Annotated in this window: 50 protein-coding genes and 2 pseudogenes (2 of these 52 cut by a window edge); 24 read left to right on the top strand and 28 right to left on the bottom strand. The window is 73.4% G+C overall.

Annotated elements, in window-relative coordinates:
- Window positions 1-204, top strand: partial view of an O-methyltransferase gene (locus tag AB0M92_RS12720; RefSeq protein ID WP_366102128.1) — the 3' end only. The gene continues 459 nt to the left of window position 1, outside the view; only the last 204 of its 663 coding nucleotides appear in the window; its start codon lies off the left edge, out of view; its stop codon occupies window positions 202-204.
- Window positions 205-246: 42 nt separating this feature from the next.
- Entirely contained in the window at window positions 247-711 is a 465-nt protein-coding gene (locus AB0M92_RS12715) for a type II toxin-antitoxin system PemK/MazF family toxin (protein WP_030159966.1), read from the top strand.
- On the opposite strand, the gene AB0M92_RS12710 is transcribed toward AB0M92_RS12715, so the two are convergent.
- Complete coding sequence (locus tag AB0M92_RS12710) at window positions 696-1,595, bottom strand: TIGR02452 family protein (protein ID WP_366102127.1); 900 nt, start codon at window positions 1,593-1,595, stop codon at window positions 696-698. The genes AB0M92_RS12715 and AB0M92_RS12710 overlap by 16 nt on opposite strands.
- A gap of 134 nt (window positions 1,596-1,729) precedes the next feature.
- Between AB0M92_RS12710 and egtA the strand changes: the two genes are divergently transcribed.
- The 4 genes from egtA to egtD are packed head-to-tail and all read left to right on the top strand — an operon-like array spanning window position 1,730 to window position 6,220.
- On the top strand, window positions 1,730-3,076 hold the full coding sequence (gene egtA, locus AB0M92_RS12705) for an ergothioneine biosynthesis glutamate--cysteine ligase EgtA (protein ID WP_366102126.1): 1,347 nt from the start codon (window positions 1,730-1,732) through the stop codon (window positions 3,074-3,076).
- A complete protein-coding gene (gene egtB / locus AB0M92_RS12700) occupies window positions 3,073-4,404 on the top strand; it encodes an ergothioneine biosynthesis protein EgtB (protein WP_366102125.1) in 1,332 nt (443 codons plus the stop codon). Before egtA ends, egtB begins: the two co-directional genes overlap by 4 nt.
- Window positions 4,404-5,162, top strand: coding sequence for an ergothioneine biosynthesis protein EgtC (gene egtC, locus AB0M92_RS12695; RefSeq protein ID WP_366102124.1), 759 nt, complete (start codon window positions 4,404-4,406; stop codon window positions 5,160-5,162). The genes egtB and egtC overlap by 1 nt, the downstream gene beginning before the upstream one ends.
- Window positions 5,159-6,220, top strand: a complete 1,062-nt coding sequence (egtD, locus tag AB0M92_RS12690) for an L-histidine N(alpha)-methyltransferase (RefSeq protein WP_366102123.1) — start codon at window positions 5,159-5,161, stop codon at window positions 6,218-6,220. Before egtC ends, egtD begins: the two co-directional genes overlap by 4 nt.
- A 236-nt stretch (window positions 6,221-6,456) precedes the next feature.
- Here egtD and AB0M92_RS12685 read toward each other — a convergent pair.
- The 3 genes and pseudogenes from AB0M92_RS12685 to AB0M92_RS12675 all read right to left on the bottom strand — a co-directional run.
- Window positions 6,457-6,987: pseudogene (locus AB0M92_RS12685) on the bottom strand (lysophospholipid acyltransferase family protein); the annotation flags it as partial.
- Window positions 6,984-7,838 (bottom strand): GNAT family N-acyltransferase, encoded by an 855-nt coding sequence (locus tag AB0M92_RS12680; protein WP_366102122.1) that lies wholly within the window; start codon window positions 7,836-7,838, stop codon window positions 6,984-6,986. The gene AB0M92_RS12680 and the pseudogene AB0M92_RS12685, both read right to left, overlap by 4 nt.
- 275 nt (window positions 7,839-8,113) lie before the next feature.
- On the bottom strand, window positions 8,114-9,370 hold the full coding sequence (locus AB0M92_RS12675) for an extracellular solute-binding protein (RefSeq protein ID WP_366102169.1): 1,257 nt from the start codon (window positions 9,368-9,370) through the stop codon (window positions 8,114-8,116).
- A 172-nt stretch (window positions 9,371-9,542) separates the two neighbouring features.
- On the opposite strand from AB0M92_RS12675, the gene AB0M92_RS12670 reads away from it, so the two are divergent.
- Window positions 9,543-9,758, top strand: a complete 216-nt coding sequence (locus tag AB0M92_RS12670) for a dodecin (RefSeq protein ID WP_048478866.1) — start codon at window positions 9,543-9,545, stop codon at window positions 9,756-9,758.
- Between the two features lie 24 nt (window positions 9,759-9,782).
- Here AB0M92_RS12670 and AB0M92_RS12665 read toward each other — a convergent pair whose 3' ends face one another.
- Window positions 9,783-10,277, bottom strand: a complete 495-nt coding sequence (locus AB0M92_RS12665; RefSeq protein WP_366102121.1) for a hypothetical protein — start codon at window positions 10,275-10,277, stop codon at window positions 9,783-9,785.
- 55 nt (window positions 10,278-10,332) lie between these two features.
- Here AB0M92_RS12665 and AB0M92_RS12660 point away from each other — a divergent pair, with 55 nt between their 5' ends.
- Both AB0M92_RS12660 and AB0M92_RS12655 read left to right on the top strand, forming a co-directional pair.
- Window positions 10,333-11,358, top strand: coding sequence for an LLM class flavin-dependent oxidoreductase (locus AB0M92_RS12660; RefSeq protein WP_366102120.1), 1,026 nt, complete (start codon window positions 10,333-10,335; stop codon window positions 11,356-11,358).
- A 10-nt stretch (window positions 11,359-11,368) separates the two neighbouring features.
- The gene (locus AB0M92_RS12655; RefSeq protein ID WP_366102119.1) at window positions 11,369-13,771 is read left to right on the top strand and encodes an excinuclease ABC subunit UvrA; all 2,403 of its coding nucleotides are present in this window, start codon (window positions 11,369-11,371) and stop codon (window positions 13,769-13,771) included.
- Between the two features lie 121 nt (window positions 13,772-13,892).
- On the opposite strand, the gene AB0M92_RS12650 is transcribed toward AB0M92_RS12655, so the two are convergent.
- The 5 genes from AB0M92_RS12650 to AB0M92_RS12630 form a co-directional block, all read right to left on the bottom strand.
- Window positions 13,893-14,558: a hypothetical protein gene (locus AB0M92_RS12650; protein WP_366102118.1), complete on the bottom strand. Its 666-nt coding sequence runs from the start codon at window positions 14,556-14,558 to the stop codon at window positions 13,893-13,895.
- Between the two features lie 118 nt (window positions 14,559-14,676).
- Window positions 14,677-16,401 (bottom strand): Stealth CR1 domain-containing protein, encoded by a 1,725-nt coding sequence (locus AB0M92_RS12645; protein ID WP_366102117.1) that lies wholly within the window; start codon window positions 16,399-16,401, stop codon window positions 14,677-14,679.
- Window positions 16,402-16,605: 204 nt separating this feature from the next.
- Window positions 16,606-17,355: a succinate dehydrogenase/fumarate reductase iron-sulfur subunit gene (locus tag AB0M92_RS12640; RefSeq protein WP_366102116.1), complete on the bottom strand. Its 750-nt coding sequence runs from the start codon at window positions 17,353-17,355 to the stop codon at window positions 16,606-16,608.
- Window positions 17,352-19,304 (bottom strand): fumarate reductase/succinate dehydrogenase flavoprotein subunit, encoded by a 1,953-nt coding sequence (locus tag AB0M92_RS12635; protein ID WP_366102168.1) that lies wholly within the window; start codon window positions 19,302-19,304, stop codon window positions 17,352-17,354. Before AB0M92_RS12635 ends, AB0M92_RS12640 begins: the two co-directional genes overlap by 4 nt.
- Window positions 19,305-19,395: 91 nt before the next feature.
- On the bottom strand, window positions 19,396-20,100 hold the full coding sequence (locus tag AB0M92_RS12630; RefSeq protein ID WP_366102115.1) for a succinate dehydrogenase cytochrome b subunit: 705 nt from the start codon (window positions 20,098-20,100) through the stop codon (window positions 19,396-19,398).
- 94 nt (window positions 20,101-20,194) lie between these two features.
- Here AB0M92_RS12630 and AB0M92_RS12625 point away from each other — a divergent pair, with 94 nt between their 5' ends.
- Complete coding sequence (locus AB0M92_RS12625) at window positions 20,195-21,073, top strand: LysR substrate-binding domain-containing protein (protein WP_366102114.1); 879 nt, start codon at window positions 20,195-20,197, stop codon at window positions 21,071-21,073.
- A 119-nt stretch (window positions 21,074-21,192) separates the two neighbouring features.
- Here the strand turns inward: AB0M92_RS12625 and AB0M92_RS12620 are convergent, their stop codons facing one another.
- Window positions 21,193-21,837, bottom strand: coding sequence for a TetR family transcriptional regulator (locus AB0M92_RS12620; RefSeq protein WP_366102112.1), 645 nt, complete (start codon window positions 21,835-21,837; stop codon window positions 21,193-21,195).
- A 120-nt stretch (window positions 21,838-21,957) separates the two neighbouring features.
- On the opposite strand from AB0M92_RS12620, the gene AB0M92_RS12615 reads away from it, so the two are divergent.
- Window positions 21,958-23,028, top strand: coding sequence for an FAD-dependent monooxygenase (locus AB0M92_RS12615; protein ID WP_366102111.1), 1,071 nt, complete (start codon window positions 21,958-21,960; stop codon window positions 23,026-23,028).
- A 32-nt stretch (window positions 23,029-23,060) separates the two neighbouring features.
- On the opposite strand, the gene AB0M92_RS12610 is transcribed toward AB0M92_RS12615, so the two are convergent.
- Together AB0M92_RS12610 and AB0M92_RS12605 are read right to left on the bottom strand one after the other, a co-directional pair.
- Window positions 23,061-25,229 carry an EAL domain-containing protein gene (locus tag AB0M92_RS12610; RefSeq protein WP_366102167.1) on the bottom strand — a complete coding sequence of 723 codons (2,169 nt, stop codon included), beginning with the start codon at window positions 25,227-25,229 and terminating at the stop codon, window positions 23,061-23,063.
- A gap of 107 nt (window positions 25,230-25,336) precedes the next feature.
- The gene (locus AB0M92_RS12605; RefSeq protein ID WP_366102110.1) at window positions 25,337-26,167 is read right to left on the bottom strand and encodes an SAM-dependent methyltransferase; all 831 of its coding nucleotides are present in this window, start codon (window positions 26,165-26,167) and stop codon (window positions 25,337-25,339) included.
- Window positions 26,168-26,481: 314 nt separating this feature from the next.
- Between AB0M92_RS12605 and AB0M92_RS12600 the strand changes: the two genes are divergently transcribed.
- The 3 genes from AB0M92_RS12600 (at window position 26,482) to AB0M92_RS12590 (ending at window position 28,768) form a co-directional block, all read left to right on the top strand.
- Window positions 26,482-27,168 carry a hypothetical protein gene (locus AB0M92_RS12600; protein ID WP_366102109.1) on the top strand — a complete coding sequence of 229 codons (687 nt, stop codon included), beginning with the start codon at window positions 26,482-26,484 and terminating at the stop codon, window positions 27,166-27,168.
- 43 nt (window positions 27,169-27,211) lie between these two features.
- A complete protein-coding gene (locus AB0M92_RS12595; RefSeq protein ID WP_366102108.1) occupies window positions 27,212-27,982 on the top strand; it encodes a hypothetical protein in 771 nt (256 codons plus the stop codon).
- A gap of 216 nt (window positions 27,983-28,198) precedes the next feature.
- Window positions 28,199-28,768 carry a hypothetical protein gene (locus AB0M92_RS12590; RefSeq protein ID WP_366102107.1) on the top strand — a complete coding sequence of 190 codons (570 nt, stop codon included), beginning with the start codon at window positions 28,199-28,201 and terminating at the stop codon, window positions 28,766-28,768.
- Between the two features lie 194 nt (window positions 28,769-28,962).
- Here AB0M92_RS12590 and AB0M92_RS12585 read toward each other — a convergent pair whose 3' ends face one another.
- Window positions 28,963-29,556 (bottom strand): hypothetical protein, encoded by a 594-nt coding sequence (locus AB0M92_RS12585; protein WP_366102106.1) that lies wholly within the window; start codon window positions 29,554-29,556, stop codon window positions 28,963-28,965.
- Window positions 29,557-29,911: 355 nt separating this feature from the next.
- Here AB0M92_RS12585 and AB0M92_RS12580 point away from each other — a divergent pair, with 355 nt between their 5' ends.
- Complete coding sequence (locus AB0M92_RS12580; protein ID WP_366102105.1) at window positions 29,912-30,610, top strand: class F sortase; 699 nt, start codon at window positions 29,912-29,914, stop codon at window positions 30,608-30,610.
- 66 nt (window positions 30,611-30,676) lie between these two features.
- Here AB0M92_RS12580 and AB0M92_RS12575 read toward each other — a convergent pair whose 3' ends face one another.
- Entirely contained in the window at window positions 30,677-31,594 is a 918-nt protein-coding gene (locus tag AB0M92_RS12575) for a polysaccharide deacetylase family protein (RefSeq protein WP_366102104.1), read from the bottom strand.
- 70 nt (window positions 31,595-31,664) lie between these two features.
- Window positions 31,665-34,970 carry a bifunctional lysylphosphatidylglycerol synthetase/lysine--tRNA ligase LysX gene (gene lysX / locus AB0M92_RS12570; RefSeq protein ID WP_366102103.1) on the bottom strand — a complete coding sequence of 1,102 codons (3,306 nt, stop codon included), beginning with the start codon at window positions 34,968-34,970 and terminating at the stop codon, window positions 31,665-31,667.
- A gap of 60 nt (window positions 34,971-35,030) precedes the next feature.
- On the opposite strand from lysX, the gene AB0M92_RS12565 reads away from it, so the two are divergent.
- Window positions 35,031-35,492 carry a universal stress protein gene (locus AB0M92_RS12565; RefSeq protein ID WP_366102102.1) on the top strand — a complete coding sequence of 154 codons (462 nt, stop codon included), beginning with the start codon at window positions 35,031-35,033 and terminating at the stop codon, window positions 35,490-35,492.
- Between the two features lie 26 nt (window positions 35,493-35,518).
- On the opposite strand, the gene AB0M92_RS12560 is transcribed toward AB0M92_RS12565, so the two are convergent.
- A complete protein-coding gene (locus AB0M92_RS12560; RefSeq protein ID WP_366102101.1) occupies window positions 35,519-36,733 on the bottom strand; it encodes a CapA family protein in 1,215 nt (404 codons plus the stop codon).
- A 276-nt stretch (window positions 36,734-37,009) separates the two neighbouring features.
- Between AB0M92_RS12560 and AB0M92_RS12555 the strand changes: the two genes are divergently transcribed.
- Complete coding sequence (locus AB0M92_RS12555) at window positions 37,010-37,549, top strand: sigma-70 family RNA polymerase sigma factor (protein ID WP_366102100.1); 540 nt, start codon at window positions 37,010-37,012, stop codon at window positions 37,547-37,549.
- Window positions 37,550-37,750: 201 nt separating this feature from the next.
- Complete coding sequence (locus AB0M92_RS12550) at window positions 37,751-38,215, top strand: hypothetical protein (RefSeq protein WP_366102166.1); 465 nt, start codon at window positions 37,751-37,753, stop codon at window positions 38,213-38,215.
- Window positions 38,216-38,232: 17 nt separating this feature from the next.
- Here the strand turns inward: AB0M92_RS12550 and AB0M92_RS12545 are convergent, their stop codons facing one another.
- From AB0M92_RS12545 to AB0M92_RS12530, 4 genes are read right to left on the bottom strand one after another with little or no spacing between them, the layout of a single operon-like run.
- Window positions 38,233-38,688: a hypothetical protein gene (locus AB0M92_RS12545; protein ID WP_366102099.1), complete on the bottom strand. Its 456-nt coding sequence runs from the start codon at window positions 38,686-38,688 to the stop codon at window positions 38,233-38,235.
- Window positions 38,689-38,727: 39 nt separating this feature from the next.
- Window positions 38,728-39,588: a DNA-formamidopyrimidine glycosylase family protein gene (locus AB0M92_RS12540; protein ID WP_366102098.1), complete on the bottom strand. Its 861-nt coding sequence runs from the start codon at window positions 39,586-39,588 to the stop codon at window positions 38,728-38,730.
- Between the two features lie 48 nt (window positions 39,589-39,636).
- Window positions 39,637-41,700, bottom strand: coding sequence for a SpoIIE family protein phosphatase (locus AB0M92_RS12535; RefSeq protein ID WP_366102097.1), 2,064 nt, complete (start codon window positions 41,698-41,700; stop codon window positions 39,637-39,639).
- A gap of 7 nt (window positions 41,701-41,707) precedes the next feature.
- Window positions 41,708-43,096: a DUF6777 domain-containing protein gene (locus AB0M92_RS12530; RefSeq protein WP_366102096.1), complete on the bottom strand. Its 1,389-nt coding sequence runs from the start codon at window positions 43,094-43,096 to the stop codon at window positions 41,708-41,710.
- A gap of 203 nt (window positions 43,097-43,299) precedes the next feature.
- On the opposite strand from AB0M92_RS12530, the gene AB0M92_RS12525 reads away from it, so the two are divergent.
- The 3 genes from AB0M92_RS12525 to AB0M92_RS12515 are packed head-to-tail and all read left to right on the top strand — an operon-like array spanning window position 43,300 to window position 46,159.
- The gene (locus AB0M92_RS12525; protein WP_366102095.1) at window positions 43,300-44,169 is read left to right on the top strand and encodes a YndJ family protein; all 870 of its coding nucleotides are present in this window, start codon (window positions 43,300-43,302) and stop codon (window positions 44,167-44,169) included.
- Window positions 44,166-44,699 (top strand): DUF1990 domain-containing protein, encoded by a 534-nt coding sequence (locus AB0M92_RS12520; protein ID WP_366102094.1) that lies wholly within the window; start codon window positions 44,166-44,168, stop codon window positions 44,697-44,699. Before AB0M92_RS12525 ends, AB0M92_RS12520 begins: the two co-directional genes overlap by 4 nt.
- Window positions 44,700-44,719: 20 nt before the next feature.
- The gene (locus tag AB0M92_RS12515) at window positions 44,720-46,159 is read left to right on the top strand and encodes a lipase maturation factor family protein (RefSeq protein WP_366102092.1); all 1,440 of its coding nucleotides are present in this window, start codon (window positions 44,720-44,722) and stop codon (window positions 46,157-46,159) included.
- Here AB0M92_RS12515 and AB0M92_RS12510 read toward each other — a convergent pair.
- Together AB0M92_RS12510 and AB0M92_RS12505 are read right to left on the bottom strand one after the other, a co-directional pair.
- Window positions 46,145-47,128 carry an NAD-dependent epimerase/dehydratase family protein gene (locus AB0M92_RS12510; protein WP_366102091.1) on the bottom strand — a complete coding sequence of 328 codons (984 nt, stop codon included), beginning with the start codon at window positions 47,126-47,128 and terminating at the stop codon, window positions 46,145-46,147. The two genes, AB0M92_RS12515 and AB0M92_RS12510, sit on opposite strands and share 15 nt — an antisense overlap.
- A 163-nt stretch (window positions 47,129-47,291) precedes the next feature.
- Window positions 47,292-47,468: a hypothetical protein gene (locus AB0M92_RS12505; protein WP_366102090.1), complete on the bottom strand. Its 177-nt coding sequence runs from the start codon at window positions 47,466-47,468 to the stop codon at window positions 47,292-47,294.
- A 346-nt stretch (window positions 47,469-47,814) separates the two neighbouring features.
- On the opposite strand from AB0M92_RS12505, the gene AB0M92_RS12500 reads away from it, so the two are divergent.
- A complete protein-coding gene (locus AB0M92_RS12500; protein ID WP_366102165.1) occupies window positions 47,815-48,342 on the top strand; it encodes an HD domain-containing protein in 528 nt (175 codons plus the stop codon).
- A 59-nt stretch (window positions 48,343-48,401) separates the two neighbouring features.
- Here AB0M92_RS12500 and AB0M92_RS12495 read toward each other — a convergent pair whose 3' ends face one another.
- A complete protein-coding gene (locus AB0M92_RS12495) occupies window positions 48,402-49,895 on the bottom strand; it encodes an SDR family NAD(P)-dependent oxidoreductase (RefSeq protein WP_366102089.1) in 1,494 nt (497 codons plus the stop codon).
- 259 nt (window positions 49,896-50,154) lie between these two features.
- On the opposite strand from AB0M92_RS12495, the pseudogene AB0M92_RS12490 reads away from it, so the two are divergent.
- A pseudogene (locus AB0M92_RS12490) lies at window positions 50,155-50,988 on the top strand (DMT family transporter); the annotation flags it as partial.
- A 75-nt stretch (window positions 50,989-51,063) separates the two neighbouring features.
- Here AB0M92_RS12490 and AB0M92_RS12485 read toward each other — a convergent pair.
- Window positions 51,064-52,311: a transglycosylase family protein gene (locus AB0M92_RS12485; RefSeq protein WP_366102088.1), complete on the bottom strand. Its 1,248-nt coding sequence runs from the start codon at window positions 52,309-52,311 to the stop codon at window positions 51,064-51,066.
- A 185-nt stretch (window positions 52,312-52,496) separates the two neighbouring features.
- Between AB0M92_RS12485 and gndA the strand changes: the two genes are divergently transcribed.
- Window positions 52,497-53,939, top strand: coding sequence for an NADP-dependent phosphogluconate dehydrogenase (gene gndA, locus AB0M92_RS12480; protein ID WP_366102087.1), 1,443 nt, complete (start codon window positions 52,497-52,499; stop codon window positions 53,937-53,939).
- 311 nt (window positions 53,940-54,250) lie between these two features.
- On the opposite strand, the gene AB0M92_RS12475 is transcribed toward gndA, so the two are convergent.
- The 3 genes in view from AB0M92_RS12475 to panD are tightly spaced (at most 15 nt apart) and all read right to left on the bottom strand, a layout consistent with a single transcriptional unit that may run on beyond the window.
- Complete coding sequence (locus AB0M92_RS12475; protein ID WP_366102085.1) at window positions 54,251-54,898, bottom strand: aspartate/glutamate racemase family protein; 648 nt, start codon at window positions 54,896-54,898, stop codon at window positions 54,251-54,253.
- A complete protein-coding gene (locus AB0M92_RS12470; RefSeq protein ID WP_366102084.1) occupies window positions 54,892-55,251 on the bottom strand; it encodes a GNAT family N-acetyltransferase in 360 nt (119 codons plus the stop codon). The genes AB0M92_RS12475 and AB0M92_RS12470 overlap by 7 nt, the downstream gene beginning before the upstream one ends.
- 15 nt (window positions 55,252-55,266) lie before the next feature.
- Window positions 55,267-55,593, bottom strand: the 3' portion of a protein-coding gene (panD, locus tag AB0M92_RS12465; RefSeq protein WP_366102083.1) for an aspartate 1-decarboxylase. 93 nt of this gene lie beyond the right edge of the window; only the last 327 of its 420 coding nucleotides appear in the window; its start codon lies off the right edge, out of view; its stop codon occupies window positions 55,267-55,269.

The raw sequence follows: 55,593 nt of genomic DNA, 5'->3' as shown, positions 1-55,593 counted from the left end.
ACCCGGCCCGGCAGCGTCATCATCGGCGACAACGTCGTCCGCGACGGCGCCGTCGTCGACCCGGACAGCACCGACCCGCGCGTCCAGGGCGTCCGCCGGTTCACCGAACTCATCGCCGGGCAGCCGAAGTTGACCGCCACGGCCCTCCAAACCGTCGGCAGCAAGGGGTACGACGGCCTCGTCATGGCCCTCGTCACGGACTGAACCGCGCCCACGGCGGCCGCCCGAACCACTAATCTCGGCCGCATGACGGCACTTTCCCACCACAGCTCCGACCCGATCGAGCAGCCCGGCCGCGGCGGGGCCACCGCCACCACCGAGGCCGATCCCCACGCCATCGGGCCCGTGCGCACCGAGTACGCGCCCGACAAGGACGGCGATCCGGACCCCGGCGAGATCGTGTGGACCTGGGTCCCGTACGAGGAGAACGACGGCCGGGGCAAGGACCGTCCGGTGCTGGTCGTCGCCCGGGAGGCGGGCGGGCGCACGCTGCTGGCCGTACAGCTGTCCAGCAAGCGGCACGACAACGACCGGGAGTGGGTGCCGATCGGAACCGGACCCTGGGACGGCGCCGGACGGGAGTCCTGGGTCGACGTGGACCGGGTGCTGCGCGTGCACGAGGACGGCATGCGGCGCGAGGCCTGCGCCCTGGACCGGGGCAGGTTCCAGCTGGTCGTGAACCGGCTCCGCGAGCGCTACGGCTGGCGGTAGGCGGCAGGCGGGCCGACCGGGCCCTGGCGGCCCGGCGGCTCCGTACGCCCGAACCCGGCGAAGGCGTGTTCGAACGCCTCCCGCGGCGCCGGGTCCCGGTCCAGCACCCCGAACACCACCCGCTCGAAGACCCCTGCGAAACGCCCGGCCAGCAGGGCCCGGAAGGCCTCGGCGACCTCGGCCGGATCGTTGCGGAACACCCCGCACCCCCACGCCCCCAGCACCAGCCGCGGATAGCCGTGCAGCGCCGCGGTCTCCAGGACGCGCTCCGCGCGCCGTGCCAGCGCCGCCGGGATCTCGGCGACGCGCTCCGGCTCCTGGCGGCGGATGGTGCCCGCGTTCGGCGCCGGAGAGGTCAGGAAGCCCACCCGGACGGGGGTGTCCAGCAGCTCGCCCCGGTCGTCGCGGAAGACCGGCACCCCGGGCGAGTGAATCACCCGGTCGGTGTAGAAGGTGCTTCTTCCCGCGCGGTGGACCTCGTAGTACTCCGGGGCCTCCAGCAGGGTCTCGTACAGGGCCGAGGCGCGGCACAGCGCCTCCTCCTGGGCCTTGGCCCCGCGGACGTAGCCGCCCCCGGGATTGCGGGCCGAGGCGAAGTTCAAGGTGGCCACCGCCGCCCCGGTGACCGCGCCCGGGACCTCTGCGGCGAGCCTGCGCGCGGCGACCGTGCTGCTCTCCCCCGTCACCTCGACGACGGTCTCGTACCGCCTCGCGGGGAGCCCCTCATCTGGAATGACCTGCTTTGGCCCATATATCCTGGTTCCGGCCCTGGATTCCGCCAGGGCGGCGGCGAGGGAGACCTGCCGCCCCGACCGCGTCCGGTATCCGCCGGCCGCCACGATGGTCGCGTTCTCGCGCGCGATCTCGCGCAGTCTGCTGCTCACGCCACCATCATCGACGGCAGGAACCACCCGCGGCCAAGGATTTTCCGCGCGGTGGCCCGCTCCCCCCTTTTCGGGCCGACAAGGACGGGTAGGTAGGCATGGTCAGGTCACACCCGTGGACAGGAGACCCTGCCGTGCCACAGGACTCGTACGCGCCACCAGACCCCCTAGCCGCGGGCGACGCGCCCACTCTCAGCGAGACCGCCGCCGAGGACCTCGTCCACGGCATCTGCTTCAAGACGGGCCCGCCCCGCACCCTCGGCGCCGAGCTCGAATGGCTCGTGCTGGACGCCGAGCGGCCGGGCGAGACGCTGCCGCCCGACCGGCTGACCGCCGCGCACGACGCGGCCCGCGCCCTGCCCCTGCGCTCCCGCTTCACCATCGAGCCCGGCGGCCAGCTGGAACTCAGCTCCGCTCCCGCCGGCTCCCTCTCCGGCTGCGTGGACGGCCTCCAGGCCGATCTGACCGCCGTACGGGCCGCCCTGCGGTCCCGGGGCCTGGTCCTGCACGGCACCGGCCGCGATCCGCGGCGGCCGCTGCGCCGACTGCTGCGCAGCCCGCGCTACGACGCGATGGAGAGCTACTTCGACCGCACCGGCCCGGCCGGGCGCGCCATGATGTGCTCCTCCGCCTCCGTCCAGGTCTGCGTGGACGCCGGGTACGAGGAACCGGGCCCGCTCGGGTACGGCCGGCGCTGGCGGCTGGCGCACCTGCTGGGCGCCGTGTTCGTGGCGGCCTTCGCCAACTCCCCCGCGCACGAGGGCCCGTACGCCGGATGGCGGTGCTCCCGGCAGGGGATCTGGAACGACCTCGACACCCGGCGCTCGCTGGCCCCGCCGCCGGACGCCGAACCGCGGGCCGGCTGGACCCGGCACGCGCTGGACACCGAGGTGATGTGCGTTCGGTCGGAAGGGGACGGGCCGTGGCCGGTCCCGCGCGGCATGACGTTCCGCGACTGGCTGCGCGCCGGCGAGGCGACCGGCGGTGGCCGCGGCAGCGGCACCGCCCCGGGCCCGTACGGCCTGCGGCCGCCCACCGCCGAGGACCTGGACTACCACCTGACCACGCTGTTCCCGCCGGTGCGCCCGCGCGGGCACCTGGAGTTCCGGATGATCGACGCCCAGCCCGGCGACGACGGCTGGCTGGTGCCCGTCGCCGTCGTCCACGCGCTGTTCGACGATCCGGAGGCCGCCGAATGCGCGTACCGGGCCGCGAAGGCCCTGGCCGACACCCACGGGCCCCGGCCCTCGCCGCGCAATCCCCTGTGGCAGTCCGCCGCCCGCCACGGCCTGGCCGATCCGGAGCTGCGCACGGCCGCGGCCGTCTGCTTCCGGGCCGCCGCGCAGGCGCTGCCGCGCCTCGGCGCGAGCCGGCACGTCCAGGACGTGGTCGGCGCCTTCTGCGAACGCTTCCCACTGCGCGGCCGCTGCCCGGCCGACGACGGATACCCGCAGCTCACCGGGACGGTGGCCCGCTCATGACCGCATCGCCTCCAGCCGATTCCGCCCGCCCGACCCCCGCGGCCCTCCGCGAGCGGGCCCACACCGCCCTGACCGCGGCCCGCGCCCGTACGGCCCTGCTCACCGATGCCGTGAGCGACCGCGACCTGATCGCGCAGCACTCCCCGCTGATGTCCCCGCTGGTCTGGGACCTCGCCCACATCGGGAACCAGGAGGAGCTCTGGCTGCTGCGCACCGTGGCCGGGCACGACTCCCTCCACCCGGAGATCGACCCGCTCTACGACGCCTTCCAGCACCCCCGCGCCGAACGGACGAAGCTGCCCCTGCTGGGTCCGGCGCAGGCCCGCCGCTACGCGGCCGAGGTGCGCGGCCGGGTCTTCGACCTGCTGGAGCGCACGGCGCTCGAAGGCTCCGCGCTGCTGGACGACGGCTTCGCGTTCGGGATGATCGCCCAGCACGAACAGCAGCACGACGAGACCATGCTGATCACCCATCAGCTCCGCAGCGGCGAGCCGGTACTGACCGCACCCGAACCGGACCCCCCGCAGGGGCCGCCGCCCGCGGTCACCGAAGTCCTGGTGCCCGGCGGGCCGTTCACGATGGGCACCTCGGCCGAGCCGTGGTCCCTGGACAACGAGCGGCCCGCGCACACCCGGGACGTCGGGGCGTTCCGGATCGACACCGCGCCCGTGACCAACTCCGCCTACCAGGCGTTCATCGCCGACGGCGGCTACCGGGACGATCGCTGGTGGGCCCCCGAGGGCTGGGACCAGATCCACCGGCACGGGATCGAGGCCCCGCTGTTCTGGCGCCGTGAGGCCGGCCAGTGGCTGCGCCGCCGCTTCGGCGTGACCGAGCCGGTGCCCGCCGACGAGCCCGTACTGCACGTCAGCTGGTACGAGGCGGACGCCTACGCCCGCTGGTCGGGACGCCGGCTGCCCACGGAGGCGGAGTGGGAGAAGGCCGCCCGCCACGACCCGGCCACCGGCCGCTCCACCCGGTACCCCTGGGGCGACGAGGACCCGACCCCGGACCGCGCCAACCTCGGCCAGCGCCACCTGCGCCCGGCCCCGGCGGGCAGCTACCCGGCCGGGGCGTCCCCGCTCGGGGTGCGCCAGCTGATCGGCGACGTGTGGGAGTGGACCTCCTCCGACTTCCTGCCGTATCCGGGGTTCCGGGCCTTCCCGTACCGCGAGTACTCGCAGGTGTTCTTCGGCCCGGAGCACAAGGTGCTGCGCGGCGGCTCGTTCGCCGTGGACCCGGTGGCCTGCCGGGGCACCTTCCGCAACTGGGACCTGCCGGTGCGCCGGCAGATCTTCTCCGGGTTCCGGACCGCGAGGGACGCCTGATGTGCCGTCACATCGCCTTCGTGGGGCCGGAGATACCCCTGGCCCGGTTGCTGACCGAGCCCGAGCACTGCCTCGTGCGGCAGTCCTGGGAGCCGCGCCGGCAGCGCCACGGCACGGTCAACGCCGACGGCTTCGGCGTCGGCTGGTACGCGGAGGGCGACCCGGTCCCCGCGCGCTACCGGCGGGCCGGACCCGTCTGGGGGGACGCCAACTTCGCCGATCTGGCCCGGGTCGTCCGTACGGGGGCCGCGCTGGCCGCCGTACGGGACGCGACCGTGTTCGGGGCGGACGGGGAGGCCGCGGCGGCGCCGTTCGCCGCCGGACCGTGGCTGTTCAGCCACAACGGCGCGGTACGGGACTGGCCGGACGCGGCGGCGCCGCTCGTCGCCTCCCTGCCTCCCGCGGAGCTGCTGTCCCTGGCCGCGAGCACGGACTCGGCGCTGATCTGGGCCCTGGTGCAGCACCGGCTCCAGCGCGGGGACGACCTCGGCACCGCGCTCGCCGAACCGGTGCGGGAGCTCGCGGCGGCAGCGCCGGGCTCCCGCCTCAACCTGCTGCTGACGGACGGCGTCGGCATCGCCGCGACGGCCTGGGGCGATTCGCTCTGGTACCTGGCCGACGCGCAGGCGCAGCGCACGGTGGTGGCGTCGGAGCCCTACGACGACGATTCCCGCTGGTGCGAAGTACCCGACCGGACCCTGCTGACCGCCCGTGCCACACGGGTCGACCTGACCCCGCTGAAGGAGACCTCCCCGTGAGCGACTTCCAGTTGACCCGCACCCTCGACGAGCACTCCGCCGACACCGCGCTGCGCGCCGACGTCCTGCACGGGCTGACGGCGTCCCCCAAGGTGCTGCCGCCCAAGTGGTTCTACGACGCCCGGGGCAGCGAGCTCTTCGAGGAGATCACGCGGTTGCCCGAGTACTACCCGACGCGCGCCGAGCGGGAGATCCTGCTGGCGCGGGCCGGCGAGATCGCGGCGGCGAGCGGCGCGCGCACGCTCGTGGAGCTGGGTTCCGGCTCCTCGGAGAAGACCCGGCACCTGATCGAGGCCATGCCCGCGCTCGACACGTACATCCCGGTGGACGTGAGCGGGAGCGCCCTGGAGGGGGCGGGGCGGACGCTGCTGACCGAGCACCCGGGGCTGCGGGTGCACGCGCTGGTGGCCGACTTCACGAAGCCGCTGCGGCTGCCGGACGCGCCCGGGCCCCGGCTGGTGGTGTTCCTCGGCGGCACGGTCGGCAACCTGCTGCCGCCGGAGCGCGCCGAGTTCCTGGCCTCCGTCCGGGCGATGCTGTCGCCCGGGGACGCCCTGCTGATGGGGACGGACCTGGTGAAGGACGAGGGCGTGCTGGTGGCCGCGTACGACGACGCGCAGGGGGTGACGGCCGAGTTCAACAAGAACGTGCTGGCCGTCGTCAACCGGGAGTTGGGCGCGGACTTCCGCACCGACGACTTCCGCCACGTCGCGGTGTGGAACCGGGAGCAGGAGTGGATCGAGATGCGGCTGCGGGCACGGTCGGATCTGGTGGTGAAGGTCCGGGCGCTGGATCTGGTGGTGCCGTTCGCGGCGGGTGAGGAGATTCTCACGGAGGTCTCCGCGAAGTTCCGCCAGGAAGGCGTGCGGAAGGAACTCGCCGAGGCCGGTCTTGAGTTGACTCAGTGGTGGACGGATGCGGAGGGCCGCTTCGCGCTGTCCCTGGCGGTGGCCGACGGCGAGTTCGGCTGGGCCGGCACGCCCGCCAGCAGCAAGGAGGCGGGAACGGCGGAAATGACGGGGACGACGGGGACGGACGCGACGGCGACGGCGGCCTGAGCCGCGGCCGCGAGCTCCCGCCGGTCCGCGTGCCGGCCCGGCGGGATCCGCGGCAGCAGCCGTACCTCGGCGCGCACTCCGCGGGCCCGGGCGATCCGCCACAGGGAGGCGGTCAGCGGATCGTCCCCGACGAAGGCGGGGGCCCCGGCGGGACTCCCGTCGGGCAGCAGGTAGGCGATCCGCACGGGCTGTACGGGCACCCGCGCGTCCAGGGCGGACTGGAAGGCGGCCCGCCGGAAGGTCCCCCGGGCGCGCCCGCACCAGGTACTGCCCTCGGGGAAGACGGCGACGCGGTCGCCGGCCAGCAGGGCCCGGGTCATGGTCTCGACGGTGGCGGGGAGGGCGCGGATCCGGTCCCGTTCGATGAACAGGGTCCCGTTCTGCCGGGAGAGGGGGCCGAGCACCGGCCAGTCGCCGATGTCGCTCTTGGCCAGCATCCGGCAGGGCACGGCGGCGGCGACGAGCGGGATGTCCAGCCAGGAGACGTGGTTGGCGACGATCAGGCGGCCGCCGCCCGGGCCGGGGCTCCCGTGCACGGTGAGCCGTATGCCGAAGGCCCGGACCAGGGCGGTGGCCCAGGCCCGCACCAGCGACCGGCGGGGGCGGGCGGGGAGCAGTCGTACGGGCTGGAAGCCCAGGATCCCGAGCAGGATCAGCGCGACGGCGGCGGTGAGCCGCAGCACCGCGCGGGCGAGGCTCGCCCGCTCCCCCTCGTGGCCGGCGCAGGCCTCGGGGGTGCAGGGCGAGGTGGGCAGCCAGACGCTCATGCGGCCGGGACGAGCGAAAGGAAGTGCTTGAGGTAGCGGGGGTTGGTGCGCCGCAGGGAGAGCAGGACGTACAGGTCGGCGCAGCCGAACTCGGCGTCGAGGGCGGGTTCGCCGCAGACCCAGGCGCCCAGGCGCAGGTAGCCGCGCAGCAGCGGGGGCAGCTCGACGCGCGGCGGGAAGGTGATGCCCTCGGGGTTCCAGGGGAGGTGCGGGGTGACCCGGTACTCCTCGGGGGCGAGGTTGCGGGTGAGGACGTGTCCGCGGGTGGCGGCTGCCAGGACCCCGCCGTCGCCGAGCGGTATCGAGCAGCAGCCGGCGAGCCAGTTGTGGCCGCAGCGGTCCATGTAGCGGGCGAGGCCGGCCCAGATCAGCGCGATGACGGCGCCGTTGCGGTGGTCGGGGTGGACGCAGGAGCGGCCGACCTCGACGAGGTCCGGGCGGATCGGGGCGAGGGCGGAGAGGTCGAACTCACCCTCGGAGTAGAGGCGGCCGGCGACGGCGGCGCGCTCCGGGGGCAGCAGCCGGTAGGTGCCGACCACCTGCCCGGCCTCCTCCTCGACGACGAGGAGGTGATCGCAGTACGCGTCGAAGGCGTCGGAGTCGAGACCCGGCTCGGGTCCGTCGAGACGGGCACCGAGTTCCCCGGCGAAGACCAGGTGGCGCAGGCGCTGGGCGGCGCGTACCTCGTCCTCGTCGCGGGCGAGGCGGACGGTGTAGTGGGGGGTGGCGGGGAGGGACCCGACGGCAGTGGCGGGTGCGGCCGCGGGGACGGCAGCGGTGGTGAGGAGGGGGGTGACGGGCGAGGTCACAGTGGGGGGAAGGGTGGACGGGGACAGGGGGGCGATGGTCATGGCGGCTCCTGATCCGGGCACGGGAGCCAGGCCGGCAGGTGGTGCGGCCTGGCTCCTTTACTTCTTCCGTGACCGGCTGGATTCGACATGACCGCTCAGCGGCCCTTGGATGTGCGAACGCTGAACTCGGCGGGCGCGGCGGCGCTCGGCATCTGCTCGACGGGGGCTCGACACCCGCTCGACGCCTGCCCGAAGGACGCCGGGAGGGCGCTCGGAGGCGGCTCGGAGGGAGCTCCGAGGGAGCTCGGAGGGGGCTCGGAGGGGGCTCGGAGGGCTCAGCGGTCGGAGTTGAGTACCTTGCCGATCGCGCCAGAGGCCTCCTCGGCGGCCCGGCGCGGGTCCTCTCCCGAGAGTACGGCGGTCATGTAGGGCTTGATCGGGTTCTTGCCCTCGACCTCGGCCCAGCGGGCGGACTTCGGGGTGGCGCGGCCCTGGGCGGCTCCGGGTGCCATGCTCGCGGCGCCCTCGTTGCCGTCGACCACGTGCGCGAGGGAGGCCTTGTTCGGTACGTAGCTCATCGTGCGGGCGAGCTCGGTCTGCCAGGTCTCGCTGACCAGCGCGGTGATCACGTCGACGGCCTGACGGCGGTGCTTCGTCCGTTCGGGGATGATCAGGTCGGAGCCGCCGGTGAAGACGGCTCCGGGCTTGTCGGACGTCTTGCCGGGGATCGGGAAGAAGCCCAGCTTGCCCTTGAGGGCCGGGTTGGCGGCCTCGATGGCGGCGGCCTGCCCGGGCGGGGCGATGATCTGCGCGACCTCGCCGCCCGCGAAGACCTCGGACTGCGGGGGCGTCTCCTCGTCGGCGTTCTTGGGACCGTCGCCGAGGGCCTGGAGCTGCTTGTAGAACTCCATGCCGGCCAGGGCCTTGTCTTCGCCGAGGGTGCCGACCCATTCGCTGCCCGTCTCGACGGCCAGCTCGCCGCCCTCGTCCCAGATGAACCCGGAGAGGACGTACCAGTTCTGACCGGGCAGGTAGATGCCCTGCCGGCCGCCCTTGTCCAGCTTCTGGGTGGCCTGGATCCATTCCTGCCGGTTCTTGGGCGGGGTCTTGATGCCCGCGTTCGCGAACAGGTCCTTGTTGTAGATCACCACGCGGTTGGCGGCGTACCAGGGGATGCCGTACTGGGCCCCGTCGATGCTGCCCGGGTCGGCGAGCCCCTTGAGCCAGTCCCTGCCGCCCCATTCGCGCAGGCCCTCAAGGGTGAGTTCGGACAGGCCGCCGGTCTCGATGTACTGGGCGACCTGGGTGTTGCCGACCTCGATGACGTCGGCGCTCTCGGCGCCCTTGCCCGCGAGCACCGCGTTGACCTTCTCGCCGATGCCCGTCCACTCCTGGATCCTGACGTCGAGGTCGACGCCGGGGTGCTCCTTCTCGAACGAGGAGGTGAACTTCGCGATGAAGTCCTCCGAGGCGCTGCCCTTCATCAGCCAGAGCGTCACCTTCTGCGCTCCCCCGTCCGAGCCCGCCAGCTGACTGCAGCCGGTGAGGGCGGTCGCGGCCGCGAGGGCCGTGCACACGGCGAGGAAGCGCATCTTCACGAAGGTCACCTTCTGGAGTCCGGTCTCGGAGATGGCTTGAAATTGGCATAGACCAATGGGCGGGTCAAGACCCTTTCACTCGGGACTGTTCACACAAAGTTCGCGCATACGGACTTACTGGGGCACCGTGGAACGAGGCAAAAGCCCCCCACCGTCGGGAGAACCCATGTCCAACCACACCTACCGGGTGACCGAGATCGTCGGCACCTCCCCCGAGGGAATCGATCAGGCCATCCGCAACGGCATCACCCGGGCCGGCGAGACGCTGCGCAACCTGGACTGGTTCGAGGTCACGCAGGTGCGCGGGCACATCGAGAACGGCACGGTGGCGCACTACCAGGTGGGGCTCAAGGTCGGGTTCCGCCTCGACGGCGAGGACTGAGCCGGGTCGGACGCGCCCCGCGGATCAGGTGCGGCCCTCACCCTCCTGGGCGGACTTGAGCTCCGGCGCGTCCGCAGCCCAGTTCGCCAGGACCACCGTGAAGCCCGCGGCGCGCGCCGCCTGGCAGACGAGCTCGTCGTCGTCCACGAGCATCCGCACCTGGCGCCCCCGCGCGATCCGCCGCAGCACCTCCAGCTTGGTGGTCCGGGCCGGCCTGCGGTCCTGGTTCCCGCGCATCCACACCCGGCCCTCGGGCAGCCCGTGCCGCGTCAGCCACTCCTGCGTGTCGGCGCGGCACCGCTCCGGGCGCCCGGTCAGGTACACCACCTCGCAGTCGGCCGCCTGCTCCACCGCCAGCGCCACCCCGCGCGCCAGCGGCGGGTCGGCCGGGGCCGCGCCGAAGAAGCCGTCCCAGTCCCGGGGCCGGCCCTCCAGGAAGTGCTGGCGGTGGTCGGTGTCGGCCAGGGTGTTGTCGATGTCGAAGACGGCCAGCGGCCGGCGGTCGTTGCTGTCACTCATGCGGGTCAGCGTAGGCAGGGAATCCTTTCGGCGCCCGTGCGTTACAGGCTGTGTGATGCGCAAAATCTCCATCCTCGACCGGTCCCGGACCCGCGAGGGGCACCCGGCCCCGCAGGCCCTGCGCGACACCGTGGAGCTCGCCCGCGCGGCGGAACGGCTCGGCTACCACCGCTTCTGGGTGTCCGAGCACCACGGCGTTCCCGGAGTCGCGGGCTCCGCGCCCGCCGTACTGGCCGCGGCGGTCGCCGCGGCCACCGAGCGGATCCGCGTCGGGACGGGCGGGGTCATGCTGCCCAACCACCAACCGCTGGTGGTCGCGGAGCAGTTCGGGGTTCTGGAATCGCTGTTCCCCGGCCGGATCGACATGGGCCTCGGCCGCTCGGTCGGCTTCACCGGCGGCATCCGGCGGGCGCTGGGCCGCGACACGGAGGACGCCGACCGCTTCGAGGAGCAGCTGACTGAGCTGCTGGGCTGGCTGGACGGCACCCAGCAGGCACATCCCGAGGTGCACGCCCGCCCCGCGGAGGGGCTGCGGATTCCGGCGTACGTCCTGGCCACCGGCGAGGGCGCCGGGATCGCGGCCCGGGCCGGGCTGCCGCTGGTGGTGGGCGACCTGCGCTCCCGCGGCCGGGTCGAGGAGGTCGTCGAGCGCTACCGCGCGCAGTTCCGCCCCTCGGCCGGCGGCTCGCAGCCGTACGTGGTGGTCTCCGGGACGGTGGCCGTGGCGCGGACCCCGGAGGCGGCCCGCCGGATCCTGGTCCCCGAGGCCTGGTCCCTCGCGTACTCCCGCACCCGGGGCAGCTTCCCGCCCTTGCGCCCGGCGGAAGAGGTGGAGGCCCTCGCCATGACGCCGAAGGAGCGGGAGCTGTACGAGCGCGGGCTCGACGGGCACGTCCACGGCACCGAGGAGCAGGTCGCGGCGCAGCTCGCCGAGGTGGCGGAGCTGACGGGCGCGGACGAGCTGCTGGTGACCACCTCCACGTACGACCGCACGGCGCTGCTGGACTCCTTCGCGCGGCTGGCCCGGGTGGCGGGGCTGACCGGGCCCCGACCGGGGGCGACCGCGGGAAGCGGCCCGTAAACTGGGGCGAATGCACCACTCCACCGCGTCCGAGGCCCGGCCCGACTCCTTCGTACGGGTCAGGGGCGCCCGGGAGCACAATCTGCGCGGCGTCGACGTGGACGTCCCGCGCGACGCCCTGACCGTGTTCACCGGCGTCTCCGGCTCCGGTAAGAGCTCCCTGGCCTTCGGCACGCTCTACGCCGAGGCCCAGCGCCGGTACTTCGAGTCGGTGGCCCCGTACGCCCGCCGCCTGATCCACCAGATCGGCGCCCCGAAGGTGGACTCCGTCACCGGGCTGCCGCCCGCGGTCTCGCTGGAGCAGCGGCGCTCCTCCCCCGGCTCGCGGTCCTCGGTCGGCACGGTCACCCTGCTGTCCAACTCCCTGCGGATGCTGTACTCGCGCGCCGGCACCCATCCGCCGGGCACCGAGCGGCTCGACTCCGACGCCTTCTCCCCCAACACCGCGGCCGGGGCCTGCCCTTCCTGCCAGGGGCTCGGCAGCATCCACCGCACCAGTGAGGAACTGCTGGTGCCGGATCCTGGGCTGTCGATCCGTCAGGGGGCCATCGCCGCCTGGCCGGGGGCCTGGCAGGGCAAGAACCTCCGGGACATCCTGGAGGCGCTCGGCCACGACGTGGACGCGCCGTGGCGGGAGCTGGCGGCGAAGGACCGCGAGTGGATCCTGTTCACCGAGGAGCAGCCGGTGGTCACCGTGCATCCGGTGCGGGACGCGGACCGGATCCAACGGCCCTACCAGGGCACGTACACGAGCGCCCACCGCCATGTCATGCGGACCTTCTCGGACAGCAAGAGCGCCACGCTGCGGGCCCGCGCGGAGCGGTTCCTGACCCGTTCCCCGTGTCCGGTGTGCGAAGGCCGGCGGCTGCGGCCGGAGGCACTGGCCGTGACGTTCGCGGGCCGTACGATCGCGGAGCTGGCGGCACTGCCCCTGACCGCCCTGGACGCCGTACTGGCCTCGGCGTCCCTGGACGGGGAGGCGGCCCGGGTGCTGGCCGAGGACCTGCGGGCCCGGATCGGGCCGGTCGTGGAGCTCGGCCTCGGCTACCTGAGCCTGGACCGCACCGCGCCGACCCTGTCGGCGGGCGAGCTGCAGCGGCTGAGGCTGGCGACGCAGCTGCGGTCCGGGCTGTTCGGGGTGGTGTACGTACTGGACGAGCCGTCGGCCGGGCTGCACCCGGCCGACACCGAGGCGCTCCTCGGCGTACTGGACCGGCTCAAGGCGGCGGGGAACACGGTGTTCGTGGTCGAGCACCACCTGGACGTGGTGCGGCACGCGGACTGGCTGGTGGACGTGGGTCCGCTGGCCGGGGAACACGGCGGGCGGGTCCTGTACAGCGGTCCGCCGCGGGGGCTGGCGGACGTACCGGAGTCGGCGACGGCGCGGCACCTGTTCGGGCCGGGCGGGGCGGAGCCGGGGCCGCGGCGGCGCCCGGTGCGGGCGGCGAGGGGGGCGGTGCGGCTCACCGGGGTCGAGCGGCACAACCTGCGGGGCGTGGACGCCGAGTTCCCGCTCGGGGTGTTCACCGCCGTCACCGGCGTGTCGGGGTCGGGCAAGTCCACGCTGGTGGGCCAGGTGCTCGCCCGGGAGGTCGGGGAGCGGATCGCGGATCCGCAGTTCCCGGTGCGGCGGCTGGTGGAGGTGGACCAGAAGCCGATCGGCCGGACACCGCGCTCCAACCTGGCGACGTACACGGGGCTGTTCGACGTGGTGCGCAGGCTCTTCACGGCGGCTCCGCAGGCACGGGCGCGCGGCTGGAAGGCGGGCCGGTTCTCCTTCAACGTGCCGGGCGGCCGGTGCGAGACCTGCCAGGGCGAGGGGTTCGTCTCGGTGGAGCTGCTGTTCCTGCCGAGCACGTACGCCCCGTGCCCGGAGTGTGCCGGGGCCCGGTACAACACCGAGACCCTGGAGGTGCGGTACGAGGGGCTGAACATCGCCGAGGTGCTGGGCCTGACGGTGGAGTCCGCGGCGGCCTTCTTCGCTCCGGTCCCGGCGGCGGCGCGCAGCCTGCGGGCGCTGGAGGAGATCGGGCTGGGCTATCTGCGGCTGGGGCAGCCGGCCACGGAGCTGTCGGGCGGCGAGGCCCAGCGGATCAAGCTGGCGGCGGAGCTCCAGCGCCAGCGCCGCGACCACACGCTGTACGTGCTGGACGAGCCGACGACCGGGCTGCACCCGGCGGACGTGCGGGTGCTGCTGCGGCAGTTGCACGGGCTGGTGGACGCCGGGCACTCGGTGGTGGTCGTGGAGCACGACATGGAGGTGGTGGCGGGCGCGGACTGGGTCGTCGACCTGGGCCCCGGCGGCGGCACGGACGGCGGCCGGATCGTCGCGGCGGGCACCCCGGCGCAGGTGGCGGCCGCGGGCGGGGGCCGGACGGCGGGCTACCTCGCGCGGGCGCTGGGCGCGGTGTAGCGGTGTGGCGGTGCAGTGGTGTGGCGGTGCAGTGGTGTGGCGGTTTCGCGGTGCCGCGGTGTCGGGTGTCGCGGTGCACGCCGTGGCGTGCGGATCGTGGCGGGGCCCGGGCCCCGGGCTTCTACGCGTCGCCGGGGAGCAGGTGCTGCGCCAGTTCACGGAAGCTCCACCGGCCCTGGCGGCGGGTGAACTCCCAGACCAGGTCGTAGCGGTCGGGCCAGCTCGCGGGGACGCCGAGGACCTGGTGGGCGCCGAGCGCGTGGATCAGGCGGGGGACGCCGGTGTGCTCCCAGCAGACGAGCACGGGCATCCGGGCGGCCAGCACGGCCCGCCCCAAGGCCTCTTCGGCGCCGAGGCCGAACTCGGAGCGCAGGGGGGTGTGCAGGGCGGTGGTCAGCGGCTCGACGGTCTGTCGGCAGCGGGCGGGGGGCCGGCCTCCGGCGCCGGCCGGGCCTGCGGCCGCGAAGACGACGGCGGGGCGCGGCAGAGTCGAACCACCGGCGGGCGGGAAGAGGCGGTGGAGTTCCTCGGCCCGGCGGCGGCCGCGCCCGGCGAGGGATCCGGGGTCCTCGTTGCCGTCCTCGTCCTCGCCCAGGTCCCCGGCGTACGGCTTCTCGGCGTGCCGGATCACCATGACCAGGGCGTCCTTCGGCGCGGCTTGCGGGCCGTGGGCGGCGTTCCCGGACGGGTCCTCCGAGGAGCAGCCGGCCAGCGCGAGCGGGGCGAGGGCGGCGGCCGCCAGGAGGGTGCGGCGGCGCGGTCCGGACCCGGCGGGGGCTTCTGGCATGGGGCCCACTGTCCCCCACCGGCCGGACGGCTGCGCGGCGCGGCGCGTCGTACGGCCGCCATGAGCGCCCGGTCGGCCGATCGGATCAGCCGATCGGCCGAGGCGCCTCGTGCGGCGCTCACTTCTCGTAGGGAGAGGGCACCGGAAAATAGGCCTCCAGGAAGGCGGCGACCGCGCGCTGCTGCTCCTGGGGCGACAGACCGGTTCCGGTGTCGTCGTCGGCGAGGCAGAACGCATCGGACAGGCGTTCGGCCGCCAGGCCCGGCAGCCGGTCGATCTCCTCGCTCCGGCCGGTGCTGACGTACGCGTGGTGCAGTTCGCCCTCCACCGCCCGGCCGTCGGCGAGGGCCAGGTGGGAGGCGAGGGTGACGGGGGCGAGGTCGTCGGCGCTGCGGAAGACCGAGCGGCTGATGCCCGCCAGCCGGCCGGGCAGCCGCTCCTCGACGTGGGCGAAGAGGGAGCGGCTGAGCGGGTACGGGGTGTGGGCCAGGATGTGCGGATAGGTACGGCCGACGGCCTGTTCCACCGCGTGACGGGTGGCCTTCTGGGAGGCGGTGAAGACGTCGTCACCGGAGTCGGCACCGGGGGCGCCGGGGGCCACGGCCCGCTGGTCGTGGAAGACCTTGGGCAGTCCCGAGGAGAGGAAGTAGTTCTGGGGGCGCTGCGGGCGGCCGAGGAAGATGTCGTCGTTGAAGTAGAGGAAGTGCTCGGCGAGGCCGGGGACGCGGTGCAGCCCGCTCTCGATGGCGTGGGAATTGAAGACGGGCGGGTGGGCGGGGTCGGCGAACAGGTCCCGGTGGTCGACCACGGTGATGCGGGGATGGTCGGTGGCCAGCCAGGGCGGGGTCTGGTCGTCGGTGACGAGGAAGACGTGGCGGATCCACGGCGCGTGGGCGGCGATGGAGCGCAGGCAGTACCGGAGTTCCCCGCGGTCGCGGTAGCGGTTCTCGGCGTGGTCGACGGGGACGCCCCCGGCGGCTTCCGCCCCCGCCGCGGCGCGGTCCCGGCGGCGGCGCCATGCGGGGTCGGCGGCGTCGACCCAGGTGATCACTGCGTCGACGGGGAAGTCGATGTCGTCGGGGAAGCGGCCCGCGAAGGCGTCGACGACGGGGTGGTCGCGATCGCCGACGCGGGTGGTGGACGTGGCGTCGAGCGTGGGCACCCACCAGCCGTACGGGGTCTCGCGCAGTCCGGCGATCGCACCGATGCCCGACTCGGGGGCCTCCCAGAACTCCAGGTCACAGCCGGTCTCGGGACCGTAGGCCAGCGTCCGGCCGGAGGTGACGACCGGCTGGAAGAGCCGGAGACCCTTGATCTTCGGGTGGGGGGCGCCGGCGGGCGGGCCCTCGTGGGCGGCGACCGCTTCGGGAAGTGACTCGGCGAGGACCTCGGAGGGCTCCGCGGCTTCGCTGCCGTCGCCGAGGAGCCGGGCGTACACGGGGAGCCCGGCGAAGGCCGCGCCGCAGGCCTTCAGGGCGGCCGCGCGGTCGCCCGGGCCGACGGCCACGCGGTGCCGCAGCTCCCCGTCGGGGACCAGCCCGTACGGGACGGCGGCCGCGTCCAGCGCGTCGGCGACCGCGCTCAGGTTGGCGTCCCGGGCCCCGGCGGGCAGCAGGTCGTCGCGGACCCGGGAGAGCCGGCCGCGGTGGCGGACCAGGCCCGGCACGTTCTCCAGGAGCTCGTCCTCACGGGCCCGGCCGGGCGGGGGCGCCGCCGGGCGGCCGTTCCCGGTGCGCTCCCGCTGGGCCGCGTCCGGCTGTCTGGGCACGCCGCCGGGCCGGCGCAGCGTCCGTACGATCCGGCGCAGGCCGACGGGAAGGGGAAGGCGGGACAGGCCCTGCATATGCGACCTCACGAGACGGCGCCGGTGTGCGGCACCCGAGGATGCGGGCGGCACCCGGCGTGCGGGGGTGCGGTGCCGTCCGGCAGGCAGGGGCGGATGCCTCGTTCACGTCCACCTTTCCCTTCGTTCATTTTTCACGCAAGGGCCAGGAGTCCGTTATCCCCGTCTCACAGGCACTTCTCAGCTTCGTCCCACAGGCACCTGTCAGCTTCCGCCGTGCTTGCGGACCGCCCGCAGCCATTCGCGGTTCATGGCGGCGATGGAGGGCAGCGGGATGCCCTTGGGGCAGGCCGTGGCGCATTCGCCGGTGAGGGTGCAGCCGCCGAACCCCTCGCCGTCCATGGCGGCCACCATGTCGAGCACCCGGGTCTCCCGCTCCGGCGAGCCCTGCGGCAGCACGCCCAGGTGGTTGACCTTGGCGGAGGTGAAGAGCATCGCGGAGCCGTTGGGGCAGGCCGCCACGCAGGCCCCGCAGCCGATGCACTCGGCGTGCTCGAAGGCGGAGTCGGCGTCGGCCTTGGGCACGGCGGTGGCGTGCGCCTCGGGGGCGGAACCGGTGGGGGCCGTGACGTAGCCGCCGGCCTGGATGATCCGGTCGAAGGCGCCGCGGTCCACGACGAGGTCCTTGACCACCGGGAAGGCGGCCGCCCGCCAGGGCTCGACGTCGATGGTGTCGCCGTCGGCGAAGGACCGCATGTGCAGCTGGCAGGTGGTGGTGCGCTCGGGGCCGTGGGCGTCGCCGTTGATCACGAGGCTGCACGCACCGCAGATCCCCTCGCGGCAGTCGTGGTCGAAGGCGACCGGGTCCTCGCCGCGCAGGATGAGGTCCTCGTTGAGGGTGTCGAGCATCTCCAGGAACGACATGTCGCGGGAGATGCCGTCGACCTCGTACGTGACCATGGCGCCGGGGGCGTCGGGGTTCTGCTGGCGCCAGACGCGCAGGTTGAGCCTCATGCGTAGCTCCGCTGGGTGGGGTGGACGTACTCGAAGACGAGGTCTTCCTTGTGCAGGACGGGGGCCGCGCCGGTGCCCTGGTACTCCCAGGCGGCGGCGTAGCCGAACTCCTCGTCGCGGCGGGCGGCCTCGCCGTCCGGGGTCTGGGACTCCTCGCGGAAGTGGCCGCCGCAGGACTCGGCGCGGTGGAGGGCGTCGAGGCACATCAGCTCGGCGAGCTCCAGGTAGTCGACGATGCGGTTGGCCTTCTCCAGCGACTGGTTGAACTCCTCGCCGCGGCCCGGCACCTTGATGCGCCGCCAGAACTCCTCGCGGATCTCCGGGATCCGGGCGAGGGCCTTGCGCAGGCCCTCCTCGGTGCGGGACATCCCGCAGTACTCCCACATGAGCTCGCCGATCTCGCGGTGGAAGGAGTCCGGGGTGCGGTCGCCGTCGACGGCGAGGAGCTTGGCGAGGCAGTCGCGGACCTCCCGTACGGCGGCCGCGGCCTCGGGGTGGCCGTCGCCGACGGCGGTCCGGTGCGGATGGCGGGCCAGGTAGTCGTTGATGGTGGAGGGGAGCACGAAGTAGCCGTCGCCGAGGCCCTGCATCAGGGCGGAGGCGCCGAGGCGGTTGGCGCCGTGGTCGGAGAAGTTGGCCTCGCCGATCGCGAAGAGGCCGGGGACGGTGGTCTGGAGGTCGTAGTCGACCCACAGGCCGCCCATCGTGTAGTGCACGGCGGGGTAGATGCGCATGGGGACCTCGTACGGGTTCTCCGCGGTGATCCTCTCGTACATCTCGAAGAGGTTGCCGTACTTCTCGGCGACCTCGTCCCGGCCCGTGCGGCGGATGGCGTCGGCGAAGTCGAGGTAGACCCCCTGGCCTCCGGGGCCGACGCCGCGGCCCTCGTCGCAGACGTTCTTGGCCGCGCGGGAGGCGATGTCCCGGGGCACGAGGTTGCCGAAGGAGGGGTAGATCCGCTCCAGGTAGTAGTCGCGCTCGTCTTCGGGGATCTCGGCGGCGGGGCGGGTGTCGCCCTGGGCCCTGGGGACCCAGATGCGGCCGTCGTTGCGCAGGGACTCGCTCATCAGGGTCAGCTTGGACTGGTGCTCGCCGGTGCGCGGGATGCAGGTGGGGTGGATCTGGGTGAAGCAGGGGTTCGCGAAGTACGCGCCGCGCCGGTGCGCCCGCCAGATGGCGGTCGCGTTGGAGTTCATGGCGTTGGTGGAGAGGTAGAAGACGTTGCCGTAGCCGCCGGAGGCGAGGACGACGGCGTCGGCGTAGTGGGTGGAGATCCTCCCGGTGACGAGGTCGCGGGCGACGATGCCGCGGGCCGCTCCGTCGACGGTGATCAGGTCGAGCATCTCGGTGCGGGCGTGCATCTCCACGTTGCCTGCGGCGATCTGCCGGGACAGCGCCTGGTAGGCGCCGAGGAGGAGTTGCTGGCCCGTCTGGCCGCGGGCGTAGAAGGTGCGGGAGACCTGGACGCCGCCGAAGGAGCGGGTGTCGAGGAGGCCGCCGTACTCGCGGGCGAAGGGGACGCCTTGGGCCACGCACTGGTCGATGATCTCGACGGATATCTGGGCGAGGCGGTGGACGTTGGACTCGCGGGCGCGGAAGTCGCCGCCCTTGACGGTGTCGTAGAAGAGGCGGTGCACGGAGTCGCCGTCGTTGCGGTAGTTCTTGGCGGCGTTGATGCCGCCCTGCGCCGCGATGGAGTGGGCCCGGCGCGGGGAGTCGGAGAAGCAGAACTGGACGACGTGGTAGCCCTGTTCGGCGAGGGTGGCGCCCGCCGCCCCGCCCGCCAGGCCGGTGCCGACGACGATGACGGTGTGCTTGCGGCGGTTGGCCGGGTTGACGAGCTTGGCCTCGAAGCGGCGGCGGTCCCAGCGTTCGGCGATGGGGCCTTCGGGGGCCTTGGTGTCGGCGATCGGCTCGCCGGTGCCGTAGTGGGTGTAGTCGGTGGGGATGTGATCGGTGTGGGCGTGGTCCGCGTGGGCGTGGTCCGCGTGGGCGTGGTCCGCGTGGGCGTTGTCCGCGTGGGCGTTGTCGGTGCTCATGTCAGCTCACCACTCCGGTCATGACGGCGACGGGGACGGAGACGAAGCCCGCGAAGAGGACGAGGGCGAGGGTGTTGGCGAGGAACTTCAGCGTCCGGTCGCGGCGTGCGTTGCCCGCGCCGAGGGTCTGGGCGGCGCTCCAGAAGCCGTGCCGGACGTGCAGGCCGACGGCGGCCATCGCCACGATGTAGATCGCGTTCCCGTACCAGGTGGAGAAGGTGGCCAGCACGTTCTCGTAGGGGTGGCCGGCCCACGCGCGCTCGTTCACGGTGAGGGTGGTGAGGTCGAGCAGGTGCCAGACGATGAACAGGGCCAAGATGATGCCGCCCCAGCGCATGGTGCGCGTGGCGTAGCTCGCGCGGCGGCGCTTGTGGGCGTACTTGACCGGGCGGGCCTTGATGTCGCGGCGGCTGAGCTGGTAAGCGGACACGGCGTGGCCGACGACCGCGGCGAGGAGCACCACGCGCACGATCCACAGGGCCCACTCGTGGTGGAGGAAGGGGGATCCGAGGGTGCGCAGCCAGTGGGCGTATCCGTTGAACTCGGCGGGCCCGAAGAAGATCTTGAGGTTGCCGAGCATGTGGACGACCAGGTAGCCGAGCATGATCAGCCCGGACACCGCCATCACGCACTTCTTGCCGACGGTGGAGTCCCAGAGCGTGCGCGTGGTGGACGGCCGTCGGCCCGTCCGCGTTGCCAGAGCCATGCCACCGACGTTAAGGACCAAAGTCCCGAGAGGTCCAAGACATGATGACGCTGAACTCGATAGTGGCTGCCTATGTACCGCGTATCCTGGGGCGATGCAGTTCCAGCAGCTCCTGTACTTCGTCGCCGTCGCCGAGACCCGTCACTTCACCCGGGCCGCGGAGCGGGTGCACGTCGCCCAGCCGTCGCTCTCGCAGCAGATCAAGGCGCTCGAACGGGAGCTGGGGGCGGAACTGTTCAGCCGGGCGCGGGGGAACATCACGCTGACGGACGCGGGCGAGGCGCTGCTGCCGCTGGCCCGGCGGATCCTGGCGGACGCCGACACGGCGCGGCTGGAGGTGCAGGAGCTGGCGCAGCTGCGGCGGGGGCGGGTCCGGCTGGGGGCGACCCCGAGCGTGTGCACGGGGCTGCTTCCGGGCGTGCTGCGCGCCTTCCACACCGCGCACCCGGGCATCGAGCTGCTGATCGAGGAGAGCGGCTCGCTGGACCTCGTACGGGAACTGGCGCGCGGGGCGCTGGACCTGGCGCTCATCGCGCTGCCGCTGCCGCCCTCGGCTCCGGCGCTGACCACGGTGGAGCTGCTGACGGAGGACCTGGTCGTGGTCTCTTCGGCGGAGCTGCCGCCGCCGGCGGGCGGCGGGCCGCTGACGGTGTCCGCGCTGCGCGACGAGCCGATGGTGATGTTCCGGCACGGATACGACCTGCGGGACCTGACGGTGGCCGCCTGCCGCGCGGAGGGCTTCGAGCCGGTGTTCACGGTGGAGGGCGGGGAGATGGACGCGGTGCTGGGCTTCGTGCGCGCGGGGCTCGGCGTGGCGGTGGTCCCGGCGATGGTCGTCGACCACGGCGGCCCGGGGCTGCGCGCCACCGCGCTGGCGGGCTCTCCGCTGCGCCGCACCATCGCCCTGGCACACCGCACGGACGTCGCGCCCCCGCGCGCGGCCCGCGAGCTGAGGCGCATCCTGCTGGGCTGAGGCCGCCGCTCCCCCTGTCGGGCACCGCACGGCGGGGCGGCACGGGCGCGGGGGGCGGGGGCGGGGGGCGGGCAGCGCGGGCGGGGGTTCGGGGGGCTCGGCGGGAGCCCGCCCGCCCGTCAGCCCCCGGCTGCGGGGAGGGCCTCGTCCAGCCCGTCGGCCAGCATCGCGAAGGCCTGGTCGGCATCGGCCGCGGCGGCCGGATGCGCCTCGTCGGCGCTCTGGCCGGCGGCCATGCGGCGATAGTTCTCCCGGCCCAGCTCGTGGCGGACCGCCACCAGGTGCGTCGCGGCCAGCCGCGCGGCGAGCGGCCGGACCGACTCCGCTTCGAGCACGGCGGCCAGCAACTCCACCTCGCGGTCGGTGTAGTGCGACATCCGGCCCTCCAGACTGGCGGTGGAGTAGAGGAGCCGCTGGAAGGCGATCACGCCGGGGTGGTCGCAGAGCCCGGTGATCGGATCCCGGTCGGCGAGGGCCGCCAGGAAATGCGCGTGCAGCGCGGCCACCGGCTTCCGGCCGGCGGGCCGCTCGCGCACGATGCGCGCCGCCTCGTCCTGGTGGTCGGCGAACCGGTCGAGCACCAGGTCCTCCTTGCTCGGGAAGTACCGGAACAGGGTGGGCTTGGAGACCTCGGCCGCGGCGGCGACATCGGCCACCGACACCGCATCGAAGCCCCGTTCCAGGAAGAGCTCAAGCGCCGTGGCCGCCAGCTGGCGACGCGTACGGAGCTTCTTGTTCTCGCGCAGACCCGTCGTCTTCTCCATACCGCGAGGATAGCACAGGAACATGACCGGGTTAATTTCTTGACCGGGTTGCTTTTTCTGGTGGGAGCCGCTTTCCTTGAGACGTCGACGAGACCGCAGATCGACCCGAGAGGACATCCGATGACTGACGTACTGATCGTGGGCTCCGGCCCCACCGGCCTGACCCTGGCCTGCGAGCTCGCCCTGCGCGGAGCCGCCGTCCGCGTCGTCGACCAGCGCACCGGGCCCCACCGCGAGTCCCGGGGCAAGGGCCTGCGGCCGAGCAGTGTGGAGATCTTCGAGAAGCTCGGCGTGGCCGAGTCCCTGACCGCCATCGGCCACGACGAGGTGGTCCTGCGCAAGTACTTCGACGGAGCCCACGTCAAAGACACCGCCGTCGGCGGCAACGGTCTGCTGCTGGGGCAGTGGCAGATCGAGGAGGCGCTGCGCGAGCGGCTGGCCGGTCTGGGTGTGACGGTCGAGTACGGGTCCCGGCTCGCCGCAATGGACCAGGACGCGGCCGGGGTCCGCGCGGAGATGGCGGACGGCACCGTGATCGCGGCCCGCTATCTCGCCGGGTGCGACGGCGGGCACAGCGCCACCCGCAAGCTGCTCGGCATCCCCTTCGAAGGGAACTCGGCGCAGGAGCCCGCGATGGTCATCGGGGACGTCCGCGCCCCCGGGCTCAGCAGGGACTTCTGGCACCAGTGGTTCAGCTCGGACGGCAGCGGGATCATGCTCTGCCCGATGCCGGGGACGGACACCTTCCAGCTGCAGGCCTCACCCGAGCAGGACGGGCACGGCGAGCCGGTACCGCCCTCGCTGGAGACGTTCCAGCGACTGTTCGACCGGCACGCCCGGATACCGGGGATCCGGCTCACGGATCCCACCTGGCTCTCCACCTGGCGGGTCAGCGTCCGCGTGGTCACCCGGATGCGCGAGGGCCGGGTCTTCCTCGCCGGGGACGCCGCGCACGTGCACCCCATCGCCGGCGGGCTGGGCATGAACACCGGTATCGCGGACGCCGCCGCCCTGGGCCGGACCCTGGCCGCCGCCCTCACCGGGCCGGGCGGTGAAGAGGTGCTCGACGTGTACGAGGCGGAACGCCTTCCGGTGGCCGTCGAGGTCGTGGCCGATACGGCGCGGCGGTACGACCGGGTCGTGGCGGCCGTCCGTACCCCGGGCGTGGGGACGGAGGCGGGCCTGGACTGAGCGCGCCCGGCCGGGCCGGTGTCGGGCGGGTGTCAGGAGGGTGTGGGCACGGCGTCCGAGAGCGAGAGGGTGTGGATGCGGTCGGGGGCGCCGGGGCGGGCGTAGTACCAGCCCTGTGCTGTGTCGCAGCCGAGGTCGCGGAGCTGGGCGGCCTGGGCGCCGGTCTCCACGCCCTCGACCGTGACCGCGAGTTCGAGGCTGTGGGCCAGGGCGACGATGCCTTCCACGATCTTGACGTCGACCGGGTTGGCGGGCTGCTGCTGCATCCCCTTGGTGAAGGAGCGGTCCAGCTTCAGGACGCTGACCGGGAGGCGGCGCAGGTTGGCCAGGTTCGAGTACCCCGTGCCGAAGTCGTCGAGCGCGATGTCCACGCCGAGGGCCGCGAGCCGGCGCAGCGGCTCCAGGAGTTCGTCGTCGGCGCCGATCAGGGCCGATTCGGTGACCTCCAGGCACAGGGCGCCCGGGGCGAGGCCCGAGTTCTCCAGCACCGCGACGGTGTCGGCGACCAGGCCGGGGTGGTGCAGCTGGGTCGGCGAGAGGTTGACGTTGATCCGCAGGGCGGACCCGCCGTGCTGGCGCTGCCAGTTGCGGGCCTGGCGGACGGCCTCCTCCAGGACCCAGCGGCCGAGCGGCACGATCAGCCCGGTCCGTTCGGCGAGCGGGATGAAGCGGTCCGGGCCGAGTACCCCGTACTGCGGGTGCGACCAGCGGACGAGGGCCTCGGCGCCGTGCACGCTGCCGTCGTGGAGGTGGACCAGCGGCTGGTACTCGATGAAGAACTCGCCGCGTTCCAGAGCCGCCGGCAGGGCGTTGGTGAGGCCGTGCCGGGTGATGGCCCGGGCGTCGGCCTCGGCATCGGCGAACTCGAAGCGGTTGCCGCCGGCCGCCTTGGCCCGGTACATGGTGATGTCGGCGCTGCGCAGCACCTCCGCCGGGGTGCGTTCGCGGGCCGGGCCCTCCACGATGCCGATGCTGCCGCGGACCGACAGCTCCCGGCCCTCGATGCGGATCGGCACCGACAGGGCGGACAGGATCCGGACCGCGAGTTCGGTCACCTTCTCCTCGGTGTCGGAGCCGGTGGTCAGGGCCACGAACTCGTCGCCGCCGAGGCGTGCGACGACCTCGCCGGGGCCGGTCGCACAGCTCTGCAGGCGGTCGGCGACCTCCACCAGGAGCCGGTCGCCCGCCGAGTGGCCGAGGCTGTCGTTGACCGCCTTGAACCCGTCCAGGTCCAGGTAGCACAGGCCGAAGCGGCTTCCGCCGGCCCCGCTCAGGGCCTTCTCCAGGCGTTCGAAGAACAGCGTCCGGTTCGGCAGCCCGGTCAGGGCGTCGTGGGTGGCCTCGTAGCGCAGGCGCAGGTTCAGCAGCCGGCGCTCGGTGGTGTCCTCCATCAGCGCCAGCTGGTACTGGGGCACGCCCTCGGCGTCGCGCAGCAGCGACACCGTCAGGTTCGTCCACAGCACGGTCCCGTCGTGGCGGTAGTACGGCTTCTCCACCCGGTAGCTCTCGCGCTCGCCGCGTACGAGTTCGCCGTACATCCGCCATACGTGCGGGGCGTCGTCGGGGTGGCCCCACTCGCTGACGTTGCGCCCCTGCATGTGCCCGCCCATGCCGCCGAACATCTGCAGCAGCGCGTCGTTGACCTCGATGATGTTGCCTTCGAGGTCGGCGATGCCGATGCCGACGGCAGCGCCCTCGAAGACCGCCTTGAAGCGCTCCTCGCTCGCGTGCAGTGCCTGCTGGGCGTCGATGCGGGCGGTCAGCGCGGAGCGGGCGATGGCCTCCTGCTCCTTGAGGGTGCGCTCGCGCAGGGCGCGGGCGAACCCGGCCGCGATCCCGTGCTGGAGCCGGGCGCAGCGGGAGCGGTACTCCTCGGTGCCTTCCACTCCGACCCCGTCGGGGCCGCAGTAGAGCACGAGGTACGACTCGACCACGCCGAGCGTGCCGGCGAGCGCCTCCGGGTCGGTGCAGTGCACGGCGACGAGTTCGGCCCCGACCCGCTGGGCCACGCCCGCGTCGAAGGGCCGGGCGTGCAGGGCCTCGGCGAGGGTCCGGGCGAGCGGGATGAGGTGCTGTTCGAACTCGACGCGGGTCAGCGAGGTCGCGGTAACGGGGAAGATCGCCCGCCCCCAGATGGTCGCGAAGCGTCCGATCCGGTCCTCCAGCCCGGTCCGCAGTGCGGCGGGGCCCGCCGCCGACAGGCCCGCCGGTGTCGGCGGGCCTGTCGGCGGAGCGGCGGGCTCCGCTGCCTGAGCGGGCCCGTTGTTCTTCGGGGTCGGTGTGCCGGAGGGCACCGCGGCCGTGGATCTCACGCCTTGCGTCCCACTCCGCCGAAGCCCGAGAACGCGTACGGGTCCTCGGACTCCGTGCCGTCCTCAGGGTCCTCGATGCCCTCGGGCTTCCACAGCGGCATGAACACGACGCCGGGTTCGACGAGCTCGAACCCGTCGAAGAAGCGGCCGATCTGCTCGCCGCTGCGCATGACGAGCGGGTTGCGGATGTCCCGGTAGACGCCGACGGTGCCGCTCGCGACCTCCTGGGAGAGCGGGATCCCCTCGTACGAGGCGTGCGTGAGCACGAGGAGGCTGCCCGGGGCCAGCGCGTCGCGCAGCTCGGCGACGGCGGCGTACGGGTCGTCCGCTTCCTCCAGGAAGTGCAGGACGGCGACGAGCAGCAGGGCGACCGGGCGTTCGAGGTCGAGGAGCTGCGCGACCTCGGGGGCGGCGAGGATCTCCTGCGGCTTGCGCAGGTCGGCGGCGACGATGCCGGTGTGCTCGTCCCCGGCGAGGACGGCCCGGCTGTGCGCGACGGCCACCGGGTCGTGGTCCACGTAGACCACGCGGGCCTCGGGGCTGGCGGCCCGGGCGATCTCGTGGACGTTGCCGAAGGTCGGGATGCCGGAGCCGATGTCGAGGAACTGGGTGACGCCCTGGGCCGCGGCGTAGCGGACGGCTCGGCGCATGAACGCCCGGTTGGCCTGCATGATCTTGGGCAGGCCCGGCAGGAACTCCATGGCGCGGCGGGCGGCCTGGCGGTCGACCTCGAAGTTGTGGGAGCCGCCCAGGTAGTAGTCGTAGATGCGGGACACGCTCGGCACCGATATGTCGATACCTGGCGGGGCCCAGGCGGGGCGCTCCATCGGGGTCTCCAAGCCGTAGTCCTGCGCGGTCGTCCGGGATCGGACGCCTGTCCGAGCCGAATGTACTGATCATTTCCCAACGGAGCGAGCAAAAGCGGAAATTGGTGGTCCGTTCTTCATCACACACCAAAGGCCTCCACGAGCCCTCCCGCGGCGAATGACCGAAACCGACAAGTCGCTTTTGGTAATGCGCAGGTCGATGATCGGAATTCGTCATTCCGTGGCTTAAACCTCTACGGTCTGCGCGCCACCCGTTCAGGCGAACCACGGCCGAGCACCGCGTGCGCGGGCGCACGTGAGCCCATGCTCCCCGGGTGAACAGAGCCTGTACCAGACGTCTGCTGGTGGTCCCGGTCCTGCTGTGGGCGGCGCTGTCCGCCACGCCGGCCGTGGCTGATAGCAGCGCCTACGCGACGATCGACGCCGGGGACGGCGCGAGCGCCCTCGGGCTGGTCGCGACCGCCGGAAGCGGCGCGGCCGCGAGCATCCGAGGTGGCGGACATCACGGCGACGGGCCGCCCGACGGCCGGGGCAACGGCCACGAGAACGGCAACGGCCCCGGGCACGGGCACGGCCACGGACACGGCGGACACCACTGCCCTCCGCCGCCTCCCCCACCGTGCCCGCCGAAGCCGACCCCCACTCCGACTCCGACGCCGACCCCGTCCCCGACGCCGCCACCCCCGCCACCTCCTCCGCCGCCGCCCGCCCCCAAGCCCACGCCGCCGCCCCCGCCACCTGCGCGGGCGAAGCCGCAGCCGAAGCCGCCGGCGGCCCCGCCGAAGCCCGTGGCGCCGCCCCCGCTCCAGGCGAAGGCACCCGCCCCCGTGGTGACGCCGCCGCCCCCGCCCCCGCCCCCGCCGTCGAAGAAGCCGGTGGCCAGGCCCTCGTACCACACGGCGGCCGTGAAGCGGCCCGAGCACCACATCTCACCGGTGACCTTCACCTTGATGACCGCGGCTCCCGCGGTGCTCGCGATCGTCGCGCTGCGCCCGCGCTAGACCCGCCCCGCACACCAGACTTCGTGACCGATTGGGAGTCATCTTGTCGGAATGGCTCGTCCTGGCCCTCGCGATGGCGGCGGCCTGCGCCGTGGTGCTGTCCATCGCCTTCTTCAACCAACGGCGGATCGGCGACGACGACGATCCCAGCGAGACCCCCGATGTCATCGAGTACATGACGATGATGATCGGCGTGATCTACGCGATCGTGCTGGGCCTGGCCATCGCCGGCGTCTGGGAGGGCCGCGGGGCCGCCCAGGAGTACGTGCGCCAGGAGGCGCAGGCCCTGCACGAGATCAGCGTCCGCTCCGAGGTCTACCCGGCCGACGTGCGCAAGAAGATCCGGTCCGACGTCGACGCTTACGTGACGTACGTCGTGGACACCGAGTGGAAGGAGATGGCCGACCACGGCGATCTCACCGACCGCAGCGGCGAGCTGCTGGAACGTATCCGCCGCGACGTCACGGACTACGAACCGCAGACCGACCACGAGGGGCAGGCCTACCAGCCGCTGGTGGACCAGGTCGCGATCGTGGACGACGCGCGCAGCGCCCGCGGCCAGAGCGCCGGGGCGACGATGCCGGGGGTGGTGTGGTTCGGGCTGATCGCCGGGGCGCTGGTCACGGTGGGCCTGGTCTTCACCCTGCAGATCCGCCGCTCGTTCCGGGAATTGCTGCTGGCGGGCCTGTTCAGTGCGCTGATCGCCTTCCTGCTGTTCCTGATCTGGGACTTCGACGCACCGTTCGGACGCGGTATCGCGGCGACCGCCGAGCCCTTCCTCGCGCAGTTCCCGCATCTGCCGCTCGGCGACTGAGGCGCGGGCCGGGGGCCCGGAACCGGGCAAGCCGCCGCGCCCCGCAAACCGGGGACGGGCCTCCCGTCCCCGGTTCGGCCTACGCCAGTGCCCCATTCGCCCGTTCCTGATCGCGGGTCACCGCGCCCGGACCTAGCGTGTCGGACATCGAGGCGCACGACCCCCCACGTGCGGAAACCGTTCCGCGGCTGCTCCTCGGAGATCCGGAGATCAACCATGGGTGCGATACGCAGCAACGCCACAGCCCTGCTGAGCGCCGGCGCCACGTGCGCCGTACTCGCGCTCGGCGCCCTCGGCGCGCCCTCCGCGACCGCGGCCGAGGCCCAGCCCATCACCTCGTTCGGCTTCGCCATCACCCCGTCGACGGTCGCCCCGGGCGGCCAGACGGTGCTCTCCGTCACCGGCTGCAACGCCGCCTACGCCACCGTCTCCTCCGGGGTCTTCGACACCGTGAGCATCGCCCGCGGGCAGACCTCCCGGGTGACCGTGGACCGCGACGCCCGGCGCGGAGCCGTGTACTCCGTCTCCTTCACCTGCAACGGGGAGACCGGTTCGGCGGACCTCACCATCACCGGCGGCACCACCAAGCCCACCACCAGCTCCACCTCCACGTCGACCGCCGCCGCGGCCTCCCGGGGTGCCTCCCTCGGCGTACGCGGCGGTCTGGGCGGCAGCGTGGCCGGGATGGATCCGCGGGAGCTCGGTGCGGGCGCCGCGCTCTTCCTCGCGGCTGCCGGTGGTACGGCGTACGTCCTGCGCCGCCGCGCCGCCACCCGCGGCCACTGACCGGCCGCGCCGATCACGTACCGCACCGCACGCCGCACGCTCACGCCTCGCCCCTCGCCCCTCCCACCTCACACCCCAGAGCACCGACCGCCGGTCGCCCCGAGTCCTGACGAGGAATCGGGGCGACCGGCGGTTCCCGGGCCACTGCGGGCTGTGAAGGGCTCGGCCAGGATTCGGCCGGGCAGGCCCGGCCGTCAGGCCCGCCCGCGCAGCGGACGACGGCGGCGCATCACGTGGGCGCCCGCGCCCAGGGCCGCGGCGCCTACGAGGCTGGACCCGATGGCGGTCTCGGCGGTGGACGGGCCGAACGAGCCGCCGATACCGCCCTGTGCTCCGTTGCCCCGCAGGATCGTGAACCGGTGCGTGGCGACCAGGCTGTTGTCGTGGCACTTGACGGACAGCGTGTGGTTGCCCGGCGAGGCGTGGTTGAAGATCCGGACGGTGGCGAATCCGATGGAGCCGGCCGACAGGTTCGTCTGGGGAAAGTTGCCGGCGGACCAGACCGTGCCGCCGTGACGGCAGCCGGCCGCGCTGACCTGCATCGTCGAGCCCTGGTGCACGGAGTACGGGTTGACGGTGACATTGCTCGGCCCGTTGCCGTTGTTGCCGCCGTTGCCGTTGTTGCCGCCTTGGCCGTTGTTGCCCCCGTTGCCGCCTTGGCCCGAAGGGGAGCCGCCGAACGGGGCCCCGCCCAATGGGTCCGACGGGTTCGCGGCGGCGAACGGGGTACTGAGCCCGACGGCGACGACAGCCGCCGCGGCCACGGTGAGGGCGCGGAGAACACGCATGGTGGAACCTCCAGCGGGAAGCGCCCCGGAGCGGTCGCCCGGGAAGATCGACGAGAACGCCTCCCACATCGAACCCTCGGGGCGGCTCGCAACCAGCGCATTTCCGGCTTTGGGCCGCAAGGTTGAGCGACACGCCGAGGTGCGCGCGGCTCAGCTGACGGATCCGCAGGTCACGACCCGTCAGGCATTTATGTGACGAATACCTGGATGGGCGCACCCCTTCCGGCCGTGCCGCCACCCGTTCGCCCTTCAGCGATCGCCGTCTTGCGCACGCAGCCTTAGCGTGCGTGAGGAAGGGCGTACAGGGGTGGGACAAGAACGCGGGTCGGGACCCCCGCGTCGGGAAGGGAGAGCCATGACCGAGGACGAGAGCGAGCAGCCACCGAGAAGACGATCCCCCTGGGGCGTGCTCGCACTGGTCATGCTCAGCGGCCTCGCCATGATGCGCAACGGAGCGGACATCGGCGACGGACCGCCGCAGCCGACCGCGGCCGCGGCGGTCGGGATGCCGGCGCGGCAGCTGCCGTCGAGTCCGCCGGCGCAGGGTGAGCAGCCGATGCAGCAGCAGGGCGAGGCGCGGCCGGAGGTGGCACCGCTGGGGCACTCGTCGGTCCAGCGCATCCGCATCCCGAACATCAAGGTGGACGCGCCGGTGATGACCGTCGGGCTGGACGCACAGGGCTGGATCGAGGCCCCGCCCCCGCAGGACCCGAATCTGGCCGGCTGGTACCTGAACGGCATCGCGCCGGGCCAGCGCGGCTCGGCGGTGATCGTGGGCCACGTCGACAACGAACGCGGACCGGCGGTCTTCTACGGCCTGGGATCGCTTCAGAAGGGCAACCACATCGAGGTGGAGCGGTACGACGGCACCACGGCCGTGTTCGAGGTGTACGGCGTGGAGGTCTTCTCGAAGGAGACGTTCCCCGGATCCCGGGTGTACGGGGACAACGGGTACGCGGAGCTGCGGGTGATCACCTGCGGCGGCGGCTACTCGAAGGCCAAGGGCTACGACGGCAACGTCGTCGTCTTCGCCCGGATGGTGCAGTCGCGCTGAGCGGCGGCGGACCGCCGCCGCACCGCGCGAACGCACCCGCCGCCGCCCCGCCGAGGACGAGCTTCCTCAGCGGGGCGGCAGCTTCGGCAGCGTCATCCGGTACCCCCGCGCCAGGAGCTGGGGCAGGTACGTGCTCACCGCCTGCACGCTCTGCGAGCGGTTCCCGCCCGCGTCGTGGTTCAGCACGATCACGCCGGGTGCCGCGCCCTTGAGGGCGTTCGAGACGATCGTGGCGGTGCCCGGCTCCGTCCAGTCCAGGGTGTCCACCGTCCAGGCCAGCGGCTCCATGCCCAGCTCGGCCCCGATCTCGAAGGCCGCCCGGTTCCACGCCCCGTACGGCGCCCGGAACCACTGCGGCGCCTCGCCCACCGCCTGCTGTACGACCTCGCTCGTCCTGGCGATCTCGGAGGCGAGGGCGGGCCGGCTCAGGGTGGGGATGAGCGGATGGGTCCAGGTGTGGTTGCCGATGACGTGGCCCTCGGCGGCCATCCGGCGCAGCAGGTCCCGGTTGTCGGTGGCCATCTCCCCGCAGACGAAGAACATGGCGCGGACCCCGTACCGGGCGAGGGTGTCGAGGATGGCGGGCGTGTAGCGCGGGTCGGGCCCGTCGTCGAAGGTGAGCACCATGGCGCGCGCCGTGCCCGCGTCGGGCGGCAGTTCGAGGATGGGCCGGGTCCGGACCGCGGGCCGCGCGGCGGGCGGCCGCAGCGGGGCCTCGGCTGTCATGGGGCTCAGCCGGTACGCCGCCTGCCCGGGTGCCTGCGGGCGCAGGGCGCGGACTCCGCCCGGCCCGGCGGCTCCGCCGGGCCCCGGTCCGCCGGCCGCCGCGCCGCCGAGGCCCCCGCCGGGCGCTCCGCCCGCCGCGCTCTGGCCGGGCGCGCCGGTCTCGCCGCCGGTGAGCAGTCCGGAGGCGGCGGCGACTCCGAGGAAGACGGCGGTGCGCAGGAGCGCGCGTCGCCCTACTGTCGGCTCGTCATTTTTCATTATTACTACGTATCAACGACATCCCCGCAGATGTCGAGAGGCGCGAACGCGGGCGCTGCCCCTCACCCGTTCAGCCGCGCCGCACCAGCGGGAACGGCAGGGTCTCCCGGATCGTCAGGCCGGTGAGGAACATGACCAGCCGGTCGACCCCGATGCCCAGGCCGCCGGTCGGCGGCATCGCGTACTCCAGGGCGTCCAGGAAGTCTTCGTCGATCTCCATCGCCTCCGGATCTCCGCCCGCCGCGAGCAGCGACTGGGCGGTGAGCCGGCGCCGCTGCTCCACCGGGTCGGTCAGCTCCGAGTACGCGGTGCCCAGTTCGGTCCCGAAGGCCACCAGGTCCCAGCGTTCGGCCAGGCGCGGGTCCCCCCGGTGCTGCCGGGTCAGCGGGGAGACGTCCGTGGGGAAGTCCTTGTAGAAGGTGGGCAGCTTGGTCCTCTCCTCCACCAGCCGCTCGTACATCTCCAGGACCACGTCGCCGCGGGTGTCCTCGGGCTTGTGCGGGACTCCCGCGCGGTCGCACAGGCGGCGCAGCACGTGCTCCTCGGTGTCGGCGTCGACCTCCTCCCCGAGCGCCTCGCCGATGGCCCCGTACATCGTCTTGACCGGCCAGACGCCGGAGATGTCGTGCACGACCAGCTTGCCGTCCGGACCCGCCTTGTGGGCGACGGGCGAGCCGAAGGCGGCGGTCGCGGCGCCCTGGATCAGCTCGCGCGTGAGGTCGAGCATCACGTCGTAGTCGGCGAAGGCCTGGTAGGCCTCCAGCATCGTGAACTCGGGGTTGTGCTTGTAGGAGACTCCCTCGTTGCGGAAGGTGCGGCCCATCTCGAAGACCTTCTCCAGGCCTCCGACGCACAGCCGCTTCAGGTACAGCTCGGGCGCGATGCGCAGGTACAGGTCGAGGTCGTAGGCGTTGATGTGGGTCCGGAAGGGCCTCGCGTTCGCCCCGCCGTGGATCTGCTGGAGCATCGGGGTCTCGACCTCCAGGTACCCGCGGTCCAACAGCCCCTGGCGCAGTGCCTGGACGGCCGAGGAGCGGGCCCGTACGACGTCCCGCGCCTCGGGGCTCGCGACGAGGTCGAGGTAGCGGCGCCGCACGCGCGCCTCAGGGTCGGCGAGACCCTTGCGCTTGTCCGGCAGGGGGCGCAGGCATTTGCCGGTGAGCTGCCAGGAGGAGACCACGAGGGAGGGCTCCGCGCTGCGGCTGGCGCCGATCTCGCCGCTCGCGACCACGTGGTCGCCGAAGTCGACCTGGGAGGTGAAGGAGTCCAGGACCGCGGCGCCGCTCTCGTCGCGGGTGAGCATCAGCTGCATGTCCCCGGACCAGTCGCGCAGGACGGCGAAGACCACGCCGCCGAGGTCGCGCACGAGCATCACCCGGCCGGCGAGCGTGGCCTGTTCGCCGGATCGGGCGCCGGGCGCGCGCCCGGGATGCGCGGCCTTCAGCTCGGCCACGGTGTGGGTCCGCTGGCGGATGCCGACCGGGTACGGGTCGGTGCCGGCGGCCCGGATGCGCTCCATCTTGTCGTGGCGGACGCGCACCTGTTCGGGCAGCCGCTCGGCCCGCGACGCGGTGTCGGCCTCCGCCCCCACGAGGTCCAGGGCGAGGGAGTCGATGGAAGGCAGGCCCTCGGTGCTGGCGGGTGCGGTGAGCCCCTTGGGGTGCGCGTTGCCCCACAGTTTGCGCAGGCTGGGTACGGAGACGAAGCCCTCGGCGATGCCGGAGGCGAGGCTGACCCGGGCGAGCGAGCCGGCGTCCTGGTAGCAGAGGAACCGCGGGTACCACTCGGGCCCGTACTTGACGTTCGAGCGGTACAGGGCCTCCAGCTGCCACCAGCGGGAGAAGAACAGCAGCAGCTTGCGCCACAGCTTGAGCACCGGCCCGGCGCCGATCCGGCCGCCCTCCTCGAAGGCGGAGCGGAAGACGGCGAAGTTCAGGGAGATCCGGCGTACGCCGAGGCCCGGTGCCGCGGCGCACAACTCCGCGACCATGAACTCCATGACCCCGTTGGGGGCGTTGCGGTCGCGGCGCATCAGGTCCAGGGAGATGCCGTCCTTGCCCCAGGGGACGAAGGACAGCAGGGCGATCAGCTCGCCCTGGGCATCGAAGGCCTCGACGAGCAGGCAGTCCCCGTCGGCGGGGTCGCCGAGCCGGTCCAGCGCCATGGAGAACCCGCGCTCGGTCTCGGTGTCGCGCCAGGTGTCGGCGCGCTCGATGATCCGCCGCATCTCCTCCTCGCTGAGGGCGGAGTGGCGGCGGATGAGGGTGGTGGCCCCGGTGCGCTTGACGCGGTTGACGGCCTGGCGGGTGACGCGCATGTCGCGCCCGTCGAGGTCGAAGTGGGCGACCTGGAGGATCGCCTCGTCGCCGAGCTGGAGGGCGCCGAGCCCGGAGCGGGCGTACGCGGTGGCCCCCTCTTCGGAGGCGCCCATGACGGCGGGCTGCCAGCCGTGGCGGCGGGCGACGGTCAGCCAGGCGTCGACGGCGGCGCTCCAGGCGGCGGGATCGCCGACCGGGTCGCCGCTGGCGAGGCAGACTCCGGCCTCGACGCGGTAGGTGACGCCGGCCCTGCCGTTCGGGGCGAAGACGACGGCCTTGTCGCGGCGGGTGGCGAAGTAGCCGAGGGAGTCGGCGCGGCCGTAGGCGCCGAGCAGGGCGCGGATGCGAGGCTCCTCGTCCCCGTGCAGGGCGGCGGTCAGCCGCTGCGAGCGGAACAGGGTCGTGGCGGCGTTCAGCAGGGCGAGGGCGCCGAAGAGGCCGAGGAAGAAGTACAGCGGGCGGGGCGGCTGGCCGTCGAACTGGCGGGGCGAGACGAGGCCGCCGAAGACCTGCCGGGCCGCCCAGTCCAGCCACTGCCCCTTGGGCAGGGTGCCGGGGAACAGCGCGACCAGCCCCCAGCCGGCGAGCACGGCGACGAGCAGCCCGAGGCCCAGGACGAGCATCGCGCGCCAGAAGGCGCCGGGCCGGGAAGCGGCGTAGAACTCCTTGCGGGCGGCGATCAGGACCACGAGAGCGGCGACGGCGATGGCCATCGAGGGCCCGCCGATCCAGTAGTACTCGTCGGCGATGATCAGGACGTCGACCAGGATGAGCAGGGCCAGATAGGTGACGACGATCCACCAGGCGACCTTCTTGCGGGTGCCCAGGGCGGCGGCCAGCAGGAAGAGGAAGACGGCGTAGGCCAGGTTGGCGCTGACCGGCACCACGATCGCGTCGAGGAAGCGCACGACCTGCCGCAGCAGGTGCCGCAGTGTCGGGGAGAGCGCCAGTACGGCGCACAGCAGTCCGAGCGTTCCGAAGAACGCGGCGAACGCGTCGGGCACCCGGTTCAGGAAGCGGTTCCGGGTGCCCCGGGTCTCCTCCACGGTGGCACTCATGGTTCGCACTGTAGGGAGGCCCGCGCCGCGGCGCGCGGCGAGGCGCATAACCTCGTTGTCGTGACTGAGCACGTGAACACGGGATTCGAGCGCGGTACGGACGGTCCGAAGGTGATCCTCGCCGGGGTGGACGGGTCGGAGAGCTCCCTGCGGGCGGCGGCGTACGCGGCGGGGCTGGCCCGGCGCCAGCACGCGCTGCTGGCGCTGGTGTACGTCCAGCCGGTGATGCCGGCCGGGGCCTCGCTGGGCGCTCCGGTGGCCGACACCACCGGGGAGATCGCCGAGGGGCTGGTGGCCGAGATCCGGGAGGCGGCGGAGCGGGTCAAGGGCGTCTACGACGTGCGCTGGCAGTTCCACACCTTCCGCGGGGACCCGTACGCGGGGCTGGTGGGCGCGGCGGACGAGCTGAAGGCGGACGCGGTGGTGGTCGGCGCCTCGGAGCAGGCCGGGCACCGGATCGTCGGCTCGGTGGCGGTGCGCCTGGTCAAGGCGGGCCGCTGGCCGGTCACGGTGGTTCCGTGACCGGTGCTTCCTGACGCGGGGACGGGCTACTTCGCCATCGTCAGGCCGTCCTTGGCCGCGCCGCGGCCGAGGACGGCCTCGCTGACGGCGTCCAGCGCGCTCTCGTACTCGTCGTCGCCCGGGTCTTCGGCGAGGGCGGCGGGGAGGTTGACCACCTTCCCGGCGGACAGGTCCATCATCTGCGGGACGAACTCGGCCTTGGTGACCCGCCAGCGCTGTCCCGCGGCGGCCGGCGGGGCGAAGGTGAAACGGCCGATCGAGCCGTAGTTGCCGCGCATGTCCCGGGCGCCGGAGTAGTTGAACATCTCACCGGCGACCTGGTCGCCCATGCCGTAGACGATCCAGGTCCCGTTGACCTTCTCGTAGGCCTGCGGGATGTGCGCGTGGGTGCCCAGGATCATGTCGATGTCGGGGCGCCCGCCGGTCTGCGAGGCCGTGAGCTCCTTGCCGAGCGAGAGCTGCTTCTCGTCCGGCTCCGTCTGCCATTCGGTGCCCCAGTGCACGCTGACCAGGACCACGTCCGCGCCCGCCTTGCGGGCGGCCCGGGCGTCCGTGATGATCTTGTCCTTCTCCATCAGGTTGACGGCCCAGGGCCGGCCCTCCGGCATCGGGTAGCCGTTCGTGTCGTACGTGTACGCGAGGTGCGCGACCTTCGCGGAGCCCGCCGTGTACATGGTCGGCGTGGCCGCCTCGGCCGCCGTACGGGCCGAACCGGCGTGCTTGAGCCCGGCCGCGTCGAACTTGTCGAGGGTGCGCTCCAGTCCCTCGGCCCCGGCGTCCAGGGTGTGGTTCGAGGCCGTCGAGCAGCCGTCGTACCCCGCGTCCTTGAGGCCGTCGGCCACTTCCGGCGGGGACTGGAAGGCCGGGTAGCCGGTGAACGGGCCGCCGTCCTCCCCGTACACGGTCTCCATGTGGCACAAGGCCAGGTCCGCGGCCGAGACCAACGGTTTGACCAGGGAGAACATCGGCCTGAAATCGTGGCCGTCGCCGCCCGCCTCCGCCGCCGCCCGCTTGATGACCGAGTCGTGGGGCAGCACGTCGCCGGAGGCGACCAGGGTGAAACCCCTGGCGGCGGCGTCGGCGGGGGCCGAGTTGGCCCCGGAGCCGGCGGACGGCGAGGGGCCTCGGGGGTTGCCGAGTCGGGCGGGCGCGGGGTCCTTGCCGGAGGAGCAGCCTGCGGCGGCCGCGGCCAGCAGGGCGGCCGACAGGAGGGCGAGGGCCTGCCGGGTGCGCTTGGTCATCTGAGCCAGCTCTCATTAGTAGGACTATCTGACCATCTGTAATCCATGGGGGAAGACGTCACCAGTCGGCCGTCGGCTCCACGGCGCCCTCGCGACACCGGCCCTCACCCGGGTGGCCGTTCGCCGCGCCGTTCGACCGTTCACCGCCGGGCACGGCCGCCCACCGGACGACCCGGGCGCTTGGGCGCAACGGCCGCACCGGACGGTTCCCGGGGGCGCTCCGTGCAGGTGAGGGTGGGTGCGTCGGAGCCGAACGGACCCAGGAAGGAGCCACCCGTGCCCCTCTCCCCCACCCTCCTGCGCACGGACCCCGAGGCGCTGGCCGAACTCCAGCGCGACCACGGGCGGGCGCTGTTCGGCTTTCTGCTCGGGCTCACGGCCGGGGATTCCCAGCGCGCCGAGGACCTCGTGCAGGAGACGCTGGTGCGCGCGTGGCAGCACCCCGAGGTCCTGGAGAGCGCTCACGACTCCATGCGGCCCTGGCTGTTCACGGTGGCCCGGCGCCTCGCGATCGACGCCCGCCGGGCGCGGCTGTCCCGGCCGCAGGAGGTGGACCCGGAGGGGCTGGATCAGGCGCCCGCGCCCGAGGACGCGGTGGCCGGCTCGGTCACGGCGATCGACGTCCGCCGGGCCGTCGGCTCGCTCGGGCCGGAGCACCGCGAGGTGCTGATGCAGGTCTACTTCCAGGACCGCTCGGTGGCCGAAGCGGCGGCGGAGCTCGGAATTCCGGCCGGAACGGTCAAGTCCCGTACGTACTACGCCCTGCGCGCCCTGAAAAAGGGGCTCCAGGGGTACGGCTACGGCCTCGGCGCCTGAACGAACCGAATGCACGCGGATCGGACACAAAACGCATCGAAATCGGCCTCAGAGCGTTCAAGTTGGGTAAACATGCCCCGTTCCGCGAGTCGCTCGGTGAAGGCTCATGGCTGACGACGGGAAGCTCGACGCGCGGGAGAAGGTGGAACGGTGCAGCCCGAGGGTACGAACGGCACCAGTGACGGCGGGCTCGCGGTGCCCATGGCATGGCTCTACGCGGAGTACATCGCCGACGAACTGCTGCGCACGGGCCGGCTGATCCCGGCCAGTACCCTGGAGTTCCGCGCCGGGCGGGACACGCTCGCGCTGACGATCTACCTCTCCGACGCGGCCGGCGAGCTCTCCGGTATCCGGGTGGTCTCGCAGCTCGACGAATGGCTGTCGCTGACGGCGTACGGGCACCCCTGGCGCGACTGGGTGGACACCCGGTTCCTCGCACTGGGCGAGGATGCCAGGGAGCGCGGGAGCGGCGAGGACCCGGATCTGGAACTGGCCCGGGCCGCCTGGCGCTGGCTGGACCGCACCGAACTCTTCGCCACCAATCTGGACCCGGGGCGGCACGGCCACGCCGACGCCCCGGCGGGCCTGGACGAGAACGCGCGGGTGTGGACGCCCGCCTGGCAGCTCGGCCTGCCGCTGGGCCACTTGGCGATGCACCTGTTCTGACGGGACCGCGGGAAGGCTCAGCCGGACGTGTGGTGGCCGCCCGGTGCCTCGGCCGGATCCATCACCAGGCCGGTGAAATCGGCCTCGTTGCGCTCGGCCCGGGTGACGTACCACCGGGCGATCAGCCACATCACCGGGAACGCGACCAGGCCGAGGGCCACCCAGACCAGCGGCCCCGACGCCGGGCGGGACAGCGCGAACAGCACCGGCAGCGTCCCGACGAGCAGCGCGAGGACGCTCAGCGCGCCCAGTCCCGCCCTGAGCTGGCTGCGCATCAGCGCCCGGACGTACGTGGCGCCCAGGGTGGTCTGCTCGGAGATCTCCGAGCGGGCCGGGGTGTGCGCGGGCGGGCGGCGGCGCGTGGCGCGGGGCACGCCCGTGACGATCTCGCGCCGGGGCGGTGACGGCGACTGCCGCGCGTGCGGCTGCCGCGCCTGCGGCTGCTGCGCCTGCGGCTGCTGCGGGTCGGCCATGGGCCGGAGTCTACTCGGCGCGCTCCGCACGGGCGCGGGTCATTTGAGGAGGCGGGAGAGCCTGCGGTCGGCGAGCGGCTTGCCGCCCGTCTGGCAGGTGGGGCAGTACTGGAGCGAGGAGTCGGCGAAGGACACCGAGCGGACGGTGTCCCCGCACACCGGGCACGGCTCCCCGTCCCGGCCGTGCACCCGCAGCCCGCTCTTCTTCTCGGCCTTGAGGTTCCCGGCGGCCACGCCGTGCGCGCGCTCAACGGCCTCGCCGAGGGTCCGCCGGACGGCCTCGTACAGGTGGGTGACCTGCTCCTCGTCGAAGGAAGCGGCCAGTTTGAAGGGGGAGACCTTCGCCGCGTGCAGGATCTCGTCGCTGTAGGCGTTGCCGATGCCCGCGATGACGCTCTGGTCGCGCAGCACGCCCTTGATCTGCCGCCGCTCGCCCGCGAGGAGCGCGGCGAACGCCGCCCGGTCGAACGCCTCGGCGAGCGGGTCGGGGCCCAGGCGGGCGATGCCCGGCACCTCCTGCGGATCGCGCACGACGTAGACGGCGAGGCGTTTTTGCGTTCCGGCCTCGGTGAGGTCGAAGCCGCCGCCGCCCTCCAGGGCGACGCGCAGGGCGAGCGGCCCCTTGCCCGGGCGCGGCGGCTTGTCGGGCAGGGCGTCCTGCCAGCGCAGCCACCCGGCCCGGGCCAGGTGGGTGACGAGGTGGAGCTCGCCGATCCGGATCGCCAGGAACTTCCCGTGGCGGGCGGTGGCCCCGGCCGGCTGCCCTTCGAGGGCGCTCGGCGGCGGGTCGTACGTCTTGAGCACGCTGACGGCGAGCGGGAGGACGTGCTCCACCACCCGCCCGGCGAGGTGTTCGTCGAGGAACTCCCGCAGGGCCTCGACCTCGGGCAACTCGGGCATACCCCCACCCTGCCCCGCCGGCCCCGCCCCGGCTACCCGGCCGCGGGCTCAGGACATCACGAACTCGCACCAGACGCATTTGCCGCTGCCCCGCGGTTCCACTCCCCAGACGTCCGCCAGACGGTCCACCAGCATCAGGCCGCGGCCCGAGACACCGGATTCGCCCGCTTCGCGGCGGCGCGGGAGGGCGCTGGAGCGGTCCTCGACCTCGACGCGCAGGCGCCGTTCGGGGCCGGTCAGGACCCGCAGGGTCACGATGGCCGGCCCGTCCGTGTGCATCAGGGCGTTCACGATGAGCTCGTCCGCGACGAGCTCGATCTCGTCGGCCCGCTCCCGCGCGCCCCACGCCCGTACCGCCGCGCCGATCATGTGGCGGGCCGCGACCAGGGCTTCGGGGTCCCCGGGGGCCACGTGCTGCTGGAGGCGGCCGCCGCCCTGCGGGAGGTCCTCCACCTGGCGGCGCAGCAGGAGCAGCGCCATGTCGTCGTCGCCGCCTCGCTCGTCGACCACCCCGCACAGCCGGTCGGCCAGCCGTGCGAGGTCCGCCGGCCCGGTCCGGACCAGCGAGGTGAGCAGCTGGATCCCGTCGTCGAGGTCCGCGCCGGGGTGTTCCACGAGGCCGTCCGTGCACAGGACGAGGGTTTCCCCCGGGTCCAGCTCCACGGTGGTCACCGGGTACTCCAGGCGGCCGAACTCCGCCGACAGGCTCAGCGGCATGCCGCCCTCCACCGGGAGGCGCAGGCAGTCCCCGTCCCGGGTGCGCAGGAGCGGGTCGATGTGCCCGGCGCGGACCATTTGCAGGACGCCCGTGGAGAGGTCGGCCTCGACGTACGTGCAGGTCGCGAAGCGGTCGGTGTCCAGCTCGTGCAGGAAGACGGAGGCCCGGGCCATGACCGTGCCCGGAGCGTGCCCTTCGGCGGCGTACGCGCGCAGCACGATCCGCAGCTGCCCCATGACCGCCGCCGCGTGCGTGTCGTGGCCCTGGACGTCGCCGATGACGGCCCCGACCCGGCCGCCGGGCAGCGGGATGACGTCGTACCAGTCGCCGCCGATGTCCTGGCCCATCCGGGCGGAGCGGTACCGTACGGCGATCTCCGCGCCCGGCACCGACGGGATCCGGCGCGGGAGCATCGCCTGCTGGAGGCCTTCCGCCAGGTCGTGCTCCTGCTCCAGCAGCATCGCCCGCTGGAGGCTCTGCGCGATGCTGCTGCCCAATGCGATCAGCAGGTTCCGCTCGTCCTGCGTGAATCCGTCCTTGTCCTGGTAGAGCAGTCCTATCGCGCCGATCGGGCGGGCCTGGGCGATCAGCGGCAGATAGGCAGCGGCCGAGATCTCCATGGTCGAGATCTTCGACCAGAGATCGGGATAGCCCTCGGCGAACTCCGCCGCGGAGTCGAGGAAGCGCGGCTGCAGCGAGCGGACGACCTCGCTCATCGGGTACTGCTCGTCGATCCGGGTGTAGCGGGTGCCGGGTACGAAACTGTCGGCGGGCCCTTCGGCCACGAGGTGGATCCGCCCGGCCTCGACCAGCCCCATCACCATGCCCATCGAGCCGAGCCGCTCCAGGCCGTGGGCGTCGCCGATGACGTCGATGACGTCCCGCACGGTCCGGGCGTGGGCGAGGGCGGCGGTGGTGCTCTCGACCACCGAGGTCTGCCGGCGCCGCTCCTCGTCCAGGCCGAGGCGCTCCGCCGAGTGGCTGAGCTCCTCGGTCGCGTCGCGGACGATGCCGATGATGCGGAACGGGCGGCCGTCGGAGCCGCGCATGACGCGGCCCTGGGTGTGGGTCCAGCGCAGCCGCCCGTCCTGGGTGCGGATCCGGAAGTACGCACCGTAGCTGTCGTCACCGCTCTTGAGGACGCTGGAGACGAGCGCGTCCAGCCGCGTCGCCTCGGCGGGCGGGACGCGCGGGCCCAGGGATTCGGGGCGGCCGTCGTAATCCCCGGGCGTCATGTCGTACACCTCTAGGGCCGCTGCGTCCATGTGCAGGAGACCGGTCTCCAGGTCCCAGTCGAAACTGCCCATGCGGTTCAGCGAGAGCGACCGGTCCGGGTGTGCGGGCCAGTCGTCCGGCAGCGATACGGTGGTCGGCACCGATCCACCATGACACACGGGCCGGTCAGGCGCTCCCCAAGGAACGGGCGGGGTTCGCGAGCGGTTGTTGCCGGTCCGGGCCGCCGAAGGGGTCGTCCGGTGCGTCCTGGCCGGACGGCGCGAAGGGGTCGTCGCCGCGGCCGAAGGGGTCGCCCTGGGTGAACGGGTCTCCCTGAGCGAAGGGGTCCCCCCGGTCCGGCTGCCGCCGCGCCGAGCCGTCGGACTCCGGTGCGAGCCCCGGGTCCCCGAAGGCGTCCGCAGGTACGTCGCCCTGCCGGTTCGGCGGTACGTCGCCCTGCCCGTTCGGCGGTACGTCGGACCGCGGAGCGGTCGGGGGCTGCCCGGGGCGCTGCTTCTGCGGGGCAGCCGGCGAGGGCTGTGCGGGCCGGTCCGGCCGGGTCTGCTGGTCGGGCCCGGCCTGCTCGCTCTGGGCCGGCACGCAGTCCGTGGCCTCGGGGGCCGGGACTCCGCCGGGACCGGCAGGCGGTTTCGGCGGGGCGGGCGGGGCCGTCCTGGCCAGCCCGTTCGTCCCGGCGCCGGCGTCCGTCTCGGGCGGGGCGCACGGCTCGGGCGCGGCGGCCGCGGGCGGGGTCACGGGGCCGGCGGGGATGCCGTTCGCCGGGTCGAACGCGGGGACCGGCTGCGGGACGGCGTCCTGGGCGCCGTCGTCGCCGGTCTTGCGCTCCATCCAGGTGTTGTCGGCGATGTTGACGAGGACCAGGCTCTTGATCGGCTGCGGGGTCGGCTCGATGACGATGACCTGCTGGGCCTGGTAGCCGCTCCACTGGTCGCCCTTGAGCGCCGGGGAGCCCTTGGGGGCGCGCGGCGCCTGGAGCGGGTTTCCGCAGGCGCAGCGGACCCGGGGCATGCCGTGGTCGTCCACGAGGACGGCGGTGCCGGCCTGGAGGACGGCCTGGAAGGCCTCGCCCTTGCCGCCGCGGAAGGCGTGGTTGGTGACCCGGGTGTCGGCGCGGAGCACGACGGGGGTCAGCCCGCGCAGGAACTCGGGGAGCTTCGCCGTCTCGACGGAGACGGCCTGGGCGAAGGCCTTGGCCTTCGCGTCGTCCTCGGTGAGGGCGCGCAGCTGCTGTTCCACGTCGCAGCTGCCGAGCCGCTTGGTGCCGGCGTACAGGCCTGGGGTGGCCGCGCCGACGGTCCGGATCCCCTGGCCGGTCGGGTTGGGCAGCGGAGACTGCGCCGGGGCGGACTCGCCGGTGGCCGAGGTGGCGGTGAAGGGGTCGGGGCCGGCCGTCCCCACGGGCTGGAGCATGACTTCCTGGCTCTCCGGGCCGGCCGCGCTCTGCGGCTCCTCGGGGGCGCCGCACGCCGCGGCGAGCAGACCGAGGAGCGTGAAGAGGGCGGCGCGGACCGGTGTATGACGGCGTGGAGCCTGACGAGGTGTCGGTACGTGCACGTGAATCTCCCTTTCGCCCCGGTTGCTCCCTCCTGTCTGCCGTATCCGCGGGCGGGCCGCAACCGGAGCGGCGCGAGCGAGCGGGGGCGGAGCCGGCGCACGGCGGGGGCCCGCGTCTTGAACATGTTCAAGGAACCTCGTAAGGTCACGACCGTGAGTTGAACGCGTTCAAGCGTTCGGCCGCGTGCGGAGGGGAGCCCACGGTGACGGTACTGGTGCATCTGATCATCACCCTGGGCATGCTCTACGTGATCCCCGCAGGCCTGCGCCTGATCGACCCGGCCGGGCTGCGCGGGACCGCCCGGATCTGGCCGCTGCTCGCCGTCCCCGGGGCCCTGTGCCTCTGGCTGCCGCGCGGCGCGGTCGCCACGGCGCTCGCCGCGCTGTACGCCGCCGCCACCCTGGCCCTCGCGGCCCGGGCCCCGGCCCGGCTGCTGCGCTCCCTGCGGAGCCGGGCCGACGGAGCCGGGCCCCTCGCACCGGCCGAGATCGCGGTGCTCACCGCACTGCTCTCGCCGTCGGTCGCCGGGACCGCCCTCGTCGCCGAGCGCGCCGGGTACCGGCTGTTCGGCTTCGACCTGGACATCCTGGCGCTGACCGTGCCGCACTTCCACTTCGCCGGGTTCACCGCGGCCCTGATCGCCGGGCTCGTCTGCCGGGCCACCGGCGCCGCGCCCGGCAGTACGGCCCTGTCGCGCTGGGCCGCGTACAGCGTCCCCGGGGGGACCCTGCTCGTCCTGCTCGGCTACTTCGTGGACGACTGGGCGGAGCTGGCGGGCGCGGTGGTGCTGACCGGCGGGATGTGGGCGGTGGCCCTGCTGACCTGGCGGGAGATCCGGCCGGGCGCCCGCGACCGCACCACCGGGTTGCTGCTGGCCACCTCGGCCGCGGTGCTGGTGGCCACCATGCTGCTCGCCCTGTGGTGGGCGCTCGGCGAGGCCACCGACCTCGTACACCCCACTTTGACCTGGATGGCCGCGACCCACGGTCTCGGCAACGCCCTCGGGTTCGCCCTGTGCTCACTGCTGGCCTGGCGCCGGCTGACCGTCGACCGAATGGAGACCACGCCGTGACCCGCATCCTCACCACCGGCCGTGACACCGTCAACTACCCCGACCGGGGCGCGACGCGGCGCGGGGAGCTGCCCGCCGGATACCACCACCTGCACCACCGCGTGCGGATCGGCAGCGGGCAGGCCGCCTTCGAGGCCGCCGGGACCGCCGTCACCACCTTCGGCGCCCACCGGGCCTCGGGCATGCTCGTCCGGGCCGGCCACGGCGCCGTCCGGCCCGGGAGCCGGGTGGTGGTCGGGATCGGCTTCGGACCGCTGCGGATCAGCGCCCCGTGCGAGGTGATCTGGACGGCGTACGAGCCCGCGCGCATCGGTTTCGCGTACGGGACGCTCGCCGGCCACCCGGCCTGCGGGGAGGAGTCCTTCATGGTGTTCCGGGACCCGGACGGCACGGTGTGGTTCGAGGTGACCGCCTTCAGCCGCCCGGCCGCCTGGTACACCCGGCTCGCCGGCCCGGTGCTCCCCTTCCTCCAGCACTGCTACGCCCGCCGGCTCGGCCGTACGGTGCGCAAGCTGGCCGCCGCGGCCTGATCCGCCCGATACTGGAGGGGATGGACTGGTTCACGGCGCCCGGCTACTGGCTCGGCCGGCTGGTCTTCCAGCGGGCCCTCGCCGGCGTGTACCTCTGCGCCTTCCTCTCGGCCGCCCTTCAGTTCCGGGCCCTGATCGGGGCGCACGGCATGCTGCCCGTGCCGCGCTACGTGCGGTACGTGCCGTTCCGGCGCGCGCCGAGCCTGTTCCAACTGCGCTATTCGGACCGTCTCTTCGCAGGCTGCGCCTGGGCGGGAGCGGCGGTGGCCGTCGCTCTGGCCGCGGGGGCGGGGGACCTCGTTCCGCTGGGCGCCGCCATGGGGATGTGGGCGCTGCTGTGGCTGCTGTACCTGTCGATCGTGAACGTGGGCCAGACCTGGTACGCGTTCGGCTGGGAGTCGCTGCTGCTGGAGGTGGGCTTCCTCGCGGTCTTCCTCGGCAACGCCCGGGTCGGGCCGCCGGTACTGGTGCTGTGGCTGCTGCGCTGGGTGGTCTTCCGGGTGGAGTTCGGCGCTGGGCTGATCAAGATGCGCGGGGACTCCTGCTGGCGCGATCTGACCTGCCTCTACTTCCACCATGAGACGCAGCCCATGCCGGGGCCGCTCAGCTGGTTCTTCCACCGTCTGCCGAAGCCTGTGCACCGGGTGGAGTGCGCCGCCAACCACGTGACGCAACTCGTGGTCCCGGTGCTGCTCTTCACCCCGCAGCCGGTGGCCTCGTACGCGGCCGGGATCATCGTGGCGACGCAGCTGTGGCTGGTGCTCTCGGGAAACTTCGCCTGGCTGAACTGGATCACCATCACGGTGGCCCTGTCGGCCATCGACTTCACCGGGCTCGCGGGGGCGCCGCCGGCCGCCGCCTCGCGCGCGGCGCCGCTCTGGTTCGCGGTCCTGGTGTGCGCCGCCACCGCACTGGTGCTGGTGCTGAGCCGGCATCCGGTGCTCAACATGGTCTCCAGGCGGCAGGTGATGAACCGCTCCTTCGACTCCCTGCACCTGGTCAACACCTACGGGGCCTTCGGCACCGTGGGCCGGATCCGGGACGAGGTGGTGGTCGAGGGGACGGCGGACCGGCTGCCGCGGGAGGACGGGCAGTGGCGGGAGTACGGGTTCAAGGGCAAACCGGGTGATCTGCGCAGTGTCCCGCGCCAGTTCGCCCCGTACCATCTGCGGCTGGACTGGCTGATGTGGTTCGCGGCGCTCTCCCCCGGCTACGCGCGGGACTGGTTCGGCCCCTTCGTGGAGCGGCTGCTGGCGGGCGACCGGGACACGCTGCGGCTGCTGCGCCACAACCCCTTCCCGGACGCCCCGCCGCTCTACGTACGGGCCCGGCTGTACCGCTACCGCTTCACCACCTGGCGGGAGCTGCGCGAGACGGGCGCCTGGTGGCACCGCACGCTGCTGCGCGAGTACCTGCCGCCCACCCGTCTCGCCGAGTCCTCCTGGTCAGAGCCCGAGTAGTGCGGCCTCCCGCTCGGGCGCGAGCCCCTTCGTCGAGCGGTCCGGGCGCTGGGGCGCCTTCCCGCCGATCGAGGACAGCCAGGTCCAGGTGTCGGCCACGGTCTCCTCCACGGGGCGGCACACCAGGCCGGCCGCCAGGGCCTTGCCCACGTCGGCGCGGAACATGTAATCGTGAGTCTCGCCCTCGGGGAGCCACACGGGCAGTTCGGTCCAGGGCTCGATGCCGGCCGCCTCGATGGCGGCGGCGTCCGTCCAGCGGGGTTCGGCGACGCCCCCGGCCGAGGCGACGCAGGCGTCGAGGAAGCCGCCCATCGTGGCGTGGCCGGGCGGGGAGACCAGGTTGTAGGCGCCGCCGAGACCGGCCTCGCCGGCGTCGAGGGTCCAGCGCGCGAGGTCGCGTACGTCGATGTACTGGATCGGCAGGTCGCGGGGACCGGGGGCGAGGAAGGGGCCCTCGCGCGCGACGCGGTTCAGCCACCAGGGCAGCCGGCCGACGTTCTCGTACGGGCCGAGGATCAGGCCGGCGCGCACCAGCAGGGCGCGCTCCCCGAAGGCCGCCCCGGCGGCGAGCTCACCGCCCCGCTTGTCCTGCGCGTAGCCGACGGAGTCGGCATCGGGCGAGCCCTCCACGAGGGGGCCCTGCTCGTCGAGCCCCGCGGGGGCGGGGTAGGCGTACACGGAGCGGGTGGAGACGTACGCGTACCGTCCCACCCGGCCCGCCAGCAGCCGGGCGCTGTCGCGCACGGCGGTCGGGGCGCCGCTCCAGGTGTCGACGACCAGGTCCCACTCCCCCGCCGCGAGGGCGTCCAGGCCCCCGGGCGCGGTGCGGTCGCCGTGCAGGGCGGAGGTGCCCGGCGGCGGCGCGTGGTGGCCGCGGTGGAAGACGGTGACCTCCCAGCCCCGGGCCAGGGCGTCTTCGGTGATCGCGCGTCCGACGAACTCGGTACCGCCCAGCATCAGTAGCTTCATGTGGCCAGCGTGCCGGGGCCGGGGGCCGGCCGGAAGCCTTGATCGCCGACAGCGATGACGCTCACGGCGTACGGCCGACGGGAACCTCTGCGCGGTCGCGCACGGTCGGCGCAGCACCGCGCCCCCGTCGCCGGTCGGCTCGGGGGCGCGCGTGTCGGTCGTACTAGTCGATGCCGGGCAGGATGTGGGGCTCCGCCAGGTCGTCCTCGTAGCCGGCCAGTCGGATCGGGGCGGACCGGGCCCAGACTTCGAGGCTGCCGAGTTCGTCGGCGCGGGGGCGGAACCGCGCCCCCTGGTACGTCCTCGGCTTCTCCTCGGACTTCGTCGTCGTGTCTGTCACCGCGCACTCCTTTGTGTCGCGCAACCCGGCGGGCGAGCCGCGCGCCGGGCACAAGGGATAAAGGGTTTCCGGACGCGGTGGCGCCTTGGTGGAGCGTGGCCTGGATACGGCCGTTCTGTGCCACTCAGAGTACACATATGAGCGCGCCCCCGCTCGATGGATTGGCAAAATCCGCCCGACGGCTTGATTTCGCCGCGAGTTCAGGAAGTCGTACGCGGATGGGACCGGGTCGGGTGGTCTGCTCGACGCCGGCGACACGGCTGGAGAACGGGCAGCGGAGGGAGCGACGGTGGCGGCGAGGTCCCGAGTGCCGGGGGTACCGAGGGTCGACAGCATCGAGGAGCTGATGGAGCTGCTGCTCGCGTGCCGCGGTGCGTGGGACACGCCCGACCGCAGCGGAGACCCGGTCGATCTGCACGATCATGGGCTCCAGACTGCGGCACTGTTGCGCCGTTCGCATCCGTTCGACAAGGAGCTCCAAGTCGCCGGGCTCGTGCACGACCTGGGCCACCTGCTCTTCCCCGGCGACGACGCGGGACACGCCGACCACGCGGCGGAGGCGATCCGTCCGCTGCTCGGTGACCGGGTGGCCCGGCTGGTACGGCTGCACGTGCCGGCCAAGCGCTACCTGGCGGCCGTGGAGCCCGACCGGGCGCTGTCCCCGCAGAGCGCGCTGACCCTGCGGGCGCAGGGCGGGCTCATGGACGAGGCGGAGGTCCGGGCCTTCGCGGCCGACCCCGACGCGGAAGCGGCGGTGACATTGCGCCAAGCGGATGACGCGGGCAAGGTCGCCGGGCTCGACGCGGGCGTGATGGAGGACTGGCGTCCGGTCCTGGAGCTGGTGGCGGCGCGGGCGTACCGGCGCACGCCGTGAGACGTCCGTGCCCCGGCCCCTTCGAGGGGCCGGGGCACGGACGCGCGACAGGGGCGGGCCTACCAGTTGGCGGGCGCGTAGTCCTTGAGGAAGACTCCGTAAAGGTCCTCGCCGGCCTCGCCGCGCACGACGGGGTCGTAGACCCGGGCCGCGCCGTCGACCAGGTCGAGCGGGGCGTGGAAGCCCTCCTCGGCCAGGCGCAGCTTGTCGAAGTGCGGGCGCTCGTCGGTGATCCAGCCCGTGTCGACGGAGGTCACCAGGATGCCGTCGCTCTGGAACATCTCCTGGCCGCTGGTCCGCGTCACCATGTTCATCGCGGCCTTGGCGGCGTTGGTGTTCGGGTGCCCCGCACCCTTGTAGCCCCGGCTGAACACGCCCTCCATCGCCGAGACGTTGACCACGTACGCACGCCCGCTGGACGCCTTGCGGGCGGCCTCGGCCATGGCCGGGCGGAGCGCGCTGATCAGGATGAACGGCGACGTGTAGTTGCACAGCTGGGTTTCCAGCAGCTCGACCGGGGAGATCTGGTCGATCGTCTGCACCCAGGTGTTGCTGTCGACGACGTCGGGCAGCAGGCCGCCCGCGTCGATGGCGGTGCCGTCGAGGTGCCGTTCGATGCTGGCGTTGCCCGCGACCAGCGCGAGGTCGGCGACCTTCTGCGCGTCGAGCCCGCTCACGCCGACGGGCAGGGCCGCCAGGCCGTCGACCGCGCCGGAGTTGAACGCGCCGATGACGTGGTGGGCGGGGAGCTCGCCGGCCGGCAGCGGGGCGCTCTCCCCCTCGACCAGCGCGGCGTACGCGGTGGGCAGGCGGCGCACGGTCTGCGTCGCGTTGTTGATCAGGATGTCGAGCGGACCGGCCGCGGCGACCTGGTCGGCGAGCGCCACGGCCTGGCCCGGGTCGCGCAGGTCGAGTCCGACGACCTCCAGGCGGTGCATCCACTCCGCCGAGTCGTCCATCGCCTTGAAGCGGCGGATGGCGTCCTTGGGGAAGCGGGTGGTGATCGTCGTGTGGGCGCCGTCGCGCAGCAGCCGCAGCGCGATGTACATGCCGATCTTGGCCCGCCCGCCCGTGAGCAGCGCGCGCTTGCCCGTGAGGTCGGCGCGGGCCTCGCGCTTGGCACGGTTGTGGCCGGCGCACGGCTGGCACAGCTGGTGGTAGAAGTAGTCGACCTCGACGTACCGCGTCTTGCAGATGTAGCAGGAGCGCGGGCGCTGGAGTATCCCGGCGATCCGGCCGGCCTCCGTGACCGAGGAGGGCAGGATGCCCTCGGTCTCGTCGTCGATGCGCTCGGCGGAGCCGGTCGCGGTCGACTCGGTGACGGCCTTGTCGTTGGCCGTCTTCGCGGCGCGGCGCTCCTGGCGGCGGCGCTGCTTGACCGTGCGGTAGAGGCCCGCGGTGGCGCGGCGTACGGTGATGGCGTCGGGGTGGTCGACGTCGATCTTGTCGAGTTCGTCCAGGACGCTGAGGCAGAGCGCCAGCCGCTCGGGGTCGATGCCCGGCCCGTAGGCGTGGTCGTCCGCGCTCACGTGGTTGTCTTCGGTCACCGTCATGGCCGCTGCCGTTCCTTGCTCACTCGTCCGCGTCCGCCTGCTGCGGAAGTCTTCAAAACCGCCACTGTACGGATCCGACGCGCCCGGGACCAAACCCGTCGCCCGGTGCCTCACGGACCGCGACGGGAGCGTCACCGTGGGCGGCGTCCGGGCGGGGCCGGCGCCCGCCCCGTACTCCTTCCGGAGTATGCCTCGGGTATGACTGGTGACCACCTGTAGGGGGAGGAATAGGCCGATCGGGTGGGGCATTGTGGAATTCATGAGTGCCCTTGCGCTGTCGGTCCTGCTCTGCCTGGTGTCCGCGGTCGCGTACGCGGGCGGCGCGATCGTCCAGGAACAGGTCGCGGCGAGCACCCCCGACCGCCCGTGCGCGCCGTTGCGCCGGGTCGGCTGGTGGTGCGCGGTCGGGCTGAACGGCCTGGGCGCCCTGCTGCACGTGGTGGCCCTCGCGTACGGCCCGCTGAGCCTGGTGCAGCCGCTCGGCGCGCTGACCATCGTGTTCGCCCTGCCGATGGCGGCCCTCTTCGTGCACCGCAGGGCGGGTGCGGCGGCTTGGCGCGGTGCGGTGCTGGCCACGGTGGGGCTGGCCGGGCTGCTGGCGCTGACGGGCGGGGACGGAGCCGCGGACCAGCCGCTGTCGGGCGGGGAGCGGGGTCTGCTGCTGATCGTGACCGGGGCCGGGGCGGCCGTGCTGATGGGGGCGGCGCACCGGATGCACCGGGCGGACCGGCCGGTGCCGCGCAGCGTGCTGCTGGCGGTCGCGGCGGGTGCGGCCTTCGGCATGGCCTCCGTGTTCACGAAGTCGGTGGCCGAGGCAGCCGAGGACTCCTTCTTCGCCCCGGAGGCCCTCGGCTCGGTCTGGCCCGATGTGGCGGCGATCGCCGTCCTGGCGTCGGGCGGGCTGCTGCTCGCCCAGGCCGCCTACCGGGGCGCGGGGCTGGCCGCCCCGCTGGCCACGCTGACCGTGGTCAATCCGGTGGTCGCGGCGGCGGTCGGCATCTCGCTCTTCGACGAGGGCTTCCGCTTCGGCGCGGCGGGCACGGCGGCCGCCCTGGCCAGCGCCGTGCTGGCGGCGGTCGGCCTGATCCTGCTCGCGGTCGTGCCGCCGCACGCACGCGGGTCAGATGCCGGCGCCGCGGCGGCGCCGGACGGCCGTGCCGCGGCCCCGTCAGATGCGGACGCCGCGGCCCCGGAGGTACTTCAGGGGGTCGATGTCGGAGCCGTAGCCGGGGGACGTGCGCATCTCGAAGTGGAGGTGCGGTCCGGTGGTGTTGCCGGTGGAGCCGGAGCGGCCGATCCGCTGCCCGCCGGAGACCTGCTGCCCGGCCTTGACCCCGAGCGCCGAGAGGTGGGCGTACTGGGAGTACCGGCCGTCGGCGTGCCGGATGACGACCTGGTACCCGTACGCACCGGCCCAGCCGGCGGAGACGACGGAGCCGGGGCCGACGGCCTTGACGGAGGTTCCGGTGGCGACCGGGAAGTCGACGCCGGTGTGGTAGCCGCTGGACCAGGACGAACCGGCCACGTGGTACGCGGTGCCCATGGAGGCGTCCACGGGGGCGACGAAGCCGCCCGAGGCCGGCTGATGCTGCGCTGAGGCGGGTGCGGGGGCGGGCTTGTCCGCCGGCTTCTCGGCGGGCTTCTGCGCCGGCTTCTGCGCGTTCGGCTCCACGGGCTTGACCGGCTCGGCGGTCCGCGGCGGCTTCTCGGGGTTCTGCGCGGGCGGCGCGGCTGGCGGGCCCGGTGCGGCGGTGACGCGCAGGGTGAGCCGCTGACCGGGGAAGATCAGGTTCGGATCGCTGCCCACGGTGGCCCGGTTGGTCTCGTACAGGGCCTGCCAGCCGCCCTCGACGTGCTGACCGGTGGCGATCGCCGAGAGGGAGTCGCCGGGCGCGACCACGTACGGGTTGGGCAGCACCGAGGTGCCGGTCGGACGGGGCGCGGTGGCCGGCGGCGCGGTGGGCTTCGCCTCCTTGACCTGGACCTGGACCTTCACGCCCTGGCCCTGACCCTGCGGGGAGGGCGCGGCCGCGGGGCCGCCGCGCGAGAGCCCGGCCTGCTTCCCGCACACCGGCCAGGCCTGCGGGCCCTGGCCCGCCAGGACCTTCTCCGCGACCGCGATCTGCTGGTCCTTGGTGGCCTGGTCGGCGCGGGCGGCGTACGCGGTGCCGCCGAAGGCGCGCCACGTGCTCTGGCTGAACTGGAGCCCGCCGTAGTAGCCGTTCCCGGTGTTGACGTGCCAGTTGTTGGTGGACTCGCAGTCCGCGACCTTGTTCCAGGTGTCCACCGAGGCGGCCTGGGCGGTTCCGGCGCCGATCAGAGGGAGCGCGAGCCCTGCGCCACCGGCGGTGACGACGAGCGAGGCGCGGTTGATGCTGCTCGGCACGTACCGGCGGTGCCGGCCCCGTACACCCATGGGAGCCCCCATTGAAGACATCAGGAACCGCACAACCTAACGGCGGGATCAGGGCATGACAAGGGGCGCAACAGGGCGCACGCCGGGGGAAGTTGACATTCTTTCGCATGGCGGGACGGCTTTGTCCGTTCCGGCCCCTGTAGCGTCGTTCCCACCCGCACATCGAAGCACTCAGGAGCGCATGCATGAGCAGCACCGCCCAGATCGGCGTCACCGGGCTCGCGGTGATGGGGAGCAACCTCGCCCGGAACTTCGCCCGCAACGGCTTCACGGTCGCCGTCCACAACCGCACGGCCGCGAAGACCACCGCCCTGGTGGAGGAGTTCGGGCACGAGGGTTCCTTCGTCGCCGCCGAGTCCGCGAAGGAGTTCGTGGACGCGCTGGAGCGGCCGCGCCGTCTGATCGTCATGGTGAAGGCCGGCGAGCCGACCGACGCCGTGATCCGCGAGTTCGCCCCGCTGCTGGAGCCGGGCGACGTCATCATCGACGGCGGCAACGCCCACTTCGAGGACACCCGGCGGCGCGAGAAGGAGCTGCGCGAACAGGGCATCCACTTCGTGGGCGCGGGCATCTCCGGCGGTGAGGAGGGCGCGCTGCTCGGCCCGAGCATCATGCCGGGCGGCTCCGCCGAGTCGTACGCATCGCTCGGTCCGATGCTGGAGAAGATCTCGGCGAAGGCCAAGGACGGTACGCCGTGCGTCTCGCACGTCGGCCCCGACGGCGCCGGACACTTCGTCAAGATGGTGCACAACGGCATCGAGTACGCCGACATGCAGCTGATCGCCGAGGCCTATCACCTGCTGCGCGATGTCTCCGGGTACTCCCCCGCGCGGATCGCGGAGACCTTCCGCGAGTGGAACCGGGGCCGGCTGGACTCGTACCTGATCGAGATCACGGCGGAGGTGCTCGCCCACACCGACGCCGAGACCGGCCGCCCGTTCGTCGACGTGGTGGCCGACGCGGCCGAGCAGAAGGGCACCGGCCGCTGGACCGTTCAGATCGCGCTGGACCTGGGCGTTCCGGTGTCGGGGATCGCGGAGGCCGTCTTCGCCCGTGCGGTTTCGGGCCACGCGGACCTGCGTACGGCCGCCCGGGGGCTCGCGGGCCCGGCGTCCGCGCCGCTGTCGGCCGAGGCGGCCGACGCCTTCGCCGCCCAGGTGGAGCAGGCCCTGTACGCCTCGAAGATCGTCTCGTACACGCAGGGCTTCCACCAGATCCAGGCGGGCAGCCAGGAGTACGGCTGGGGCGTGGACCCGGGCGCGGTGTCCTCGCTGTGGCGGGGCGGCTGCATCATCCGGGCGGCGTTCCTGGACCGGATCCGCACGGCGTACGACGCGCAGCCGGACCTGCCGAGCCTGCTCGCGGACCCGGGCTTCGCGCAGGAGATCGGCGAGGCCCAGGACGACTGGCGGGCCGTCCTGGTGGCGGCGGTCTCCCACGGCATCCCGGTGCCGGCCTTCTCCGCGTCGCTCGCGTACTACGACGCGCTGCGCGCGGAGCGGCTCCCGGCGGCCCTCACCCAGGGCCAGCGCGACTTCTTCGGGGCGCACACCTACCGGCGCACCGACCGCGAGGGCACGTTCCACACCCTCTGGAGCGGCGACCGCTCCGAGGTCCGTACGGCCTAACCGCGCGCGCGGTGACCCCGTACGCCGCTCAGGGGCCCGGGCTGCGGGATCGGCGCCGGCCCGGGCGGCGGCGGGATCGGATCCGGCTCGGGCACCGGCCCCGGTACGGGTGGCACGGGCCGCGGAACCGGCTCGGGGTCGGGGAAGGGCCGGGGGCCGGGCCCGGGCGGCGGCGGGATCGGATCCGGCTCGGGCACGGGCGGCTCCGTCATCTCTGCGTTTCGCACCATGACTCCCACCTTCCCCGCATCCGCCCGGGTACGCCCCCCGTAGGCCCGGTACGGGGGGCCGGTCGGGGCCCGCGCGCGGCGTCAGGGACGAACGGCTCCCTGACGGGCCGCGTGGACGGCCGCGGCCAGGCCGGGGGGAGGGCTGGCCAGGATCGGGGTGGACGTCACGGCCAGGAGGGCGGCGTCGGCCATCGAGGCCTGGGCCAGGACCATGACGTCCGCCCCCGTGACGCCGTCCGCCGCCCGGGCCACCAGGGCGAGGTAGCCCGCGGTGTCGGCGGCCTCGAAGCGGGACCAGGCCTGCGCGATCAGGTGCGTGGTGAGCGACACCGGGCGGCCGGCCCGGTCGGCCTCCTCCCTCAGCAGGGCGACCGTCGGTGCCAGCGTGGACTCCACGGTGGCGAGCACCGCGATGCGCGGGCCCGCACGGACGGCCTGCGCGGCCATCGGCCGGTCCACCCGCAGGACCGGGACACCGAGCTCCGGCGCCAGGGACTCCGCGACGGCGCCGAGGGTCGAGCAGGTCACGAGGACCGGGCCGACGGAGCCGGCCAGCAGGGCCCGCAGCACCGGGGCCACCGAGTCCGGGCCCTGCGCACGGGCCCGGTCCAACAGCTCCGGCGCCACGAGGTGGCGCAGTACGGCCCCGGGGTGGTCCCGGTCCCGCAGGGCGTCGAACACCGGCACGTGGACCGGCGAGGTGTGCAGCAGGGTCAGCCGCGTCACCACAGGTCGGGGCTCGCGGCGAGCTGCGCCTTCGCCGCCGCGACCGCCTCGGCCGGCGCCTCGGGCGCCTGCTCGGGGTGGCGGCCGGCCCAGGCGGCCGCGTACGGGCACAGCGGAACCACGGGCACCCCCTCGGCGGCGGCGATCCCGTAGAAGGACTTCACCAGGTCCCCGGCGATGCCCCGCCCCTCGTGCCCGGGCTCGACGATGGTGTGCACGGCCACGAGGGCGTGGGGCGGCGCGTCGAGCGCGAAGTACGCGATGAGGCCGACCACCTCACCGGCCTCGACGGCGAGCAGCCGCCCCGCCTCGCGGTCGTCCTTGAACCCGATGGCTCCGGCCTCGGTCTGCGACATGGTCCCCGACTCCCCTCAGCCAGCCACCGCGTGGGGGCTGCGTTCCTGGTCCGTTCCCGGCACCGGGGCGGACGGATCCGCGCCCAGTTCGATGATGCGGTTGTCCGCGTCGACGTGGACGACGCGCGGCTTCAACGCCCTCGCCTCGGCGTCCTCGACCTGTGCGTAACTGATGAGGATGACGAGGTCCCCGGGGTGCACGAGGTGTGCGGCGGCGCCGTTGATCCCGATGACCCCGGAACCGCGCTCGCCTTCGATGACGTACGTCTCCAGGCGCGCCCCGTTGGTGATGTCCACGATGTGGACGAGCTCCCCGGGCAGCAGATCCGCCGCGTCGAGCAG

Origin of the sequence: Streptomyces sp. NPDC051582, assembly GCF_040681715.1 — a bacterium.
In the GTDB taxonomy this organism is placed as follows: domain Bacteria; phylum Actinomycetota; class Actinomycetes; order Streptomycetales; family Streptomycetaceae; genus Streptomyces.
Note: the sequence above shows the minus strand (reverse complement) of the source record. Positions and strands in the feature narration are given on the sequence as shown.

Excerpts from the sequence above, each read along its gene's own strand:
- lysX (WP_366102103.1), bottom strand. The coding sequence starts at position 34,970 with ATGAGTGCCACCGTGGAGGAGACCCGGGGCACCCGGAACCGCTTCCTG.
- egtB (WP_366102125.1), top strand. The coding sequence starts at position 3,073 with ATGACCGCATCGCCTCCAGCCGATTCCGCCCGCCCGACCCCCGCGGCC.
- AB0M92_RS12650 (WP_366102118.1), bottom strand. The coding sequence starts at position 14,558 with ATGCCAGAAGCCCCCGCCGGGTCCGGACCGCGCCGCCGCACCCTCCTG.
- AB0M92_RS12545 (WP_366102099.1), bottom strand. The coding sequence starts at position 38,688 with ATGGCCGACCCGCAGCAGCCGCAGGCGCAGCAGCCGCAGGCGCGGCAG.
- AB0M92_RS12515 (WP_366102092.1), top strand. The coding sequence starts at position 44,720 with ATGGACTGGTTCACGGCGCCCGGCTACTGGCTCGGCCGGCTGGTCTTC.
- AB0M92_RS12715 (WP_030159966.1), top strand. The coding sequence starts at position 247 with ATGACGGCACTTTCCCACCACAGCTCCGACCCGATCGAGCAGCCCGGC.
- AB0M92_RS12605 (WP_366102110.1), bottom strand. The coding sequence starts at position 26,167 with ATGGAGCGCCCCGCCTGGGCCCCGCCAGGTATCGACATATCGGTGCCG.
- AB0M92_RS12665 (WP_366102121.1), bottom strand. The coding sequence starts at position 10,277 with ATGAGTGACAGCAACGACCGCCGGCCGCTGGCCGTCTTCGACATCGAC.
- AB0M92_RS12500 (WP_366102165.1), top strand. The coding sequence starts at position 47,815 with ATGGAGCTGCTGCTCGCGTGCCGCGGTGCGTGGGACACGCCCGACCGC.
- AB0M92_RS12470 (WP_366102084.1), bottom strand. The coding sequence starts at position 55,251 with ATGTCGCAGACCGAGGCCGGAGCCATCGGGTTCAAGGACGACCGCGAG.
- AB0M92_RS12620 (WP_366102112.1), bottom strand. The coding sequence starts at position 21,837 with ATGGAGAAGACGACGGGTCTGCGCGAGAACAAGAAGCTCCGTACGCGT.
- AB0M92_RS12550 (WP_366102166.1), top strand. The coding sequence starts at position 37,751 with ATGGCATGGCTCTACGCGGAGTACATCGCCGACGAACTGCTGCGCACG.
- AB0M92_RS12615 (WP_366102111.1), top strand. The coding sequence starts at position 21,958 with ATGACTGACGTACTGATCGTGGGCTCCGGCCCCACCGGCCTGACCCTG.
- AB0M92_RS12655 (WP_366102119.1), top strand. The coding sequence starts at position 11,369 with ATGCACCACTCCACCGCGTCCGAGGCCCGGCCCGACTCCTTCGTACGG.
- AB0M92_RS12510 (WP_366102091.1), bottom strand. The coding sequence starts at position 47,128 with ATGAAGCTACTGATGCTGGGCGGTACCGAGTTCGTCGGACGCGCGATC.
- AB0M92_RS12680 (WP_366102122.1), bottom strand. The coding sequence starts at position 7,838 with ATGACCATCGCCCCCCTGTCCCCGTCCACCCTTCCCCCCACTGTGACC.
- AB0M92_RS12540 (WP_366102098.1), bottom strand. The coding sequence starts at position 39,588 with ATGCCCGAGTTGCCCGAGGTCGAGGCCCTGCGGGAGTTCCTCGACGAA.
- AB0M92_RS12630 (WP_366102115.1), bottom strand. The coding sequence starts at position 20,100 with ATGGCTCTGGCAACGCGGACGGGCCGACGGCCGTCCACCACGCGCACG.
- AB0M92_RS12485 (WP_366102088.1), bottom strand. The coding sequence starts at position 52,311 with ATGGGTGTACGGGGCCGGCACCGCCGGTACGTGCCGAGCAGCATCAAC.
- egtC (WP_366102124.1), top strand. The coding sequence starts at position 4,404 with ATGTGCCGTCACATCGCCTTCGTGGGGCCGGAGATACCCCTGGCCCGG.
- AB0M92_RS12580 (WP_366102105.1), top strand. The coding sequence starts at position 29,912 with ATGACCGAGGACGAGAGCGAGCAGCCACCGAGAAGACGATCCCCCTGG.
- AB0M92_RS12585 (WP_366102106.1), bottom strand. The coding sequence starts at position 29,556 with ATGCGTGTTCTCCGCGCCCTCACCGTGGCCGCGGCGGCTGTCGTCGCC.
- AB0M92_RS12625 (WP_366102114.1), top strand. The coding sequence starts at position 20,195 with ATGCAGTTCCAGCAGCTCCTGTACTTCGTCGCCGTCGCCGAGACCCGT.
- AB0M92_RS12660 (WP_366102120.1), top strand. The coding sequence starts at position 10,333 with ATGCGCAAAATCTCCATCCTCGACCGGTCCCGGACCCGCGAGGGGCAC.
- AB0M92_RS12645 (WP_366102117.1), bottom strand. The coding sequence starts at position 16,401 with ATGCAGGGCCTGTCCCGCCTTCCCCTTCCCGTCGGCCTGCGCCGGATC.
- AB0M92_RS12560 (WP_366102101.1), bottom strand. The coding sequence starts at position 36,733 with ATGACCAAGCGCACCCGGCAGGCCCTCGCCCTCCTGTCGGCCGCCCTG.
- gndA (WP_366102087.1), top strand. The coding sequence starts at position 52,497 with ATGAGCAGCACCGCCCAGATCGGCGTCACCGGGCTCGCGGTGATGGGG.
- AB0M92_RS12670 (WP_048478866.1), top strand. The coding sequence starts at position 9,543 with ATGTCCAACCACACCTACCGGGTGACCGAGATCGTCGGCACCTCCCCC.
- AB0M92_RS12575 (WP_366102104.1), bottom strand. The coding sequence starts at position 31,594 with ATGAAAAATGACGAGCCGACAGTAGGGCGACGCGCGCTCCTGCGCACC.
- AB0M92_RS12675 (WP_366102169.1), bottom strand. The coding sequence starts at position 9,370 with ATGCGCTTCCTCGCCGTGTGCACGGCCCTCGCGGCCGCGACCGCCCTC.
- AB0M92_RS12590 (WP_366102107.1), top strand. The coding sequence starts at position 28,199 with ATGGGTGCGATACGCAGCAACGCCACAGCCCTGCTGAGCGCCGGCGCC.
- AB0M92_RS12495 (WP_366102089.1), bottom strand. The coding sequence starts at position 49,895 with ATGACGGTGACCGAAGACAACCACGTGAGCGCGGACGACCACGCCTAC.
- AB0M92_RS12640 (WP_366102116.1), bottom strand. The coding sequence starts at position 17,355 with ATGAGGCTCAACCTGCGCGTCTGGCGCCAGCAGAACCCCGACGCCCCC.